The organism is Streptomyces sp. ISL-11 (assembly GCF_018614525.1).
In the GTDB taxonomy this organism is placed as follows: domain Bacteria; phylum Actinomycetota; class Actinomycetes; order Streptomycetales; family Streptomycetaceae; genus Streptomyces.
Genome location: NZ_JAGGOL010000004.1, coordinates 1 through 56533 on the forward strand (window position 1 = coordinate 1; position 56533 = coordinate 56533).

The 56533-nt window shown below is 72.7% G+C and carries 43 protein-coding genes and 3 pseudogenes; 20 read left to right on the plus strand and 26 right to left on the minus strand.

Features of this window, described 5'->3' with window-relative positions; all coding sequences use genetic code 11:
* Positions 1 to 35: 35 nt before the first annotated feature.
* Positions 36 to 2969: a BTAD domain-containing putative transcriptional regulator gene (locus J7E86_RS00590; RefSeq protein WP_215078577.1), complete on the minus strand. Its 2934-nt coding sequence runs from the start codon at positions 2967 to 2969 to the stop codon at positions 36 to 38.
* A gap of 154 nt (positions 2970 to 3123) precedes the next feature.
* On the opposite strand from J7E86_RS00590, the gene J7E86_RS00595 reads away from it, so the two are divergent.
* Positions 3124 to 4350: an amidohydrolase family protein gene (locus tag J7E86_RS00595; RefSeq protein ID WP_215078579.1), complete on the plus strand. Its 1227-nt coding sequence runs from the start codon at positions 3124 to 3126 to the stop codon at positions 4348 to 4350.
* Here J7E86_RS00595 and J7E86_RS00600 read toward each other — a convergent pair.
* The 3 genes and pseudogenes from J7E86_RS00600 to J7E86_RS31955 form a co-directional block, all read right to left on the minus strand.
* Complete coding sequence (locus J7E86_RS00600; RefSeq protein WP_215078581.1) at positions 4347 to 4568, minus strand: hypothetical protein; 222 nt, start codon at positions 4566 to 4568, stop codon at positions 4347 to 4349. The two genes, J7E86_RS00595 and J7E86_RS00600, sit on opposite strands and share 4 nt — an antisense overlap.
* A 32-nt stretch (positions 4569 to 4600) precedes the next feature.
* Positions 4601 to 5035, minus strand: coding sequence for a hypothetical protein (locus J7E86_RS00605; RefSeq protein ID WP_251018478.1), 435 nt, complete (start codon positions 5033 to 5035; stop codon positions 4601 to 4603).
* A 598-nt stretch (positions 5036 to 5633) separates the two neighbouring features.
* A pseudogene (locus tag J7E86_RS31955) lies at positions 5634 to 5918 on the minus strand (TIR domain-containing protein); the annotation flags it as partial.
* A 195-nt stretch (positions 5919 to 6113) separates the two neighbouring features.
* Here J7E86_RS31955 and J7E86_RS00615 point away from each other — a divergent pair.
* From J7E86_RS00615 to J7E86_RS00640, 6 genes are all read left to right on the plus strand, one after another.
* Entirely contained in the window at positions 6114 to 7010 is an 897-nt protein-coding gene (locus tag J7E86_RS00615; protein WP_251018479.1) for a DUF4231 domain-containing protein, read from the plus strand.
* A gap of 376 nt (positions 7011 to 7386) precedes the next feature.
* The gene (locus J7E86_RS00620; protein WP_215078587.1) at positions 7387 to 8364 is read left to right on the plus strand and encodes a TIGR03619 family F420-dependent LLM class oxidoreductase; all 978 of its coding nucleotides are present in this window, start codon (positions 7387 to 7389) and stop codon (positions 8362 to 8364) included.
* A gap of 204 nt (positions 8365 to 8568) precedes the next feature.
* Positions 8569 to 9357 (plus strand): SDR family NAD(P)-dependent oxidoreductase, encoded by a 789-nt coding sequence (locus J7E86_RS00625; RefSeq protein WP_215078588.1) that lies wholly within the window; start codon positions 8569 to 8571, stop codon positions 9355 to 9357.
* A gap of 127 nt (positions 9358 to 9484) precedes the next feature.
* On the plus strand, positions 9485 to 10606 hold the full coding sequence (locus J7E86_RS00630; RefSeq protein WP_215078589.1) for an LLM class flavin-dependent oxidoreductase: 1122 nt from the start codon (positions 9485 to 9487) through the stop codon (positions 10604 to 10606).
* A 143-nt stretch (positions 10607 to 10749) separates the two neighbouring features.
* A complete protein-coding gene (locus J7E86_RS00635; RefSeq protein ID WP_215078591.1) occupies positions 10750 to 12501 on the plus strand; it encodes an amidohydrolase family protein in 1752 nt (583 codons plus the stop codon).
* Positions 12502 to 12728: 227 nt separating this feature from the next.
* Positions 12729 to 14288 (plus strand): APC family permease, encoded by a 1560-nt coding sequence (locus J7E86_RS00640; protein ID WP_215078593.1) that lies wholly within the window; start codon positions 12729 to 12731, stop codon positions 14286 to 14288.
* A 49-nt stretch (positions 14289 to 14337) separates the two neighbouring features.
* On the opposite strand, the pseudogene J7E86_RS00645 reads toward J7E86_RS00640, so the two are convergent.
* Positions 14338 to 14634: pseudogene (locus J7E86_RS00645) on the minus strand (VOC family protein); the annotation flags it as partial.
* A 102-nt stretch (positions 14635 to 14736) separates the two neighbouring features.
* The gene (locus J7E86_RS00650) at positions 14737 to 15132 is read right to left on the minus strand and encodes a hypothetical protein (protein WP_215078595.1); all 396 of its coding nucleotides are present in this window, start codon (positions 15130 to 15132) and stop codon (positions 14737 to 14739) included.
* A 169-nt stretch (positions 15133 to 15301) separates the two neighbouring features.
* On the opposite strand from J7E86_RS00650, the gene J7E86_RS30615 reads away from it, so the two are divergent.
* Together J7E86_RS30615 and J7E86_RS00660 are read left to right on the plus strand one after the other, a co-directional pair.
* Positions 15302 to 15490: a hypothetical protein gene (locus J7E86_RS30615; RefSeq protein WP_251018480.1), complete on the plus strand. Its 189-nt coding sequence runs from the start codon at positions 15302 to 15304 to the stop codon at positions 15488 to 15490.
* 259 nt (positions 15491 to 15749) lie between these two features.
* Positions 15750 to 16202 carry a hypothetical protein gene (locus tag J7E86_RS00660; protein WP_251018481.1) on the plus strand — a complete coding sequence of 151 codons (453 nt, stop codon included), beginning with the start codon at positions 15750 to 15752 and terminating at the stop codon, positions 16200 to 16202.
* A gap of 67 nt (positions 16203 to 16269) precedes the next feature.
* On the opposite strand, the gene J7E86_RS00665 is transcribed toward J7E86_RS00660, so the two are convergent.
* Both J7E86_RS00665 and J7E86_RS00670 read right to left on the minus strand, forming a co-directional pair.
* Complete coding sequence (locus tag J7E86_RS00665; RefSeq protein ID WP_215078599.1) at positions 16270 to 16842, minus strand: YceI family protein; 573 nt, start codon at positions 16840 to 16842, stop codon at positions 16270 to 16272.
* Between the two features lie 437 nt (positions 16843 to 17279).
* The gene (locus tag J7E86_RS00670) at positions 17280 to 17687 is read right to left on the minus strand and encodes a VOC family protein (protein ID WP_215078601.1); all 408 of its coding nucleotides are present in this window, start codon (positions 17685 to 17687) and stop codon (positions 17280 to 17282) included.
* 183 nt (positions 17688 to 17870) lie between these two features.
* On the opposite strand from J7E86_RS00670, the pseudogene J7E86_RS00675 reads away from it, so the two are divergent.
* Positions 17871 to 18251 (plus strand): annotated as a pseudogene (locus tag J7E86_RS00675) (methyltransferase type 11); the annotation flags it as partial.
* Positions 18252 to 18358: 107 nt separating this feature from the next.
* On the opposite strand, the gene J7E86_RS00680 reads toward J7E86_RS00675, so the two are convergent.
* The 4 genes from J7E86_RS00680 to J7E86_RS00695 all read right to left on the minus strand — a co-directional run bounded on the left by J7E86_RS00680 (position 18359) and on the right by J7E86_RS00695 (position 20580).
* On the minus strand, positions 18359 to 18802 hold the full coding sequence (locus tag J7E86_RS00680; RefSeq protein WP_215078603.1) for a MarR family transcriptional regulator: 444 nt from the start codon (positions 18800 to 18802) through the stop codon (positions 18359 to 18361).
* On the minus strand, positions 18799 to 19293 hold the full coding sequence (locus J7E86_RS00685; RefSeq protein WP_215078605.1) for a MarR family winged helix-turn-helix transcriptional regulator: 495 nt from the start codon (positions 19291 to 19293) through the stop codon (positions 18799 to 18801). Before J7E86_RS00685 ends, J7E86_RS00680 begins: the two co-directional genes overlap by 4 nt.
* 185 nt (positions 19294 to 19478) lie before the next feature.
* On the minus strand, positions 19479 to 19688 hold the full coding sequence (locus J7E86_RS00690) for a DUF397 domain-containing protein (protein ID WP_308312419.1): 210 nt from the start codon (positions 19686 to 19688) through the stop codon (positions 19479 to 19481).
* 22 nt (positions 19689 to 19710) lie between these two features.
* Entirely contained in the window at positions 19711 to 20580 is an 870-nt protein-coding gene (locus tag J7E86_RS00695; protein WP_215078608.1) for a helix-turn-helix transcriptional regulator, read from the minus strand.
* 266 nt (positions 20581 to 20846) lie between these two features.
* Between J7E86_RS00695 and J7E86_RS00700 the strand changes: the two genes are divergently transcribed.
* A complete protein-coding gene (locus J7E86_RS00700; RefSeq protein WP_215078610.1) occupies positions 20847 to 21437 on the plus strand; it encodes a DUF6415 family natural product biosynthesis protein in 591 nt (196 codons plus the stop codon).
* A 20-nt stretch (positions 21438 to 21457) separates the two neighbouring features.
* Here the strand turns inward: J7E86_RS00700 and J7E86_RS00705 are convergent, their stop codons facing one another.
* The 4 genes from J7E86_RS00705 to J7E86_RS00720 all read right to left on the minus strand — a co-directional run bounded on the left by J7E86_RS00705 (position 21458) and on the right by J7E86_RS00720 (position 25055).
* Positions 21458 to 22186, minus strand: coding sequence for a tyrosine-protein phosphatase (locus J7E86_RS00705; RefSeq protein ID WP_215078612.1), 729 nt, complete (start codon positions 22184 to 22186; stop codon positions 21458 to 21460).
* A gap of 182 nt (positions 22187 to 22368) precedes the next feature.
* Positions 22369 to 22740, minus strand: a complete 372-nt coding sequence (locus J7E86_RS00710; RefSeq protein WP_215078613.1) for a cupredoxin domain-containing protein — start codon at positions 22738 to 22740, stop codon at positions 22369 to 22371.
* 180 nt (positions 22741 to 22920) lie between these two features.
* On the minus strand, positions 22921 to 23508 hold the full coding sequence (locus J7E86_RS00715; protein ID WP_215078615.1) for an EF-Tu/IF-2/RF-3 family GTPase: 588 nt from the start codon (positions 23506 to 23508) through the stop codon (positions 22921 to 22923).
* A gap of 35 nt (positions 23509 to 23543) precedes the next feature.
* Positions 23544 to 25055 carry a CehA/McbA family metallohydrolase gene (locus tag J7E86_RS00720; RefSeq protein WP_215078648.1) on the minus strand — a complete coding sequence of 504 codons (1512 nt, stop codon included), beginning with the start codon at positions 25053 to 25055 and terminating at the stop codon, positions 23544 to 23546.
* Between the two features lie 261 nt (positions 25056 to 25316).
* Between J7E86_RS00720 and J7E86_RS00725 the strand changes: the two genes are divergently transcribed.
* The 4 genes from J7E86_RS00725 (at position 25317) to J7E86_RS00740 (ending at position 31400) form a co-directional block, all read left to right on the plus strand.
* Entirely contained in the window at positions 25317 to 26174 is an 858-nt protein-coding gene (locus J7E86_RS00725) for a TIGR03619 family F420-dependent LLM class oxidoreductase (protein WP_215078617.1), read from the plus strand.
* A gap of 157 nt (positions 26175 to 26331) precedes the next feature.
* Positions 26332 to 28926, plus strand: coding sequence for a bifunctional FO biosynthesis protein CofGH (locus J7E86_RS00730; RefSeq protein ID WP_215078619.1), 2595 nt, complete (start codon positions 26332 to 26334; stop codon positions 28924 to 28926).
* Positions 28927 to 29112: 186 nt separating this feature from the next.
* Positions 29113 to 30204: a hypothetical protein gene (locus J7E86_RS00735; protein WP_251018482.1), complete on the plus strand. Its 1092-nt coding sequence runs from the start codon at positions 29113 to 29115 to the stop codon at positions 30202 to 30204.
* A gap of 74 nt (positions 30205 to 30278) precedes the next feature.
* Positions 30279 to 31400: an ADP-ribosylglycohydrolase family protein gene (locus J7E86_RS00740; RefSeq protein WP_215078621.1), complete on the plus strand. Its 1122-nt coding sequence runs from the start codon at positions 30279 to 30281 to the stop codon at positions 31398 to 31400.
* Positions 31401 to 31744: 344 nt separating this feature from the next.
* Here J7E86_RS00740 and J7E86_RS00745 read toward each other — a convergent pair whose 3' ends face one another.
* The 3 genes from J7E86_RS00745 to J7E86_RS00755 form a co-directional block, all read right to left on the minus strand.
* The gene (locus tag J7E86_RS00745) at positions 31745 to 31948 is read right to left on the minus strand and encodes a DUF397 domain-containing protein (RefSeq protein ID WP_215078623.1); all 204 of its coding nucleotides are present in this window, start codon (positions 31946 to 31948) and stop codon (positions 31745 to 31747) included.
* 195 nt (positions 31949 to 32143) lie between these two features.
* On the minus strand, positions 32144 to 33001 hold the full coding sequence (locus J7E86_RS00750; protein ID WP_215078625.1) for a helix-turn-helix transcriptional regulator: 858 nt from the start codon (positions 32999 to 33001) through the stop codon (positions 32144 to 32146).
* A gap of 434 nt (positions 33002 to 33435) precedes the next feature.
* Positions 33436 to 34212 (minus strand): GPP34 family phosphoprotein, encoded by a 777-nt coding sequence (locus J7E86_RS00755; RefSeq protein WP_215078626.1) that lies wholly within the window; start codon positions 34210 to 34212, stop codon positions 33436 to 33438.
* A gap of 444 nt (positions 34213 to 34656) precedes the next feature.
* On the opposite strand from J7E86_RS00755, the gene J7E86_RS00760 reads away from it, so the two are divergent.
* Both J7E86_RS00760 and J7E86_RS00765 read left to right on the plus strand, forming a co-directional pair.
* Positions 34657 to 37383 (plus strand): serine hydrolase, encoded by a 2727-nt coding sequence (locus tag J7E86_RS00760; RefSeq protein ID WP_308312420.1) that lies wholly within the window; start codon positions 34657 to 34659, stop codon positions 37381 to 37383.
* A gap of 203 nt (positions 37384 to 37586) precedes the next feature.
* On the plus strand, positions 37587 to 39464 hold the full coding sequence (locus J7E86_RS00765; protein ID WP_374223749.1) for an MFS transporter: 1878 nt from the start codon (positions 37587 to 37589) through the stop codon (positions 39462 to 39464).
* A gap of 103 nt (positions 39465 to 39567) precedes the next feature.
* Here the strand turns inward: J7E86_RS00765 and J7E86_RS00770 are convergent, their stop codons facing one another.
* From J7E86_RS00770 to J7E86_RS00785, 4 genes are read right to left on the minus strand one after another with little or no spacing between them, the layout of a single operon-like run.
* Positions 39568 to 41799, minus strand: a complete 2232-nt coding sequence (locus tag J7E86_RS00770; protein ID WP_215078628.1) for a hypothetical protein — start codon at positions 41797 to 41799, stop codon at positions 39568 to 39570.
* The gene (locus tag J7E86_RS31500; protein ID WP_215078630.1) at positions 41796 to 43271 is read right to left on the minus strand and encodes a vWA domain-containing protein; all 1476 of its coding nucleotides are present in this window, start codon (positions 43269 to 43271) and stop codon (positions 41796 to 41798) included. The genes J7E86_RS00770 and J7E86_RS31500 overlap by 4 nt, the downstream gene beginning before the upstream one ends.
* Positions 43272 to 43284: 13 nt before the next feature.
* Positions 43285 to 45558, minus strand: coding sequence for a serine/threonine-protein kinase (locus J7E86_RS00780; RefSeq protein ID WP_215078632.1), 2274 nt, complete (start codon positions 45556 to 45558; stop codon positions 43285 to 43287).
* A complete protein-coding gene (locus J7E86_RS00785) occupies positions 45555 to 47288 on the minus strand; it encodes a serine protease (protein ID WP_215078634.1) in 1734 nt (577 codons plus the stop codon). The genes J7E86_RS00780 and J7E86_RS00785 overlap by 4 nt, the downstream gene beginning before the upstream one ends.
* Before the next feature lie 369 nt (positions 47289 to 47657).
* Between J7E86_RS00785 and J7E86_RS00790 the strand changes: the two genes are divergently transcribed.
* On the plus strand, positions 47658 to 48239 hold the full coding sequence (locus J7E86_RS00790; protein ID WP_215078636.1) for a hypothetical protein: 582 nt from the start codon (positions 47658 to 47660) through the stop codon (positions 48237 to 48239).
* Between the two features lie 1404 nt (positions 48240 to 49643).
* Entirely contained in the window at positions 49644 to 50321 is a 678-nt protein-coding gene (locus J7E86_RS00795) for a class F sortase (RefSeq protein ID WP_308312421.1), read from the plus strand.
* Here J7E86_RS00795 and J7E86_RS00800 read toward each other — a convergent pair.
* Positions 50266 to 50796, minus strand: a complete 531-nt coding sequence (locus J7E86_RS00800; RefSeq protein ID WP_215078638.1) for a MarR family winged helix-turn-helix transcriptional regulator — start codon at positions 50794 to 50796, stop codon at positions 50266 to 50268. The two genes, J7E86_RS00795 and J7E86_RS00800, sit on opposite strands and share 56 nt — an antisense overlap.
* A gap of 92 nt (positions 50797 to 50888) precedes the next feature.
* Here J7E86_RS00800 and J7E86_RS00805 point away from each other — a divergent pair, with 92 nt between their 5' ends.
* Complete coding sequence (locus J7E86_RS00805) at positions 50889 to 51986, plus strand: questin oxidase family protein (RefSeq protein ID WP_215078640.1); 1098 nt, start codon at positions 50889 to 50891, stop codon at positions 51984 to 51986.
* Positions 51987 to 52321: 335 nt separating this feature from the next.
* Here J7E86_RS00805 and recQ read toward each other — a convergent pair whose 3' ends face one another.
* Both recQ and J7E86_RS00815 read right to left on the minus strand, forming a co-directional pair.
* Complete coding sequence (recQ, locus tag J7E86_RS00810) at positions 52322 to 54202, minus strand: DNA helicase RecQ (RefSeq protein WP_215078642.1); 1881 nt, start codon at positions 54200 to 54202, stop codon at positions 52322 to 52324.
* Between the two features lie 163 nt (positions 54203 to 54365).
* Positions 54366 to 56420 carry a restriction endonuclease gene (locus J7E86_RS00815; protein ID WP_215078644.1) on the minus strand — a complete coding sequence of 685 codons (2055 nt, stop codon included), beginning with the start codon at positions 56418 to 56420 and terminating at the stop codon, positions 54366 to 54368.
* Between the last annotated feature and the right edge of the window lie 113 nt (positions 56421 to 56533).

Below are 56533 nucleotides of genomic sequence, written 5' to 3' on the forward strand. Positions count from 1 at the left end.
CGTCCAGCCTCCCCCGAGCCCCGCCCCACCCCGCCCTACGCCGCCGTCACCACCCCCGCCAGCAACCCCCGTACATCCGCCGCCTCCGCCGAGCCCAGTTGTTCGAAGATGGACAGGGCTTCCGTCCAGCAGGCGCGGGCGCGGCCCGGCTGGCCGAGTTCGTCGAGGGAGCGGCCCAGAACGATGAGGACGTTGCCGCGGCGCCATTCGCCGCCGATGCCGCGCAGTTTCAGGGCCTGCTCGGCGTGGTGGGCCGCCGCGGCCGGGCGGCCGGCGGCCAGGTGGACCTCTGCGAGGCGGTAGTGGGTCATGCCCTCCCACAGCCGCTGCCGGTTGTCGCGGAACATCGGCAGGGCCTCGGTGAGCCGGGCGAGGGCCTCCTCGTAGCGGCCGCCGTGGGTGAGGGCGAGGCCCAGGGCGTAGAGGCCGTTGGCGAGCCGCCAGGAGACGCCGATCTCGCGGTAGAGGGCGACCGCCTGCTCGGCGAGCTCCACCGCCGAGCCGACGCGGCCGCTGTCCAGGCGTACGCGCGAGAGGTTGCTGAGGGCGCTGGCCTCGCCGGGGCGGTTGCCGTCGGCGCGGAAGGCGGTGAGGGCCTGGCGCACGTACGTCTCGGCGTCCTCGTGCCGGTGTTCGTAGATGGCGATGATGGCGCGGATGTTGGGTGCGTAGCAGCAGGGGATCGGGTCGCCGCAGGAGCGCCCGAGCAGGCCCGCGTGGCGGGCCTGCTCGTCGGCCAGTTCGAACCGGCCTCCGATGCTGTGCACGTGGGCGAGGATGTAGCGGGCGCGCCCTTCGGCCCGGGTGTTGCCGGCTTCCTTGGTGGCGGCCAGCAGGGACGCGGCGGCCTGTTCGTACAGGCGCGAGTCGGCACCGGACTCCGCGAGGTCCTTTGCCGCCAGCAGCAGGTCGACGGCGCGGCTCAGGGTGCCGCCGGTGCCGCCCGCGTGCTGCCGTACGCACGCCAGCAGGCACCCGGCCTCGGCGAACAGCCAGTCGCCCGCGGCGGCGTGGTCGGTGAAGGTCAGCCCCGGGTGGGTGGTGGGCGACAGGTGGACGAGGAGCTGGTCGCCGGGGCGTTCCTGGACGTACACGCCCGCCGCCGTCGTCAGATAGAAGTCCAGCAGCCGCGACATGGCGGCCTCGCGCTCGGCGGGCGGCTGCTCGTCGCGGTCGGCGCATGCACGCGCGTAGAGGCGTACGAGGTCGTGGAAGCGGTACCGGCCCGGCGCCGCGGATTCCAGGAGCGAGGTGTCGACCAGGGACTCCAGCAGTTCCTCGGTGTCGTCGAGGCCCAGGTCGAGCACGGCGGCGGCCGCGGCGAGCGAGAGGTCGGGGCCGTCGGCGAGGCCGAGGAGGCGGAACGCGCGGGCCTGGGCGGGCTCCAGCTGGCCGTAGCCGAGCTCGAAGGTCGCCTTGACGGCGAGGTCGCCGGCGCGCAGCTCGTCCAGGCGGCGGCGCTCGTCGCCGAGCTTGCGGGCGAGGACCGAGACCGTCCAGGTGCGGCGGGCGGCGAGCCGGGAGGCGGCGATGCGGATGGCGAGCGGCAGGAAGCCGCAGGCCGCCACCACGTCCATGGCGGCGTCGCGCTCCGCGCCGACCCGCTCGGCGCCGACGATGCGCGTGAAGAGGACCAGCGCCTCGTCCGGGCTCATCACGTCGAGGTCGACGAGGTGCGCGCCGGCGAGGTCGACCATGCGGGCGCGGCTGGTGACGAGCGCCGCGCAGCCCTCGGTGCCGGGCAGCAGCGGGCGGATCTGGGCGGCGTCGCGGGCGTTGTCCAGCAGGGTGAGGACGCGGCGGCCGTCGAGGGTGGAGCGGAAGAGCGCGGCGCGTTCCTCCAGGCCCTCCGGAATGGCGGCGTCGGCGATGCCCAGCGCCCGCAGGAACGATCCGAGGACGGCCTCCGGCTCGGCCGGTACGGGCCCGGCGCCCTGGAGGTCGACGTACAGCTGGCCGTCCGGGAAGTGGTGCCGGGCGGCGTGCGCGACGTGCACGGCGAGCGTGGTCTTGCCGACGCCGCCGATGCCCGCGACCGCGGACACCGCCATGATGCGGCCCTCCGCCGTGGCGAGCTGGTCGCTGAGCTCGTCCACGAAGGTGCCGCGGCCGGTGAAGTCCGAGACGGTCGCCGGGAGCTGCGCGGGCCGGATGAAGGCGGGGCCGGCACCGGGCCGGTCGGCCGGGGACAGGTGCAGGGCGAGGTCGGCGTCGGCCTGGAGGATGCGCTGCTGGAGCTCGGCGAGCTCGGGGCAGGGGTCGACGCCCAGCTCGTCGGCGAGCAGCCGGCGGGTGTCGGCGTAGACGGCGAGGGCCTCGGCCTGGCGGCCGCTGCGGTAGAGGGCGAGCATCAGCAGTTCGCGCAGCCGCTCGCGCAGCGGGTGGGCGGCGGTCAGGGCGGTGAGCTCGGAGACGGCCTCGGCGTGGGCGCCGACCTCCAGGTCGAGGTCCAGGCGGGTCTCGGTGAGGGAGAGCCGCCACTCCTCCAGCCGGGTGCGCTGGGTCTCGGCGTACGGGCCGGGCAGGCCGGCCAGCGGTTCGCCGTCCCAGACGTCGAGGGCCTCGTTGATCAGGTCGCGGGCACGGGTGCGGTCCCCGGCGGCGCGGGCCTTCTCGGCCTCGGTGGCGAGCCGCTCGGCGTGGTCGATGTCGAGGCAGTCGTGCCCGACCCGTATCGCGTAGCCGCCGGACTCGCTGACCAGGGCGGCGGCGTCGGGCCCGAACGCCTTGCGGAGCCGGGAGGCGTACGTGCGCAGTGCCGCGAGCGCGGCGTGCGGCGGTTCCTCGCCCCACAGCGCGTCCACTAGCTCGGGCGCGGTGGCCGTGCGCCCTCCGCGCAGCAGCAGGGCCGCGAGGAGCGCCCGCTGCTGGGGCGAACCGGTCTGGAGCAGTACCCCGCCGCGCCGGGCCCGGACGGGCCCGAGCACGGTGAAGCGCAGCTGCTGCCCGTGCCCTGTGTCGCCGGCCATTGTGACCCCCTGCTTGTCCCGCTCGGTCGCACCGGCCAGTCTGCCTTGTTCACGGCCTCCGCGTCAGCAGGGGTCCGGCCTCTCCACAAGGCCTGCCAAGGACCGCCTCACCAACGTGCTGACGGTTCGTCAGATCGTCGCTACCGTGTCAGCCATGGCGAGCTTCCCCAGGATCATCTCGGTGGACGATCACACGGTCGAGCCTCCCGACGTCTGGCGGGACCGACTTCCGGCGAAGTATCACGACGTCGGACCGCGAATCGTACGGGCGCCCGTCAAGGAAATGACCTTCGTCGGCGGACGGTTCGCACCCGTCATGGGCGCGTCCGGCGACGACGGCCCGATGGCGGACTGGTGGATCTATGAGGATTTGCACCGTCCGCTCACGCGGCTTGATTCCGCCGTCGGATTCTCCAGGGATGACATCAGGCTGGAAGGAATCACCTACGACGGCATGCGACCCGGGTCCTACAGCGTGCCGCAACGATTGGCCGATATGGACCGTAACCATGTCCAGTCCGCGCTCTGCTTCCCCACCTTCCCCCGCTTCTGCGGCCAGACGTTCACCGAGGCCAAGGACCGCGAACTCGCTCTGCTGGGCATCCGCGCCTACAACGACTGGATGGTCGAGGAATGGTGCGGCCCCGACGCGCGCGGCCGCCTGATCCCGCTCGCCATCGTCCCCCTCTGGGACGCGGGCCTGGCCGCCGCCGAGGTGCGCCGCAACGCCGACCGGGGCGTGCGCGCGGTCTGCTTCTCCGAGATACCGCCGCACCTGGGCCTGCCGTCCATCCACACCGACGCCTGGGACCCCTTCCTGCGCGCCTGCGACGAGACCGGCACGGTCATCGCCATGCACATCGGCTCCTCCTCCCGCATGCCCTCCACCTCCCCCGACGCACCGCCCGCCGTCAGCTCCACCATCACCTTCGCCAACTGCTGCTTCTCCCTGACCGACTGGCTGATGTCGGGCACGTTCGACCGCTTCCCGCGGCTGCGCGTGATGTACGCCGAGGGGCAGATCGGCTGGATCCCGTACGTCCTGGAGCGCGCGGACGTGGTCTGGCGCGAGAACCGCGGCTGGGGCGGCGTCGCCGACAAGGTCCTGCGCCCGCCTTCCGAACTCTTCGCCACGCACGTGTACGGCTGCTTCTTCGACGACGCGTTCGGGCTCCGCAACCTGCCGGCCATCGGGGAGGGCAACGTCCTGTACGAGACGGACTACCCGCACTCCGACTCCACGTGGCCCCGGTCCCGGGAGGTCGCGGAGGAACAGATGGGGCACCTGGCGGCGGACGTGGTGGAACGGATCGTCCGGGGCAACGCGATCGAGCTGCTGGGGCTGACGGGGGAGGGGCTCTGGGCGGGGGCGCGAACCTAAGGGCATGTGCGGCGGGAGGGGCGGGTGGTTCCTACGTAGCGGTGCCACTCGGCGTCGGTGAGGTCGCGGCCGGCGATGCGGCACAAGCCCTCGATCCATGACGTCTCCGACAGGTCCCAGGACAGCACCTCGCCGGCCTCGGTGACGGTCCACAAGGTGCCCCCATCGGGGGTGAAGGCCATGCCGGTCTGGTCACCGGTCCCCACCATTCCGTTCATCGACCCGGTCGCCTTGGGAACGGTGAAGCCGCTCAGCCGGTCCCCGTGCTCCGCCCCCACTGGGTGACGGTGCCGTCGGAGGCGAGGGTGACGACCTTTCTGCCGTCGGCGCTCACCTGTACGTGCCTGGCCCCGGCCCCGTCCGAACGCCACCGGAAGCGGCGTGCGCCGATGTCCCAGCGAGCGAATGTACGCGCGGCACCCACGAGGTACAGCGAGCGCCCGTCCTCGGACAGGAAGAGGTCCTCGACTCGCTCCCCGCCGAAGGGAACCGTCTGGAGTACGCGCCCGGACGCCACGTCATGGACGGACACGTCACCCTTGATGCCGGCGACCGCGGCCATGCGGCCGTCTCCGCCCAGGGCACCCAGGAGACCGTTGTACCGGGCGGATGCGTCCCCCTTGACGGTGGTCCGTGCGCGGCCCGTCGAGGTGTCCACGATGTGCGCCGCTCCGTCGGCCGTCATCGCGGCGACCGTTCCGTAGCGGCGAGGCGCGAGCGCGGTGACGGAACGGGCGTTCGTGCCCTTCTCCGAAGGAAGCCGGACGGTCGCCCGCTTCTGTGGATGCTCGCCGGAGACATCCCAGACGTCGACAGACTGCTCCGAGCCGGCGTAGAGAGTCTTCCCGTCGGTGCTGTACGCCAGAGAGGCGGGTCTGGTCCCGCGCCCTGTCCCGCTGCTGGAAGGCGATGACCGAGGTGGTGCCGGCCGCGACGGCCAGTGCCGTGATGGCGGCCACCGCACCCCGCGTGAACCGCCGGACCCTGCGGTGCTGGGTGACGTCCTCGCCGATGAGGTCTTCCTTGGGGCGACCGTGCAGCGGCGCGGCCAGGTCGGCGACGCACTTCTGGAAGCGGGGGTCCCGCAGCGAGCCGCTGTCCTCCTCCGTCATCCACCGAAGATCCACCCACCGGGGCTCCTCGGTGAACGCGCCCTCCAGAGCGCGCGGCAGGCAGTCGGTCCGGTCCCAGTCGAAGTCCCCTTCCCCGTGGTTCCAGGCCAGTTCGCCACCGGTCACGACGATCAGTAAGTGACGGGCCCGAGAACCCGCCCGCCACCATGCGATCTCCTTGGCCACCCAGGGCGAGCGGGCGGCTTCCGGGGAGGCGAGCAGGATGAAGGTCCCGGAACCGGAAAGGTTCCGCTCGACCTCGCCCCACAAGGACGGGTTGGCCGAGAGCGAGGCGTTGTCGAGGAAGATCCGGAGCGCCCGCAACTGCCGCCAATTGCGGGCGAAATTCTGTAATCCGCGTCTCAGATGCGCGGACTTGGCGCTGTCGGCCGCGTGGCTGTACGAGATGAACCCGTCGTAGCGGAAACTCCCCTGGCCGGCAGGTGCGTCATCCATCGCCTTGCCTCCCCCTCGCTCATGACCCGGGCGGCGGTCGTTGTCCGTTCATCCCACTGTCGAAACGAACCGAAACTGCGGGCGAACGGAAGGGTGCGGAGGCGGCGTGCTCGTCCGCACCTCCCTGGCGGCCTCGTTCCGCTGAAACACCCGTTCCCCGGACGCCGCCCCCTTTGCCGCCGTAAACTCCCCGCGTTGCGCGAGGGGCTGGGGGCCGGCGTGAGCGGTGAGCTGATTCTGGGGGACGGCGATTTCCCCGTGGTGTTCCGGGCTGCCGACACCGCCTCCATCGCGGGGCAGCGGCGCTATATGTCCGTCACCAAATGGCGGCTCGTGCTGGCGGTCCTCGCCGCCGTGGGCGCGGCGTTCAGCATGACCGCCGCCGTGGCGGCGGTGCTCGTGGCGTTCGTCGGCACCGTCTGCCTCGAAGTGTGGATGCTGGCGGAACGCCCGGAGCAGTCCTGGTACGACGGGCGGGCCCTCGCGGAGTCCACCAAGACGCTGGCCTGGCGGTACGCGGTGGCGGGCAAACCGTTCCCCGCGCAGTTGCAGGGCGAGGCCGCCGCCCGGAAGTTCCACGAGCGGCTGGAGGTGCTGCTGCGCGAGGCGCCGGTCAGCAGCATCGCCCCCGTCGGCTCGATGGCCGCCACCGATGCCATGAACCGCCTGCGGGACAGCCCCTTCCAGGCCCGCAAGGACGCCTATCTCAAGGGCCGCATCGAGGACCAGCAGCGGTGGTACGGCACGAAGGCCGCGCTCAACACCACCCTCGCCCACCGCTGGCGCCTGGTCCTGATCGCCGTCGAGGGGCTCGGCGTCGTGGCCGCGGCCCTGCGGCTCCTCGGATGGGTGGAGTTCGACCTGCCCGGCGTACTGGCGGCGGTGCTGGGAGCCGGGGCGGCGTGGTTCGCGGTGCGGCAGTACGAGGCGCTCGGGCGGGCGTACACCTTCGCGGCCACCGAGCTGAGCATCGTCCACCAGCGGCTCACCCTCACCACCGACGAGGCCGCCTGGTCGCGCGAGGTCGCCGACGCGGAAGAGGCGATCAGCCGCGAGCACACCATGTGGAGGGCCGCGCGGGGCACGGTGTAGTGCCCGCCGGCCTAGGCCGTGTCCGGCGGATCTTCGGCTGCGGGCCGTCCTTGCCGCCTGCGGCGGCGGGCGCCCTGCGGGCGCGTCCTCAAACCCCCAGCTACCGCTGGGAGGTGCCCCCAGACGGGCTTGATTCGGCTGGGCTCAGCCACAATCATGCCCGTTGGGGGCACCCCCAGCGGTAGCTGGGGGAGTTTGAGGACACCGCCGCGCAGCGGTGGTGCGCACGACACGGCCCGCAGCCGCCCGCTCACAATGATCCGCCGGACACGGCCTAAGGCCGTCCACTCCCCACCCTTGCCTGCCGGTCCGTAAGCCAAGAGCATGGCCGCACACCACAGTATGTGACGTAACGTCAGAATCGCGTGGAGGTGCCATGGGTACCAGCACCGGCGTCGGCAGTGGACTGCGGGTCCTGCCCGAGGGGCGGTTGTCGTACGGAATGCAGCTGCCCATCACCTCGCTCAGCACCCTCTACGCCGAACCCTGGGAGGTCGAGGCCGGCCCCTCCGACCTGCGGGAGATCGCCCGTACCGCCGACCGGCTCGGCTTCGCGTACCTCGCCACCTGCGACCACGTCGCCGTCCCCACGCGCCTGGCCGCCGCCATGGGCACGGTCTGGTACGACCCCGTGGCCACCCTCGCCCACCTCGCCGCCGTCACCGAGCGCACGCTGCTGCTCAGCCACGTCACCGTGGCCGCGCTGCGGCACCCGCTCGCCCTCGCCAAGCAGTACGCCACCGTCGACCGGCTCGCGGCCGGGCGGCTCGTCCTCGGGGTCGGCGCCGGGCACGTACGCGAGGAGTTCGAGGCGCTCGGGGTGGACTTCGGGCGGCGCGGGGCGATCCTCGACGAGACGATCGACGCCCTCAAGGCCGCTCTCGGCCCGGCCGAGTTCCCCGAGTTCAGCGGCCGCCGCTTCGCCTTCCGCGGCCTCGGGCAGGCACCCCGGCCCGTCCGTACGCCCCGGCCGCCCGTCTGGGTCGGCGGATCGTCGCCGGCCGCGCTGCGCCGGGCCGCCCTGCGCGGCGACGGCTGGCTCTCGCAGGGCGACCGCCGCGAGGAACTGCCCCACCGCGTCGCCACGCTGCGCCGGCTCCGCGAGGAGGCGGCCCTCGACGGGCCGTTCGCCGTCGGCGCGATCGCCGAGCCGCTGTACGTCGGCACGCCCGCGTGGGACACGGGCACGGGCACGCTGACCGGCAGGGCGGGGACGCTGGCGGAGTCGCTGCGGGTGTACGCGGGAATGGGCGTGGACCAGATCCAGGTGCGGTTTCGCTGCCGCGGGCTGCGTGAACTCTTGGATCAGATGGAGGTGTTCGCGACGGGGGTGGCGCCGTTGCTCTGTGATTAGGGGTGGCCGGCGGGCCTTTGGCCGCGGGCCGTGTCGTCCGCACCACCGCTGCGCGGCGGTGTCCTCAAGCGCCGGACGGGCTGAAAGGGCTGAGCCCGTCCGCAATCCAGCCCGTTGGGGGCACCCCCAGCGGTAGCCGGGGGAGTTTGAGGGCGCGCCCGCAGGGCGCTCGCCGCCACACGCCGACAGGAAAGGACGGACCCCATGGGCAAACTCGACAGCCGCGTCGTGCTCGTCACCGGCGCCGCGCGCGGGCAAGGTGAGCAGGAGGCGCGGCTCTTCGTCGCCGAGGGTGCGAAGGTCGTGCTCGCGGACGTCCTGGACGAGCGGGGGCGGGCCGTCGCGGAGGAGCTGGGTGCGGACACGGCGGCGTACGTGCACCTGGACGTGGGCGAGGAGGCGGACTGGAGCGCGGGCGTCGCGGCCGCGAAGGAGCGGTTCGGCAGGCTCGACGGGCTGGTCAACAACGCCGGCATCCTCCGCTACAACGAGCTGGTCGCCACTCCGCTCGAGGAGTTCCTGGAGGTCGTACGGGTCAATCAGCTCGGCACCTTCCTCGGCATGCGCGCGGCCGCGCCCGAGCTGGCGGCGGCCGGTGGCGGGACGATCGTCAACACCGCCTCGTACGTCGCGCTGTCCGGCCTGGCCCTCCTCACCTCCTACGCGGCGAGCAAGGCGGCCGTCGTCGCGATGACGCGCGTGGCGGCGCTGGAACTCGCCGACCGGGGGATCCGGGTCAACGCCATGTGCCCGGGCGCCATCGACACCGCGATGATCAACCCGGCCCGCCTCGACCCCGCCGCCGACCCCGTACGGGCCGCCGAGGCCACCGCCGAGCTCTACCGGAAGGTGGTGCCGCTGGGGCGCGCGGGACGGCCGGAGGAGGTGGCGCGGCTGGCGCTGTTCCTGACGGCGGACGACTCCTCGTACGCCACCGGGCAGCCGTTCGTCCTGGACGGGGGGTGGCTTGCGGGGGCGCGGCTGTTTCCGTGAGCCGTCGCACCCGGCCGCCGCGCAGGCGCCCCCGCCCGCTCTCTTGACGCTCCAAGGTGCCGGTGCCAGAGTCTCCCCAACTGATCTGACGTACCGTCAGAATTGTAGGGACGGACGGTGAACCTCCTTGGAATTCGGACTCTTCGTTCAAGGCTATGTACCGGCGAGCCGGTCGCGCACCGACCCCGACGCCGAGCATCACGCGCTGCTGGAGGAGACGGAGTACGTCATCCAGGCCGACCGGTCCGGCTTCAAGTACGCGTGGGCCTCCGAGCACCACTTCCTGGACGAGTACTCGCACCTCTCCGCCAACGACGTCTTCCTCGGCTACCTCGCGCACGCGACCGACCGCATCCACCTCGGCTCCGGGATCTTCAATCCCCTCCCGCAGGTCAACCACCCCGCCAAGGTCGCCGAAAAGGCCGCCATGCTCGACCACCTCTCCGGCGGGCGCTTCGAGTTCGGCACCGGCCGGGGCGCGGGCAGCCACGAGATCCTCGGGTTCATGCCGGGTATCACCGACATGAACCACACCAAGGAGATCTGGGAGGAGACGATCGCCGAATTCCCGAGGATGTGGCTCCAGGAGGAGTACCAGGGCTTCCAGGGCACCCACTGGTCCCTCCCGCCACGCAAGGTGCTGCCCAAGCCGTACGGGCGCGCGCACCCGGCCATGTGGTACGCGGCCGGGTCCCCCTCCTCGTACGCCATGGCGGCCCGGAAGGGGCTCGGCGTCCTCGGCTTCAGCGTCCAGAAGGTATCCGACATGGAGTGGGTGGTCGACTCCTACAAGTCGGCGATCAAGGAGGCCGAGCCGGTCGGGGCCTTCGTCAACGACAACGTCATGGTCACCTCGACCGCGATCTGCGCCGAGACCCACGCCGAGGCCGTCGCGATCGCCGCGAGCGGCGGGTTGCACTACCTCCAGTCGCTGCTCTTCCGCTACCACGACACGTTCCCCCGCCCCGAGGGGATCCCGCGCTGGCCGGAGCTGCTGCCGGAGTACAGCGAGGAGATCATCGAGCTGCTGATCGCCGAGGAGTTGATGATCTGCGGCGACCCGGACGAGGTCTTCCGGCAGTGCAAGCGGTGGGAGCAGGCGGGTGCCGACCAGCTGTCGTTCGGGCTGCCGATCGGGGTGCCGTACGAGGACACGATGCGGACGATCCGGCTGATCGGGGAGCACGTCATTCCGAAGATCGATACGGATCCCGTTCATCGCACGTCGCGGTTCCGGCGAGCGGGGTGATTCCGGGTTCCCCGTCGGCGGGGGTGCCCGGCCTGGCGGCCGGGTGTCCTCGAACTCCCCCAGCTACCGGGGCCCCCGGACGGGCTTGATGTGGGTGCGCCGCCGTCGTTCCGTGCCGCGACAGAGACCGAGGTGAGTTCCCCATGCTCGACCATCTCATCCGCCGCGCCACCGTCGTCGACGGCACCGGACGCCCCTCCTACGTCGCCGACGTGGGTATCCGCGACGGGCGGATCGCGGTGATCGGCGCTCCGGGGCGGACGCTCGTCGGGCGGGTGGGGGAGCGGGCGCGGACCGAGGAGAACGCTTCCGGGCTCGTTCTCGCGCCCGGTTTCGTCGACCCGCACACGCACTACGACGCGCAGCTCTTCTGGGACCCCTTCGCCACCCCGTCCATGAGCCACGGCGTGACCACCGTCGTCGGCGGCAACTGCGGCTTCTCCCTCGCGCCCCTCAATCCCGCGCGGCCCGCCGACGCCGACTACACCCGCCGCATGATGAGCAAGGTCGAGGGCATGTCGCTGGCCTCCCTCGAAGAGGGCGCGCCCTGGACGTGGTCGTCGTTCGGGGAGTACCTCGACGCGCTGGACGGGCGGACCGCCGTGAACGCCGGGTTCATGGTGGGCCACTGCGCGCTGCGCCGCCATGTGATGGGCCCGGACGCGGTGGGCGGGCAGCCCACGCCCGAACAACTGGCGGCGATGACCGCGCTCCTGCACGAGGCGATGGACGCCGGTGCGTGGGGGCTGTCGACGACGCGGTCGTCCACCCACTCCGACGGCGACGGCCGGCCCGTGGCCTCCCGGCACGCCCTCCCCGACGAGCTGCTCGCCCTGTGCCGTGCCGTCGGCGCGCACGAGGGCACCCAGATCGAGGCCATCGTCGCCGGCTGCCTGGACCGCTTCACGGACGCCGAGATCGACCTCCTGACGCGGATGACGGCCGCCGCCGGCCGGCCGCTGAACTGGAACGTCCTGACCATCGACGCCGCCGTCCCCGAGCGCGTGCCCCGCCAGCTCTCCGCGAGCGCCCGGGCCCGCGCCGCCGGCGGCCGGATCGTCGCGCTGACCATGCCGATCCTCACGCCCATGAACATGTCGCTCGGCACGTTCTGCGCCCTCAACCTCATCCCCGGCTGGGGCGAGGTCCTGGGCCTGCCCGTGCCGGAACGCATCGCCAGGCTGCGCGAGGAGTCCGTACGGGCCGAGCTGCTGCGGTGCGCGCACAGCGAGGAGGCCGGTGTCTTCCGCCGGCTCGCCGACTTCGGGCGGTACGTCATCGGCGACACCTACGCCAAGGAGAACGACGGCCTCACCGGGCGGGTCGTCCGCGACATCGCCGCCGAACGCGGCACCGACCCCTTCTCCTGCCTGGTCGACATCTGCGCCGCCGACGAGCTGCGTACGGTCCTGTGGCCGATGCCCACCGACAACGACCCGGCGAGCTGGGAGCTGCGCCGCCGCACCTGGGAGCACGAGGACGTCCTGCTCGGCGGCTCGGACGCGGGGGCGCACCTGGACCGGATGTGCGGCGCCCCGTACACGACGCGGTTCCTCGGCGACTGCCTGCGCGGGCGCCGGCTGGTGCCGCTGGAGACGGCCGTACGGATGCTGACCGACGATCCCGCGCGCCTCTTCGGCCTGCGCGGGCGCGGCCGGATCGCCGAGGGGTGGTGCGCCGACCTCGTGCTCTTCGACCCGGCCCGCGTCGACGCCGGCCCGGCCACGCTCGTCCACGACCTGCCGGGCGACGGCCCGCGGCTGGACTCGCGGGCGGTGGGGGTGGTGAGCGTACGGGTCAACGGCGTGGAGACCCTGCGGCACGACGTGGTGACGGGCGCGGTGCCCGGGGTGGTGCTGCGGTCGGGCCGGGACACGGAGACGGTGGGGACGTGACGGGTGCCGGGAGGGGCGCGGGAAATTTTCGAACCGGGACAAAAGGGGTTCCGGTGCGATTCCCGCAGGGAGGTGCGGAGGGCCTTGATCCTGCGAGTTACCGACCGTAACTGCACAGGTGCCTTTCTTTGCCAGGTCAACTTGCCGTCATCAAGGGCAACTTCAAGGTCCGGAAGCTGGGCCGTAAAACTCCGGATGCGGAAACAGCAGGACCTAACGTCCTGCTCATGGTTCAGGTAGACCCGCGGCCCAGGGCCGGAGACACGGTAACGAGCGTCGGCACCGACAACAGACGCACCAAGGGCCTCAGCGGCAACTCCGTCGGCCTGCTCGGCAGTGCCGTCATCGGCATCTCCACGGTCGCCCCCGTCTACTGCCTGACCTCCACCCTCGGCCCGACCGTCGGCCAGGTCGGCGTGCAGATGCCCGCGGTCTTCCTCGCCGGTTTCCTGCCGATGCTGCTGGTCGCCTTCGCCTACCGCGAGCTGAACAAGGCCGTGCCCGACTGCGGCACGTCCTTCACCTGGAGCGTCCAGGCGTTCGGACCCCGGATCGGCTGGATGTGCGGCTGGGGCCTGGTCATCGCGACGATCATCGTGCTGTCCAACCTCGCCGGGGTCGCGACGTCCTTCTTCTACCTCCTCCTCGGCGAGATCACCGGCAGCGGCACCATCGCCGCGCTCGACGGGAACCGGCCCGTCCACGTCGCGACATGCCTGGCCTTCATCGCCGTCGCCACCGCCATCAGCTACCGCGGCATGACCGCGACCAAGGGCGTGCAGTACGCGCTCGTCGGCCTGCAACTCGCCGTGCTCGCCGTCTTCGTGACCATGGCGCTCGTCAAGGCCGGTTCCGGCGAACCGGCCGGCTCCATCGACTTCTCCTGGACCTGGCTGAACCCCTTCGCCGTCCAGTCCTTCGCCGCCTTCACCGCCGGCCTCTCCCTCTCGATCTTCATGTTCTGGGGCTGGGACGCGTGCCTCACCGTCAACGAGGAGACGCAGGGCAGCGCGAAGACGCCTGGCCGCGCCGCGCTCATCGCCATGGTGGTGCTCGTCGGCTCGTACCTGCTGACCGCCGTGGCCACCCAGATGTTCGCCGGCGTCGGCGACGAGGGCACCGGCCTCGGCAACCCCGACACCGCCAGCAACGTCTTCGCCGCGCTCGCCGATCCCGTCCTGGGCACGGTCCTGGGCATCCTGCTCTTCGTCGCCGTCCTGGCGTCGGCGGCCGCCAGCCTGCAGACCACGTTCCTGCCGGTCGCCCGCACGGTGCTGGCCATGAGCGCGTACGAGGCGCTGCCGCCCTCCTTCGCCCGCGTCCACCCGCGCTTCCGCTCCCCGGGCCGCGCCACGATCGCCGCCGGCATCGCGACCGGCGTCTTCTACGCGGTCATGAGCTTCCTCAGCGAGAACGTCCTGATCGACACGGTCTACGCCCTCGGCCTCATGATCTGCTTCTACTACTCGATCACGGCCTTCGCCTGCGCCTGGTACTTCCGCGCCGACCTGCGCCGCTCGGCCCGCGACGCGCTCTTCAAGGGTGTCTTCCCGGCGGTGGGCGGCCTGCTCCTCGCGGCCGTCTTCGGCAAGACGCTCTACGACATGTGGGACCCGGCGTACGGCAGCGGGAGCTCGGTCCTCGGCGTCGGCTCCGTCTTCGTGATCGGCGTGGGGCTGCTGCTGGTGGGCGTGGTGCTGATGCTGGTGATGAGCCGCCGCAGCCCGGCGTTCTTCCGCGGCGAGGTCCTGACGCGGTCGACGCCGGCGCTGGTGGTGGAGGACTGACCGGCGTCCGGCCGGTGGGACGTGAGCGCCGGGCGGGCGGTGGGCATGGTCAGTCCTCGTGTGCCGTGATGGCGTAGCCCCCGGGACCGGCGAACGTGAACATCCTGCCGAAGGGGCCGTCCGAGGGGGCCTTGACGATGGGGGTCCCGGCGGCGTGGAGCCTGTCGTGCAGGGCCTGCGCGTCGGTGGTCCGGAACCACAGGGCGACCCCGAGGCCGGGCCGCTCGACGGCGTCGAGATCCACTCCCGGCAGCGGCTCCCGAACGGCGAACGGAACCGGCTCGGTGGCGAACACCACGGCGCCGGGCGGCGAGACGGGCGCCCGGCGCAGCCCGAGACGCTCCTCGAGCTCCTCGCCGACCTCGACCGCATGGCGGCGGCGCTCGACGACGGGGTCAGGTGACCGGCGAGGACCGGGCCGGAGGCCGGGCCCGGGTGGTCCATCCGGTCACTTCCCGGTCACCGTGACCTTCCAAGGCGAGTCGATCAAGGGGCAGAGACGGCCCGGATCGGGGCGACAGTGTCGTTGCGCGCTGATGGTGGCTTTGCCGGGACGTTCCTGATGGAAGACCGCCGACGCGCCGCCGTTCGGTGTCGTACCGCCGGCGGTATGACGGAGCACCGTGAAGTCGCTTGTCCGCGGGATGCTCCAGGTGTAGTTGAGCCCGCGTTCGCGGTAGCCGGTGAGGCGGACTTCGATGTCGTCACCCTCGCTCACGGGCACCGGCCGGCCGTCGTCCACGTTCGTGAGCACGACGCGCCGGGCCGGCTGATGCGGTGCCTGGCTGTGAGCGGCCACTGGCGCCGCCGCGGATGCCAGGGCGGTGACCAGGGCCAGCCCCATGCCCCATGGAGAGGCAGGCCACTTCATCCCCCACTTCATCCCCACGACGATCCCCTCCCCTTGACGCCGCCGGACCCGATGTCCCTCTCGACGGCAACAGCGGATCCATCCTTCCGATCGGCTCGACGTGACTGCGACGGGTGGGTTCCAAACCACCCGACCGAGCGTTGTGGCACCGGACGCCCGGCGTCCGGCCCGGCCTCCTGTCAGGGGCGAGGTTGGGGCGGGGGCGTGGCAGGAGAACGAGGCGATCTGGATCTTCACCCTGGCCGAAGCCAGGATCACCGGCATCCGGGCCGTCAGCGACCGGCTCGGCTTGTTCCTCCAGCTCGGCTGGGAGTGGCCGCAGGCCGACTGAGCCTGTCTCGTCACTCCGGTCCGGTCCGGTGCGGCGTCGAGCTGGTCGTGCAGGTCGTCACCGCCCTATGAGTACGAAGACTCATGACGTCCGCCGCGGTGCGGGAGAGGATCGGGGAATGGCGATGATCAGGAGAACGAGAGCCCGGCGCGGGATGCTGCCGGTGGCGGTGCTGGCCGTGCTGGCGGCGGGATGCGGAACACAGCAACCAGGGGGTACCGCCGACGCGTACCGGCGTTCCCATCCCACACCGACTGGGATGGCGACGCCGAGTACGCCGGTGGACCTCCCGTGCCCCGGCGAGAGCGCCACGCCGACACCACTGCCGACGGCGGACACGTCGGGCTCGGCCGCACCCGGCGACCACTATGCCGAGAACCACGGCTTCAGGGTCCCCTTCCCGCTGCACGGCCGGCGCCGCTGCGACGGGCTCGCAGCCGTCGGGCGCATCGAGGCCGCACTCGAACCGCTCCGCGAGCGCGGTGACTTCGCCCCGGAACACACCCGCAGCGCGCTCACCGGCCTCGGCTACCCCGCCGGGAAGGTGCGATCGTACGAGAACGGCCCCACCGGGGTCGGCTTCCTCATCGAGGTCGACGCCTCTCCGCTGCTGTGCGTGGAAGGCACGATGAACCCCGGCTCCACCCGGGCGGAGTCCTTCGGCGGCTACCCCGACCACTCCGGTTGCGAAACCCCCAGCGGCGGCCACTGACCAGGACCGTCCTACCGGTCGAACTTCGGTGTCACGGGTCAGCTGGGCCGCCTGTTGAGCCGCTCGGTCACGGGGGCGGTTCGCCCGCCTCCAGGACGGCTTCGACGTCGACCACGACGTCGATCAGGTCGGAGACGACCACACCGCCGCGGTCGACGACGTCGTTCCAACTGACGCCGAAGTCATGGCGATTGACGCGCGCCTTGGCGGTGAAGCCGGCACGTCGCCTCGGCCCCATGTCCTTCCCGTCCTCCCACCAGGGTGTGTCCCACTGCCCGAGGTAGACGACGTCGAAGGTCACGGGCCGCGTCACTCCGCGTACGGTGAGGTCGCCGGTGACCTCGAATTCCGACGCGCTCGCCTGATGCACCCGGGAACCGGAGAACGTCCACGTCGGATGGTTCTCGACATCGAAGAAATCCGCACTGCGCAGATGACCGTCGCGCTGCGGCTGCCCGGTGTACACCTGCGTCGCGTCGACGGTCGCCTCGATGCGCGCCTTCTCCGGACGCTCGGGATCGACTTCCATTGAGCCTTGTACGTTCTTGAGCTGCCCGCGCACGTTGGTGACCATCATGTGGCGGGCACGGAATTCGGCGCCGGTGTGGCCGGGCTCGAAGAACCATTTGGTGGTGGCCATGGCTGCTCCTGGGGCGGGCCGGCCCCCTGCGGCCAGGATAGGCCGGGGCGCGGCCGGGCGCCTCTCCCCGCCGGGGAGGGGCGGCCGCTGGTACGAGCCGGGTCAACCGCTCGGGCGGTGGCGGCCCGAGGCGTGTCCGTGATGCGGGCGATCCGGCTGACGATCGGTGTGAGCGCGGTGGCGGGCGTGGACCGGCTCGCCGCGGCGGTCCGTAGCTCATGCCAGTGGTTTGGCGTCAAGATTCTTTCGGGGAGCCGGTGCACTCCGTCATCGCGTTCTGAGCGTGACGACCCGGCGGTGCGGGTGATCGACGAGACCGGCGAAGGGGCGAAGAGCACCCACACCGTCGGCGCTCAACGCCAGTGCACCGGCACCACGGGTCGGATCGTGGCATGGTCGGCGCCGCGCGGCGCCGACCGCGCGGGGCCTACGGACGGTCAGCCATCACTACGGCTCGCCCGGCCGCGCTGCCGCAGCGCGATCCGGTTGCCGTCCGGATCCACGGCCTCGATGCGGACCCCGAACGCGTAGTCCTCCGGTTCGGGCTGTTCGAATGTCACACCGCGGTCGCGAAGCACCTCGAAGTCCTTCCTCAGGTTGTCCGATTCGAGGAAGACCTGGCCGGGCGTGGTGTCCGGCTGCACCTCGGCCGGCTGCCCCGGGGCAGCAGCCTGCGGCCAGAGGATGATCTCGACCGAACTGCCAGGGACGCCCACGGTGAGGAAGCGTCCCTCAGGACCCGGGTAGTCGACGCGCTTCTCCAGGCCAAGCTGTTCCGCATAGAACCTCAGCGCGCGGTCCTGATCAGTGACATTGAGCGTTACGTACATGATGTTGGTCAGCATCGTGTCGTCCTGTCCATTCGTCGGTCCGGCGACGTTCGCGCCGGGGCGCCGATCGGCCTCGGAGTTCGAGTCGGTCGTCGGTCACCCCCGGGTGGGGTCGTCGTGTTGCTTTGTCACTTCACTGACGGAATCCGCCGGGAGAATGTGACGGGGGACGAAACTGTGCGGGTGATCAGCACGCGAGGGGTGGCCGGCGTTGTGCTGGACGTGTTCGCCCCGCGCAACCCACCCGAGTTCCACCGGGTGCTGCGCCCGACCGGCCGGTTGATCGTGGTGCGTCCTACCGGGCGGCACCTGGCCGAGCTGCGCGGCCAGGTGCCTGCGATGGTCACGATCGACCCGGCCAAAGAAGAACGACTGCGCCAAAGGCTGGACCCCTTCTTCGAGGCCGCCGTTACCGAACAGATCGAGTACCCCACACCCCTCACCAGGCTGGAGGCCCTCGACCTGGTGGGGATGACGCCGAGCGCACGCCACCTGAACCGTGCAGACCTGGACGATGACGGCATCCTGCCGAACCGGGTCACCGTCTCCGTACTGGCCACCACCTACCAGCCTCGGTGACCACGAGCGGGCGCACGCGCCTGCTGACGTTTGGTGCCCTGCCTTGCCCACAACATGGGGATGGCAGGGCACCCGTTCGCCGACCACTGCCTCCGCCGCGCCCTTGGTCAGGCGGTCAGCGCCGCAAGCTCCGCGTTGGCGCGCTCGGTGACCAGGGCGAGGACGCGGCCGGCGGCGGCCAGGTCCTCGGCGGGTATCCCGCCCCATACGCGGGCGGTGATGGGGGCGGTCTCCGCGCCGACGGCGGCGATCAGCTCGCGCCCTGCCTTCGTGGGGCGAAGTCGCGCGCCGTCCACGTCGAGCAGCTGCTTGGCCAGCAGCTCGTCGAGAGTGGCGCGGATGTCGGCCGGATCGGTCTTGAGAGAGTCCTGGACCTGGGTGACGAGATCGTCCGGCGTCTGCGGGGCGTCGGCGGTGACGGCGGCGCGCAGGGCGATCTGCTGCTGGAACGTGATGCCGTGCCGGGTCAGGACGTGCTCCAGGACGCCGCGGGCGGCGTAGTGGGCCAGGCCGAGGGCGCGGGCGTTGGCGACGGGTGCGGTGGTGGTCATGGTGTTGTCTCCTGAGCGCTCTCGTCGTTCGGTACGGATGGATCGAGGGGTGCGTCGAGCAGGGTTGTCAGCTCGTCGGTGAACGCGCGCGTCCGCTGGTCGTCGAGGCCGCCGAGCGGCTCCAGCAACTGCTGAAGCAGGTCCTGGACCACTGCGATGGCTTGCCGCGTGACGGCCTGGCCCCGCTCGGTGAGGGCGAGCTGTACGGCGCGGGGGTCGCGGGGGTCGCGGGTGCGCTCGATCAGGCCGGCCGACTCCAGGGCGCGCGCCAGCTTCGAGACGTACAGCGCCTCCAGGCCGGTGTGGTCGGCGAGTCGGCGCTGACTGGGCCGCTCGCCGGCGCGCTGCATGCCGTGCAGCGATGCGACCAGTGAGTACTGCGCGTGGGTGAGGCCCAGCGGAGCCACCGCGCGATCGACCGCGACGCGCCACTTGTTGGCGAGTCGCCATACCAGGAAACCGGGTGTGGGGCCCGGTGAACCGTTGCTCATGACAAGTAGAGTACATGGCTACTATGTACATGGCTACTATTTTTATGTGATGTGTCGGTGCGCATGGCGTTGTCGCGGCCGCCATCGTGGGCGGACTCGCCGCGACCACCGCACCGGCGCAGGTGAGCAGCCCGCCCTGCTGACGCCCCGCGCGAAGGCACCCAAGGGCTGCGGCGCGGACCAGGTCAGTCGACTGGGCCGTGAGTAAGCCGGCCGGAGCGGACCTCATCTATGAAAGAGGCCCAGGCGGCGGCGGGGACGGTGAGGGCGGGGCCGTTGGCTTGTTTGGAGTCGCGTATGCCCACCCGCTCGGTGAGCACCGCGACCGATATGCAGCCGCCCCCTCCGTTGTCGCCGCTGTGCGAGGACTTGAACCAGGAGCTCTCATCAGCCACTTGGAGGGCTGTTGACCGGGCCTTAGTGGTCATCGATCTCTCTCGCCAGTCGTTGGAGGAATTCGGCGGTCCTGGCCGGGGCCAGAGCGCTCTCCCGCATCGCGTCGAACCTTCGGGCGTGCTTCCAGACCTCGCGGGGCTTGTCGGAAACGGTCATGACTGATGCGCCTTCGTCCATCACGACCGGGTCGAGTCCGGCATCGAAGTCCAGGATCACGAAATTCGCCAGGGCCCGGTAAGCGGGGAGATTCTGCGGAAGGACCTGGACTGTCACGTGATCGAGTGCGGACACCCTCTGGATCTCCTCGTACTGCTCCCGCATGATGTCAGCGCTGCCGACCACGCGGCGGAGTGCTGCTTCGTCGAGGATCACCCGCAGTTCAATCGGGTCGTCTCCGTGAACGATCTCCTTGCGCTTCATGCGGAGCGCGATGCTCTCCTCGACGAATTCGGTCGTCCGTTCATCGATCGGCTTCGCCGTCGTGAACAAGGCGCGGGCATAGTTCTCGGTTTGGAGGAGGCCGAAGACGAGCTGCGCATGCCATGCGCGCATCGAGGCGGCATCGGACTCCAGACCCACGTACAACGGCTGACCTGACGGCATGAAGTTCTGATAGGGCCGGTACCAGTCGGCGCTCAGGGAGTCGCGGTGCAGCATCAGCAGGTGTTCGCGATCGGCGCGGTCCGTAACGCCGTACAGCTCCAGTAGGTCTTCCAGGTCGCGGACACGCGGCAACTGGTTGTGACCGGACTCGACCCGGTTGAGTTTCGATTCCGAGCTCTCGATGGCTGCGGCGGCCTCCTTCGTGCCGAATCCCTTCTTCTCTCGCAGGCGACGGAGCTCCTTGCCCAGCTCCCTCCGACGGAACGTCGGACCGCGTCGTGCTGCCAACCTCGGCCTCCTGATGATGCGCGGGTCGACGTGCCCCTGTACCCCGTCGGCTCATCCCTGTCGGTGCCTTGTGAGCCGCAGCTCGTGGTCGTCGGCCCCCTGTTGGGAGTCTCCCACCGGCTGTCCCCTCTCAGGCAAGCATTGTTCGAGCTTTGTCATATGCCAATTTCGAGAACTTACTTCTTTAAGCTGCAAGGCAACGGGGTGCTGCGCGACGGTATTTGGGTCATCGGCAGTCCCGTCGTACCGCTCCTCAAGGAGCCCTCATGCCTCCCTTCCCGCACACCGCCCATGTCGGCGGAGGACTCACCGGCCCTCAGCCGGCAGAGCTTGTCTCAGCGCCGAGGCGCACCCCCATCGAGGAAGCCATCCGCGAAGCCACCTCCATGCACCGCATGCTGCCCACCCCCGAGCGCATGGCCGCGCTGACCAGCCGTCTCCGTGCCTTCATCGGCGCGGCGGCCTCCGACCTGGAAGCCGCCGTCCGCGACCGTCCCCACGCTGATCCCATCCGGGAAGACGCCATCGCCGTGGTCAAGGAAGGGCGGTACCGGCTCGGGATCGGGCCCGGCGACGGTTACGCATCCGCGATCACCCTGGCCAGAAGCCTGGGGTGGGGAGCCGACGCGCTGCTCAAGCAGCAACGGCGGCTTCAGCGTGCCGTCGCCGATGGCGTGGTCGCCGTGGCCGGTACGTCAGGGCCGGGCGTCATCGCCCTCGGGGCCGCCGAGAGCTGTACGGCCTGCCTCGGGCTCGTAGAGCTGCGGGGGGAGGCGGAGCGTCGGCACGACTGGGCGGCGATGCGGCGCGCCGACGCCCGGCTCACCGCCCACCGGGCGTCCGTACACGCCGGGTAGCCGGCACGCGCGGCCGGCGCTCAGACCAGCAATTGCGTCCGCAGCCGGTCGATCAACGCGTCGTCGACACCGACGTGCTTCACCGCGTAATCCCGCACCGAGCCGTACGTCGTGGTGAGGTCGGACAGGAACAGCCGGATCACGTCCTCCGGCGCTCGTCCGTAGCCGGGCCACCGCAGGGTGCGGGTCGGGTGGGCGGCCGCCCAGTCCGCGATCAGCCGGTCCGTGGCCAGTTCGGTGAGCGCGAAGTCCGCGGCGATGTCGTCGACGCCCACGTCCAGGAGCGAGAGCACCAGCGCGGCCAGCAGGCCCGTGCGGTCCTTGCCGGAAGCGCAGTGGAAGACCTGCGGGGAGTCGTCGGCTCCGGCGATGAGCTCCAGGGCCTGCTTCAACTCCTCGGCGCCGTCCAGGGCGACCTCCGCGTAGCGGTCGGCGAGGTAACGCCATGGATCGAGGCCCGGGTCGATCTCGGCCTGGTCGTAGGGCCGGTGCTCGACGCTGAGGTTCACGTACGTCTGCCCGGCGGATTCGGGTACTCGGCCCTTGGCCTCGATCTCCCACGGGTAGCGCAGGTCGATCACCGTGCGCACGCCCAGGGAAAGGTAACGGTCCCAGTCGGCGCCCTGGAGCTTGGAGAGCGCGTCGGAACGGTAGAGGCGGCCCCAGCGCACGGTTCGTCCGTCCTGGGTGCGATAGCCGCCCAGGTCACGGAAGTTGTGCAGGCGGTCGAAGTCTATGTGTCGTCGCACCTGTGGCACGTTAGGCCGTGCCTGGCGGATCTTCGGCCGCGGGTCGTTTTGCCGCCTGCGGCGGCGAGCGCCCTGCGGGCGCGTCCTCAAGCTCCCCCGGCTACCGCTGGGAGGTGCCCCCAGACGGGCTTGATTGTGGCTGGGCTCAGCCGCTTTCAGCCCGTCCGGGGATCACCCTGCCATCACTGCACGATGACCGTGCCGGTCATGGACGGGTGGAGGGTGCAGTGGTAGACGAAGGTCCCCCGGGTGGTGAACGTACGGGTGAAGGCCGCGCCCGGTGGCAGGTCTCCTGAGTCCCATCCCGGCCCGTCGGACGTCGTGGTGTGGGTGTCTTCGTCGTTGTTGACCCAGCGGACCGAGTCGCCGGCGTTGACGGTCACCGACTGCGGAGTGAACGTGAAGTTCTGGATCGCTACGGTCTTCTGGGCAAGGGACCGGGCCCCGGGCTCGGCCGCCGACGTCGCGGGAGCTGCCAGAAGCACTCCCAGCGTCAACGTGGCCACGAGCGCGGTGAGGAGGCGGAAGAACGTACGAGCGGGAGAACGCGGCATGTCGAGGCCCCTTCCTTGGAGCAGCCGGTATGCGAGCTCGTGCAGGGTCCGAGCCCGTACTGAAGTGAGGTGAGATTTCCCTCCTGTCGCCATAACAACCATCATTCGCCCCTATGTGGGGCTGCCGAGGGTGCCAGGCCGCTGGAGAGGCGCACGAGGGTGAGCCGACCCGGGCGTACTTCACACCCGCGTCACCACCCCGTCGGCCACCCCGCTCCCCGTGCGGTCCCGCATGAGGAAGTGGAGTCCTGGCTCCAGGGGGACCGGTACCGGCAGGCGGGCCGTGAGGGTGGCCAGGCCCGGGGAGGCATGGTGCAGCTCTTCGCCGTCTCTGTGGAGCGTGAGAATCTCGCCCTGCGAATCCGCAGTGCGGAACATGAAGCGGCCCTCGCGCGTCGACGGGAAGGCGATCGCGCGGCCGACCTCCTCCTCCGGGCGGATGCACACCCGCGCCTCGAATTCCGTGTGCGCGCCGATCGAGCCCGGCGCCGCGAGGACCTGGCCGCGCTCGGCGTCCTCGCGGCCCTCGACGCCGCGCAGCCGCAGTCCGACGTTCTCGCCCGCCGTGGCCCGCTCGACCCAGTCCCGGAACCTCTCGATGGCGGTGACCTGGACAGTTCGCGTCACGCCATCACCGCCCAAGAGTTCGACCTCGTCGCCGATCCGTACCGTCCCCCGCTCGATGCGACCGGTCAGGACCGTACGGCCGTCGGACAGGACGAAGACGTCCTCCACGGGCATCAGAAAAGGTTCCGTCGCGCTGGTCATGGACCCCAGTTTCCCCCGGAGCCCGGGGACCGCTCCTACTCCCGCCCCAGGAACACCGGATTCGTCATCGCCACCATCGGCCCCGGCACGCCCGCCGGATCGCCGCCCTCCGCCGGTCGCCGCACCTCCGCCCGTACATACGCGGCGTACGACGGCGTCGTGCGCCACTCCAGCCGGCCGTCCGGCGGGACCGGGGCGGTCAGGAGGCGGCCCTGGTCCGTCACGAACGACGCCGTGCAGCCGGCCGGCACGCCCGATACCTCCAGCCGGGCCGTCACCCGCGCGTCGTGGTCCACCCGCAGCCGTTCGCCGATGCCCGCGCGGGCTCCGCGCCCGCCCGTCACCTCGAAGGAGAGCCGCACCGCCGACGACTCCGCGATCCAGCTGTGCCCGGCGCGAATGGCCGCCAGGAGGGCCGGCCGCGAGAGGTCCTCGGCGTGGACGACGGTCTGCGGGAGGCCGATGGTCTGGGGTTCGCGGTGGGCGTCGCTGTTGCCCATGGCGGGCAGCCATCGGCCGCCGCCGCGGACCGCCGCGACCAGCGCGTTGTCCCATTCGGCGATCGCGACCTCGTCGTCGGGGGTGAAGGGGCCGTTCCAGACCTCGACCGCGTCGGCCTCGCCGAAGCCGAACTTCCAGTTGCAGCCGACGCACGTCGCGTGCGGATGGGCCGGTACGACCAGGCCGCCCGCCCGGCGGATCGTGCGGGCGAAGCGGCCGAAGGCGTTGTCGCGGGCGCGGTAGCGCCAGTCGACGAAGGTGCCGGGGTCGGTGCCCAGGGCCAGCACGTGGCCGTTGCGGGTCGTCACCTCCTCGCCGGTCAGGATCAGCAGGTCGGCACCCCACAGGCCCTCCCACGCGCCGTGCGCCGACGTCGTGTTGTGCTCCGTCGTCGTGATCCAGTCCAGGCCGGCGGCGCGCGCGGCGGCGGCGATCTGCGCGGGCGTGCGCAGGCCGTCGGAGTACACGCTGTGCAGGTGGTTGTCGCCCCGGTACCAGGCGCGGCCGCGCCCCTTGGCGCGCTGCGGCGGGTACACCGGCCTCGGCGTCGTGCCCGGCGCCCCGTACCGCAGGGTGACCGTCACCTCGTACGCCAGGCCCTGCGGCGCGACCGTGTAGGGGCCGAGGCAGACGTGCCAGGTGCCGGGGCGTACGGGGCCGGGGAGGTAGCCGGGCGTGGCGCGGTCGGCGGCGATGGCGAACTCCGTGCGGGCACCGCCCGACCAGCCGCGGAACCCCGCGCCGCCCAGGTCCGTGCCGCGCTCGTCGAAGACGCCGATGTCGCAGGCGTTGCCGGGGGTGCCGGGCGGCACGGCCGGTCTGTCGTACGTGTAGGAGACGGCGATCTCGCGGACGCCGCGCGGGACGTCCACGGGCAGGTACACGAAGTCGGGAGCACCGACCGGCAGGCGTCCGGTGACCTTGCGGGACTCCTCGGCGCCGGGCCGGGCGGGCCCGTCCGCGTGCGCGAACGTCACGGTGTCGAGCGTCAGCACGCCCGCCGCGCCCGCGACAGCCGTCAGTTTCAGAAGGTCGCGCCGGTGCATCATCCGTGCCTCCAGGGGGAGCGGGGAGAGGGGAGCGCAGGGACCACCGTTGTACGCCCGGGTGGCCCGCGCGGGAACGGGTACGGGCCGCGGATTGCGGCCCGCGGTCGGGCGGCCGGGGTGCCACCGGGTCGTTCTGCCGGAAATCCGGGTGACGCCCGCCGCATGGCGTACCCCTCCGGCCGGGGTCGGCGGCGCACAGTTGGGCATACGGTGACCCCACGCCGCCCCATGCCACGCCACGACGGAGGTGCCCCCCGCATGCGGATCGCCACCACGATCTTTCTCACGGACGAGACGATCAGCCCGGTCCGGCTCGCACGCGAGCTGGAGCAGCGCGGCTTCGACGGTCTCTACCTGCCCGAGCACACCCATATCCCCATCAGCCGTGAGACGCCGTCGCCCGCCGGCGATCCGCTGCCGCGCGAGTACGGGCGGGCCCTGGACCCGGTGGTCGCGCTCTCCCAGGCCGCCGCCGTCACCGAGCGGATCACGCTCGGCACCGGCGTCGCGCTCGTCGCCGAACACGACCCGATCGCGCTCGCCAAACAGGTCGCCACGCTCGACTTCCTCAGCGGCGGCCGCTTCACCCTGGGCATCGGCTACGGCTGGAACGTCGAGGAGGCCGCCGACCACGGAGTGGAGTGGTCCACGCGGCGCGAGCTGGTGCGCGACCGGCTGGCGCTGATGCGGGCGCTGTGGACGGAGGAACCGACGGCCTACGACGGCCGGTTCGGGTCGGTACGGGCGAGCTGGGCGCACCCCAAGCCGCTGCGGGCGCCGCGAACGCGCGAAGGGGCGGAGCCGCTGGTGGGGCCGCGCGTGCTGATCGGCGGCGGCGCCGGGCCGAAGCTGTTCGCGCACATCGCGGAGTACGCCGACGGCTGGCTGCCCATCGGCGGCGGCGGTCTGACGGAGGCGCTGCCCGCCCTCCACCGCGCCTGGGCGGACGCGGGCCGGCACGGCGAGCCGGAGGTCGTGCCGTACGCCGTGCGGCCCTCGGCCGGGAAGCTCGCGCACTACGCCGAGCTGGGGCTGAAGGAGGTCGTCGTCGGGCTGCCGTCGGCGGACGAGGCGGAGGTGCTGCGGGCGCTGGACGCCCACGCGGACTTCCTGTGAGGGACGCGTTCCGATTGTGCCCTCCGCGCGTGCTTCGTCGCAGGTGGGCGGCGTGAACGCGATGTTCGGAGGGTGCCTCCGTCTGGCGTGACGAGGGGCACACAAAACGTCCGGCCACCGCCCCTGTGGGGCATGTGTGCGCTCGTATGCTCGGACCATGACTTCGAGCACGCAGGACCCCGCGCCGGCAGCACCGACCGCGAACGCCATGCGGCGCGCGCTCAGGCGCGCCCGCGACGGAGTGGCTCTGGACGTCACCGAGGCGGCGGTCCTGCTCCAGGCGCGCGGCGACGACCTCACCGACCTGTGCGCGTCCGCCGCCCGGGTGCGGGACGCGGGCCTGGAGGCGGCCGGCCGGGCCGGCGTCATCACCTACTCGAAGAGCGTCTTCATCCCGCTCACCCGCCTCTGCCGCGACAAGTGCCACTACTGCACCTTCGCCACCGTCCCCGGCAAGCTGCGCCGCGCGGGCCACGGGATGTTCATGTCCCCCGACGAGGTGCTCGCCATCGCCCGGCGCGGCGCCGAACTCGGCTGCAAGGAAGCCCTCATCACCCTCGGCGACAAGCCCGAGGACCGCTGGCCCGAGGCACGCGAGTGGCTGGAGGCCGAGGGGTACGACGACACCATCGCGTACGTACGCGCCATGTCGATCCGCATCCTGGAGGAGACCGGGCTGCTGCCGCACCTCAACCCGGGCGTGATGTCCTGGACGGACTTCCAGCGGCTCAAGCCGGTCGCGCCCTCGATGGGCATGATGCTGGAGACCACGGCGACCCGGCTGTGGAGCGAGCCCGGCGGGCCGCACTTCGGCTCCCCGGACAAGGAGCCCGCCGTCCGGCTGCGCGTCCTGGAGGACGCCGGGCGTAGCTCCGTCCCCTTCACCAGCGGGCTGCTGATCGGCATCGGCGAGACGTACGAGGAGCGCGCGGAGTCGCTGTTCGCACTGCGCCGCGTCTCCCGCGCCTACCACGGCATCCAGGAACTCATCCTGCAGAACTTCCGCGCCAAGCCGGACACGGCGATGCGCGGCATGCCGGACGCCGAGCTGGACGAGCTGATCGCCACCGTCGCCGTCGCCCGGCACATCATGGGCCCCACCGCCTGCCTCCAGGCGCCGCCCAACCTGGTCGCGGGGGAGTACGAGAGGCTCATCGGCGCCGGCATCGACGACTGGGGCGGCGTTTCCCCGGTCACCCCGGACCACGTCAACCCCGAGCGCCCCTGGCCGCTCATCGACGAACTCGCCGAGCGCTCCGCCGCCGCCGGCTTCGAGCTGCGCGAACGCCTCGCCGTCTACCCCGAGTTCGTCCGGCGCGGCGAGCCCTGGCTCGACCCGCGCCTGCTGCCGCACGTCCGCGCCCTGGCCGACCCGGAGACGGGCCTGGCGCGCGAGGACGCCGTGGTCGAGGGGCACCCCTGGCAGGAGCCCGAGGACGTGTTCGTCGCGGCCGGGCGTACGGACCTGCACCGCACCATCGACACCGAGGGCCGCACCGCCGACCGGCGCGACGACTTCGACGAGGTGTACGGGGACTGGGCGGCCCTGCGCGAGGCCGCCGCCCCCGGCATGGTCCCCTCCCGGCTCGACGGGGACGTCCGGCAGGCCCTGAAGCAGGCCGCCGACGATCCCACCCGGCTCACCGACGCTGAGGCGCTGACCCTCCTGCACGCCGACGGGCCCGCGCTGGACGCCCTGTGCCGCATCGCCGACGACCTGCGGCGGGCGACGGTCGGCGACGACGTCACGTACATCGTCACGCGGAACATCAACTTCACCAACGTCTGCTACACCGGCTGCCGTTTCTGCGCCTTCGCCCAGCGCCGCACCGACGCCGACGCCTACACCCTCTCCCTGTCGCAGGTCGCCGACCGCGCCGAGCAGGCGTGGGGGCTCGGCGCGGTCGAGGTCTGCATGCAGGGCGGCATCCACCCCGACCTGCCGGGCACCGCCTACTTCGACATCGCGCGGGCGGTCAAGGAGCGCGTCCCGGGCATGCACGTGCACGCCTTCTCGCCGATGGAGGTCGTCAACGGCGCCACCCGCACCGGCATGTCCCTCCGCGAGTGGCTCACCGCCGCGAAGGAGGCGGGGCTCGACAGCATCCCCGGCACGGCCGCGGAGATCCTCGACGACGAGGTCCGCTGGGTCCTCACCAAGGGCAAGCTGCCGACCGCGACGTGGATCGAGGTCGTGAAGACCGCGCACGAGCTCGGCATCCGCTCCTCCTCCACGATGATGTACGGGCACGTGGACCAGCCGCGGCACTGGCTGGGGCACTTCCGGCAGCTGACGGAGATCCAGAAGGAGACGGGCGGCTTCACCGAGTTCGTCACCCTCCCCTTCATCCACACCAACGCCCCCGTCTACCTCGCGGGCATCGCCCGCCCCGGCCCGACCATGCGGGACAACCGCGCGGTCACGGCGATGGCGCGCGTGTTGCTCCACCCGCACATCACGAACATCCAGACGAGCTGGGTCAAGCTGGGCGCGGAGGGGGCGGCGGAGATGCTGCGCTCCGGCGCGAACGACCTCGGCGGGACGCTGATGGAGGAGACCATCTCCCGGATGGCGGGCTCTTCTTACGGTTCGTACCGCTCGATCCGCGATCTGGTCGCCATCGCGGAGTCGGCGGGGCGGCCGGCGCGGGCGCGGACGACGCTGTACGGGGTGGTGCCGGAGGAGCGGCGGGTGGCGGCGGGGGCGTCGGACGGGCATCTGCCGGAGTTGCTGCCGGTGCTGGGGGACTGACCGGTCAGGGACTCGGGGCTCCCGCCCCGGGCCCCGGGTCCTCAAACGCCGGACGGGCTGGATTTCGGGGGCCGGGGGCCTGCCCCCGGTTGCGGGAAGGGGCGGGCTGGGGAAAAACCAGGATGTTGCGGACCTGTCGAGAAGCTCCCATCGGACGGCAACAGTCCGCCACCTAGGGTGATCCGCATGTCCTGGCCTCAGAACCCCCCACAGCCCCACCAGCCCCAGTACCCCCACGGCGCCCCGCAACCCACCGCCGTGGACCAGCCGGCCGTCGCACCCCCGCCTCCGCCCCCACCCGGCGGCGTCCATGCCCAGCCCACCGTCTTCGCGCAGCCGGCCGTCCCGTCGCCGCCCCCGCCGCCGGGCCCGTACCAGCAGCAGCCCCCGCAGGGGCCGCCGCCGCATCAGCAGCAGCCGTACCAGCCCCCGCAGAGCCCGCAGCCCCCGCAGGGCCCCGCGGGCAGCAGCAACAACAAAACCCTCCTCGCCATAGCGGCAGGCGTAGTCGCCCTCGCCGTCATCGGCGGCGGTGCCTTCTTCCTGCTCAAGGGAGGGGACGACGACAAGAAGCCCGACAAGGCCGCAGGCGCCCCCGCGCAGCAGGGTCAGCAGGGCCAGCAGGGTGAGAAGCCCGCTCCGGACGCCGACGCCGGCAACCCCGCCCCCAAGGACGGGCAGCCGATGGTCGCCGGGTGGCAGACCCAGACGCAGCCGCAGCACCACCTCCGGTTCGACGTGCCCGGCACGTCCGACCAGTGGAAGAAGCTCCCGGTCGACACCGCCATCTCGTACACCGACAACGGCAAGCCGGTGGTCGTGATGACCGGAACCGCCAGTTACCGCGAGGGCGGCTGCGCCTCCAGCGCCAACCCGGACTCCATCGGCGAGGCGGGCAAGGGCCAGCTGGCCACGGTCGGTACCACCGGTGGCGGCACGGAGGGGACGCTGGAGGAGAACGCCCGTAACTGGGCGGGCAACTGGGGCGTCATGGCGTACGGCGGGGTCGGCGCGAACAAGCCGAAGATCGAGGTCGGCAAGGCCACGCCCTGGAAGGCGAACGGCATCGAGGGCTACACCGCCACCGCCAAGGTCACCGTCACCCACCGGCCGAGCGCCTGTGTCCCGCCCTCCGCGATCGTGAAGAGCATCGCCCGGAAGATGCCGGACGGCACCTTCCACGGCTGGGTCATCTACGCCGACCAGGGCGTTCCCGACGCCCTCCCCGAGGCGCAGATCGACAAGATCATGAAGACGGTCCGGCCGGATAAGGGCTGAGGCCGGGCGATCACGGTCGAATACAGTGCTGAAGCAGTCCGACAGCGAACGCGATTGATGCCAGGGGGCAGGACGTGACCACGACCGCCGGCGCGGGAACCGCGCTGTGGAGCCGGGCGGACCAGCAGGACTTCCGGGCCCGGGTGCGCGGCTGCCTGCTCGGCGGCGCGATCGGCGACGCGCTCGGCGCGGGGATCGAGTTCGAGTCGCTGGCCGCGATCCGCGCCGCGCACGGGCCGGACGGCGTGAGCGACTACGTCACCGCCTACGGGCGGCGCGGGGCCGTCACCGACGACACCCAGATGACGCTCTTCACGGTCGACGGGCTGATACGGGCCCACGTGCGCCGCGACACCGGAGCCTGGCACCCGCCGACGGACGTCCACCGGGCGTATCTGCGCTGGGCCGCCACCCAGCGCGACTGGGGGCCCGACGAGCGCGAGCCCGACGCCGGGTGGCTGGCGCGCGAGGAGTGGCTGTACGCGCAGCGCGCGCCCGGCAACGCCTGCCTGTCCGGCCTGGCCGACGACGTCATGGGCACGCTGGCGGCACCCAAGAACCCGGAGTCCAAGGGCTGCGGCGCGGTCATGCGCTCGGCGCCGTTCGGGCTGCTCGTCGGCTGGGAGCCCGAGCTGGTCTTCCAGCTCGCCGCCGAGTGCGCGGCCCAGACCCACGGCCACCCGTCCGGCTACCTCTCCGCCGCCGCCTTCGCCGTCATCGTGCACGGCGCCGCGCGCGGCGGGTCCCTGGAGGACGCGATCCGGCGGGCCTTCGCCCTGCTGGCGGAACGGCCCGGCCACGAGGAGACCACCCAGGCGCTGCAGCAGGCGCTCGCGGCCGTCCGCCAGGGCCCGCCGACGGCCGAGCGGCTGGAGTCCCTCGGCCAGGGATGGGTGGCGGAGGAGGCCCTGGCCATGGGTGTCTACTGCGCACTCGTCGCGGAGGACCTGCGGCACGGGCTGCTGCTGGCCGTCAACCACGGCGGCGACTCCGACTCCACCGGTTCCCTCTGCGGCAACCTCCTCGGCGTGCTGCACGGCGAGACGGCGCTGCCGCCCGCCTGGGTGGCCGAGTTGGAGGGCCGGGCGGCGATCCTCGAACTCGCCGACGACTTCGCGATGGAGCTGACGCAGGGCCCGGCGCTGCACGGTCCGGCCGACTCCTCCGCGGTGTGGCTGCGCCGCTACCCGTGCTAGGGCGCGGGCGGCTGCGGGCCGTGTCGTGCGCACCACCGCTGCGCGGCGGTGTCCTCAAACGCCGGACGGGCTGAAGGGGCTGAGCCCAGCCGCATCCAGCCTGTCCGGCGTTTGAGGACGCGCCCGCAGGGCGCTCGCCGCCGCAGGCGGCAAGGACGGCCCGCGGCCGAAGACCCGCGCCCGCCGCCGCAGGCGGCAACGACGGCCCGCAGCGCGACAGAGGCATTGCGGCCGCACAGGCCCCCGCACGGCCGAGCCCTCTCGGCCGGGACGGCGCACCAGGCGAGAGGGCTCTGCGCGGAACTGCACTATGGGGTGGTGAAAGGATCTATCGGCCGCATCCGTCAGAGGTCGTAAGAGCCGTCGGTAACGGTCGCCACGAACGCGGTCCAGGCATCCGGGGTGAAGCCCAGGACAGGGCCCTGGGTGTCCTTGGAGTCACGCACCGCAATGGACCGGGGGAGAGGAGAGGCGACCTCCACGCAGTCGCCGTTGGCCAGCGAGTACGAGGACTTCCGCCACGTGGTGTTTCCCTGCTGGATGGCCATGATTGCTCCCAATTGCTTGGTAGTGCCTTGGTGAGTATTGCCTTCCTCGGAACGCCGGTAGAAGCACCGGTTTGCCGAGGTGCGACCGACGGTACGCGCCAACATCAGCTTATGAATGGCGCGTTCACTCGACCGGATGGCTATACCGAAAGGCTCTTCCCCATTGGGTGATGGCCGGTGTACGGTGCGGCCCCTTCAGTCGGCCCACTCCTCCGCGACCCGGTCGATGAACTGCCGGGAGTGGTCCGCGTTCAATGCCTGCATCCGCAAATGCTCATACATCACGCTGTACGTCTGGACATCATTGGGCTTTTCCAGATAAAGGTCGCTGGTGATTCCTTCCAGATAGACCGTGCTGGCGTCCTGCGGATCGGTGAACTCCAGGATGGAGAACTTCCCGTACATCCCCGGGTGCGCACCCACGTCGTACGGCAGCACCTGCACGGTGATGTGCGGTTCCATGCTGAACCGCACCAGCTGCCGCATCTGTTCGCGCATGATCGAACGGCTGCCGACGATGCGCCGCAGCGCGGATTCGTCGATGACCGCCCACAGGCGCAGCGGGTTCTCCGGCTCGGTGATTCGTTCCTGCCGCCGCATCCGCACCTGTACGCGGCGCTCGATGTCGGCCGCGGTGGCCTCCGGCCAGGAGCCCTCCGTCACCGCGCTCGCGTAGTTGGGCGTCTGCAACAGGCCCGGTACGAGCGACGCCTCGTACACCCGCAGCGAGGCGGCGTCGGTCTCCAGGCCGATGTAGACGCTGTAGGGAATGTCGCCGAAGGCGTGCCACCAGCCCTGCTGCCGCGACTCCTTCGCCATCTGCATCAGCGAATCGACGATGCGGTGGTCCTCGACCCCGTACACCCCGCACAGGTCACGGACATCGCGCTGACTGATGCTGCGGCGGCCGTTCTCCAGCCGGCTGATCTTCGACTGCGAGACCAGTAGCCGCTCGGCCACCTCCTCGGCGGTCATGCCTTTGAGTTCGCGGAGCTTGCGCAGCTCCTGCCCCAATCGGCGGCGCCTGACGGTGGGGTTGACACTGGACGCCACGGGACGCACCTCCGGCTCCGTCATGCTCTGTCTCCTGACCTCGCAGCCTGCCACCACTGGCCGGGGCGGCGCTGGAAAATGCCGACACAGAGTCCGCTCTCGGTGAGGCGTGACGTGCGGTGATCCTGATACGCCGGATACGTCTGCGCGGGGTGGAGGACCGTTCCGCCATCCCGGGCGGCCGGCCCACCACCCCGCGCGATGTTGCGGCTCCCGAACCGGCCGGGGGAATCGCGGGTGCGGTCTGCTGGAGCTGCGGCGTGCTGAGAGTGTGCTGCGTGGTGCTGTGAGGTACTGCGGTGGGTGGTGCCGGGGGCTGTCGCCCCGAGGGTGGTGCGGAACCGCCGGCGCTGCGGCCGTGCCGGGACTGCGCGGCGCGGTGACGGCGCCCGGCGGTGTAACGGTTCACCGGCTGGGGGACCGGTTTTGAGCGGTTACGAGGCGCCGGCGCGGGCCATGACGGCCGTTCCGTGCGCCACAGGCTGCGCGGTGACCCCTGAGGCCCCCACGGTGGCCCGTACGGTCGTCGTACGGCGGCCCGGTCCATTGCCGTTGCCGGCGGGTGCCGGCGTACGACGCGGCTGGGCGGCGGCGCCGTTCTGCACATCCATCACGGCGTGGGCCACGAGCCCGCCCATCGGGTCGTGCCTGATCAGATCCCGGAGCCTGGAGCGGGAGGACCGCCCCTCGTTACCGGGGTAGAGATGCTTGCCGAGACCCACCGCGTGCGCGAGCGCGGCCAGCGCCGCGGTCCGCGGGTCCGGCGGCACGCCGGTGCGGATCGCGCTGTCCAGCCGGGACCTGATCTCCCGGCTGATCGCGGTGTCCGTCGCCTGATAGCGAGTTGTCGGCAGTACCCCGCACATCTGGCCCGCCACGGCATGCACCATGCCGCACCGCTCCAGGTGCGTGAGATACGTCTGGCGCAGCCCCAGCCGGGGCCCGCCGATCCAGTGGACCGCGCGGACCGGACTGCCGCGGCGACGCAGCAGCTCCAGCGCGGAGTCCAGTGTCGGATCTCCTGTCGGCCGTGGCATCACCACGGCGATACGATCCCCGTCCGGGGCTATCCGTCCGGCCAGAGCCAGCTCCACTAGCTGTGCTCCGGCGAGACCCAGGTCGAGCGACTGCGGCTGCGCCGTGGTTCCCGTGGTCGGGTCCAAGGCGAGCAGCAGAAGCTCCTCCGGAATTGTTCTGCGGCTCCTGCCCATCCATGCCTCCCCGCGTGGATGAGTGACAGGGTGACCCCTCTCACATTGGTCTGTCGAGAGTGCGTGGTGGCTTCGGGTGGGAACCGGTAGGTATGTCGTCTCGTCTTGCACGAGGGTGAGGCCAGTCGAACCCCACTGACGGCGCTGTTGCGCGGTGGCGCGACGGCGACACAGGACACTGGTAAGCGTTGTGAAGGTTCGGGCGGCGGGGCGCGGAGCGCCTCGCGGCGGCGTATGGCGTGGGAATTCGAGGAGGCATCGGTGGCGGGCGAGTCCCCCGACAAGTCGAAGCAGCGGAAGTCGTCGGGGGAGACGACTGGCGGCGAGCGCGACCCGAGGCTCGGAGTTTTCCGGGAAACCGGCCGGCCGGAGCCGGAGCGGTCTCCGGGTGCTGCGAGCAAGGATTCCCGTTCCGCGGAGGGCGCGGGGGCCGCGCCGGAGGACGTGACCTCGCGTTCCTCCGTACGGGCGGAAACCGCATCGGATTCCGATGCGGATGCAAAGCCGGCGGGCGAGCCCGCCGGTTCCGGAACCTCCGGAGGGTCGGACGTCCCGCCGCGTGACGCGCGCCTGAAGGAGGCCGTCGCGGCATGGGTGGCCGTCTCCGAGGACGAGCCGTCCTCGGCGCGGCCGAAGGGCGAGGGCGAGGGCGCCGGTAAGGGTTCCGGTTCCGCGGATCGCCCGGAGGGCGAGGGTTCCGGGGCCGCCGAGCGCCCCGCAAAGGTTCCGGCCGACCGTGCCACCGCCGTTTTCGGCGCGGTGCGCCCGAAGGGTGACGGTTCCGGTTCCGGCGATGCCTCCGACGGCGTCAGCGGGTCCGGCCCTGCCAAGGACCTGAAGACACCCGCCGGCCGTGCCGACGAGGGTTCCGGTTCCGCCGATGCCTCCAACGGCGCCGACGAGCCCCGTCCCGCCAAGGACGCGAAGGCTCCGGCCGACCGTGCCACCGCCGTCTTCGGCGCGGTGCGCCCGAAGGGTGACGGTTCCGGTTCCGGCGACGCCTCCGCGAAGGACGGCGTCGATGAGTCCGGTTCCGCCAAGGCCGCGAAGGCTCCCGCCGGCCGCGCCGGTGAGGGTTCCGGTTCCGGTGATGCCTCCGACGGCGGCAACGGGTCCGGTTCCCCCAAGGCCCCCGCCAAGGACGCCGACGCGCCCGCCGACCGCGCCACGGCCGTCTTCGGCATGGTGAAGCCCAAGGCCGCGGCCGCCTCCGAGGCTCCGGCCTCCGGTGACGTCCAGGCGAAGGCTCCCGCCGACCAGCCCACGGCCGTCTTCGGCGCCGTGAAGCCCAAGGGCGCGGCCGACTCCAAGGCGCCCGCCTCCGGCGAGACCCCGGCCAAGGCGCCCGCCAAGGGCACCGGCGTGGACCGGCCCACCGCCGCCTTCGGTGCGGTGAAGCCGAAGGCCGACGCCGGCACCCCGGCCAAGGCACCCGCCAAGGCCGCCGACGCCGACACCCCGGCCAAGACCCCCGCCGACCAGCCCACCGCCGTCTTCGGTGCCGTGAAGCCCAAGCAGGGCCCGGCCCCCGACAAGCCCGCCGTCTCCGTCGATCAGCCGACCGAGCTGCTCAAGGCACCCGACGTGAAGGGCGCCGCAGGGCGGAAGGGCGCCGCGGAGTCGGACTCGGAGAAGACCAGCCAGTTCGTACCGCTGAAGTCCCTCGACGAAGCGGCGGCGAAGGCGAAGCCCGCCGCCAGGCCGAAGCCCGGGTCGGCCCCCGCCGCCAAGCCGGAGAGCGCGCCCAAGCCGGCCATACCGGTCAGCGTCACCCCGCCCGCCGCCGCGCCGAAGGCGAAGGTGCCGGCGCCCAAGCCGCCCGTACCCGGACCCGGGGCGGGAGCCTCGGCCGAGCCCGCCGCAGGCGGACCCGCCGCGCCGCTCGACCTGCTCGCGCAGCTGACGAACACCCCGCCGCCGCCGGAGACCCCGGTCCGCACGGCCGTGCGCCGGGTCAAGATCTGGACGCCGCTGGTCCTGCTCCTGGTGATCGTCTTCTGCGTCGTGCAGGCGTTCCGCCCGCTGCCGGCACCGAAGCTCTCGGTCGCCTCGGCCAAGGCCACGTACGCGTTCGGCGGCGAGAGGTTCGCCATGCCGTGGCCCGACCAGGGCCAGGCCGCGGCGAAGGTCGTCGGCGTCGGCAGCCTGGGCACGTACGGCGAGGAGAAGCCCGTACCGACGGCGAGCGTCGCCAAGGTCATGACGGCGTACGTGATTCTTAAGAATCACCCGCTGAAGAAGGGCGACAAGGGCCAGGAGGTCGAGGTCGACGCCGAGGCCGAGCAGGAGTCGGGGTCCACGGACGAGTCGCGGGTGACGCTGCGCAAGGGCGAGAAGTTCACGCAGTACGACCTGCTGCAGATGCTGCTCATCCCCTCCGGCAACAACGCGGCCCGCCTGCTGGCGCGCTGGGACGCCGGGACCCGGGACGCGTTCGTGGCGAAGATGAACGCCGCCGCCAAGGACCTGGGCATGACCAGGACGACGTACACCGACCCCAGCGGCTTCGACAAGACGACCGTGAGCACGGCCGTCGACCAGCTGAAGCTCGCCGAGGCGGTCATGAAGGACGAGGTCTTCAAGGAGATCGTCGCCAAGCCCAACGCCGACGTCCCCGGCCAGCACCTCAACAACAACAACGACACCCTGCTGCTCAAGGTGGGTGTGCTCGGCATCAAGACCGGTTCGAGTACCCCGGCCGGCGGCACGCTGATGTGGGCCGCCAAGCGGACCGTCGGCGGCAAGGAGCACCAGATCCTCGGCGTCACGATGGACCAGCACTTCAAGGACGGTCCGGACCCGAACGCCGAGAACAGCCTGACGATGGTCAAGAACGTCAGCTACAAGATGATCAAGTCGGTGCAGGACACCCTCACCTCCGTCAAGATCGTCAAGAAGGGCGAGGTCGTCGGTTACGTCGACGACGGCCTGGGCGGCCGCACCCCCCTCGTCGCCACGCGCGACCTGACGGGCGCCGGCTGGCCCGGCATGACGGCCAAGCTCACCATCGGCAAGGGCGGCAAGAAGACGCTGCCGCACGCCGCGAAGGCGGGCACCGAGATCGGCGAGCTGACCGTCGGCAGCGGCACCGGCGCGATGACGGTGCCGGTGGCGCTCAAGAAGGCGCTGGACGAGCCGTCCTTCGGGGCGAAGCTGACGCGCCTCGGCTGACGCCCGCCGCAGGGCCGTGGGCGGCTCCTGGTCCGTACGAGTGCGTACGGACCGGGAGCCGTTTCGCGGTTCCTGTGCGGGAGCGCGGGCGTGCTAGCGTCGCGAGGGTTTGGGCGCGGCCCATCCGCGTGCCGCTGCCGGAAGGCCGCCGGGACAGTGTGACGATGGGGGAAGACCCTCGGGGGAAGACGGGGAGTACCGCAGTGACCACCGTGGGGCCCGCACGGGCAGGGAAGCCGCAGCAGCCGGGCGAGCGGAGCGAGGGCAGCCCCTCCTCCCGGATACGGGCGGGCGCCGCCGCCCCGGAGCCGGGTTCCGGCCGTCCGGGCGCGCGTGAGCGGCTGCGGAACGCCGGCCGCGCACTGGCCCGCCGGCCCGTCGCGACCACCCTCCTCACCGCCGCCGTGCTGCACGTGATGTGGGTGTTCGTCTTCGCCAACAGCGGCGGTGACCTCGCCGCCCAGGACGCCTGGGCGGAGTTCGCGCTCCAGCACCCCACCTCGGCGTACAACCTGTCGTGGTACGGCGGGATGCACCCGGTCTCGTACAGCGCGATCTCGCCCTACCTGATGGCCCAGCTGGGCGTCCGACCCACCATGATGATCGCGGGCACCGGCTCGGCCGGGCTGCTCGCCCTGCTGCTGGTGCGCAGCCGTGCCGTGCGGCGCCCGCTGTGGCCGGCCCTCTACGGCACGGTCGCCCTGACCTGCAACGCGATCTCCGGCCGGGTGACGTTCGGGCTCGGCATGATGTTCGGCCTGGCCGCCGTGGCGGCGGTCTTCGCCTGGCCCGTGCGCTGGCGCTCCGAGCGCAAGTACCGCTGGGCGCGGGCCGTGCTGGCCGGTGCGATGGCCGCGCTGGCGACGGCGTCCAGCCCGGTCGCGGGCCTGTTCGTGGGCATAGTGGCGGCCGCGCTGTGGCTCGGCAAGCGCCGCCCGGCCGCCTACACGCTGGGGCTGCCGCCGGTCGCGGTGGTCGCCCTGTCGGCGTGGATGTTCCCCTTCTCCGGCCGGCAGCCGATGTTCATCGCCTCGGTGATCCTTCCGCTGCTCAGCGGCATCTTCGGGATCGTCTTCGTCCCCAAGGAGTGGCGCACCGTCCGGGCCGTGTCGGCCCTCTACACCCTCGGCGTCCTGCTGGTCTGGCTGATCCCCTCGCAGATCGGCACGAACATCTCCCGGCTTGGCATGGTCTTCGGCGGTGTCGTGCTCGTCGCCGTCCTCACCGAGCGCAAGCTGCCGCCGCGCGCCGAGCTGCTGCGCAGCGCCCGGAACTGGACCGCGCTCGTCCTCGCCCTGGCGACCTGCACCATCTGGCAGGGCGCCATCGCCATCGGCGACATCCTGCACACCACGCCCGCCGCGTCCTGGGCCCGTGAGCTGGCGCCGGTGGTCGACCGGCTCCAGCGGGTGGACGCCGGCCGCGGCCGCGTCGAGGTCGTGCCCGCCCGCAGCCACCGCGAGGCGTCCGCCCTCGCCCCGTACTTCAACCTGGCGCGCGGCTGGAACCGGCAGGCGGACCGCGAGCGCAACCCGCTCTTCTACGAACCGGACATGCTGACCCCCGCCAGCTACCGCGCCTGGCTCGACCGCTGGGCGGTGCACTACGTGGTGCTGCCCGTCGGCGAGCCGGACCCCGCCGCCAAGGACGAGGCCAAGCTGGTCGCCAAGGGGCAGCCGTACCTGCGCGAGGTGTGGTCCGACACCAACTGGAAGCTGTACGAGGTCGACGCGCCGACACCGCTGGCCGACCCGCCGGCGGTCGTGGAGCGGGCCGTCGCCGACGAGCTGACGATCACGGTGAAGGAGGCGGGACCGGTCCTGATCCGCATCCCGTACTCGCCCTGGCTGGGCCTGCTGGACAAGTCCGGCAAGGCCGTCCAGGCCCCTAAGGCCGGCCCTCACGGCGAGCCGCCCGTCAACGTCCACGGCTGTCTGTCCAAGCAGATCCAGGAGGCGCGGGCGGGCCAGCCCGAGGACGACTGGACGATGCTGTACGCGCCGAGCGCGGGTACGTATCGGATTGCCGCGAAGTACAAGCTCCCTCGCGGGACGGGTTGCCCGGAGGAGCTGCTGCGCTAGGGGTGTGCGGCGGATTCTGCCGCGGGCCGTCTTTGCCGCCTGCGGCGGCGGGCGCCCTGCGGGCGCGTCCTCAAGCGCCGGACGGGCTTGATTGTGGCTGGGCTCAGCCGCAGACGGCGCCGGGCGTCAGATACCGGCCGTCGGCCTTGAGCTGGTCCTTCACGGCGTCGAGGTAGTCCGTCACCCGCTTCAGGTTCGCCTCGTCGGGCCTGCTCAGGTAGTCCAGGACGCCGTGCTGGAAGGCGGAGCGCATCCGCAGGGGCATCACGTCCGAGGCGTCGAGGCACAGGCGCGCCCCGTCGTGCAGCTCCTTGTCGATGCGCGCGTTGAGCTTCTCGCCGGGCGGCGGCGCGGCCAGGGGGTTGGCGAAGAAGGGGCGCAGGGGATTGCCCGCGGCCGACGCGCCGGGACCGGGTTCGGTCCACGCCTTCTGCGCGTCCCGGGTGAGGAAGCGCAGCAGTTTGCGGGTCTGCGGGCTGTCGCGGAACAGCGTGGCGAAGTCGGCGGAGACCTCCCGGGCCCTGGAGCTGCCGTCGAGGCCGGGCAGCACGTCGCGGGAGAGGGCGAAGGACGCGCCGGAGCCCTCCCGGTAGGTGGCGCGGATGAAGGAGCCCTGGTGCTGGAGGGCGCAGGTGGTCTTCTCCCCCTTGCCGGCCGGGAAGGGGCCCTGGGTGAAGTCCTGCGCGAGCGCGGACCGGGCCGAGCCGGCCCCGATGAGCCGGCCGAGGTAGCGCCACGCGTCCTTGACCGCGTCCGAGGACCAGGCCAGGTCTCCGCGCACCCACCGCGCGTAGGCCGTCTCGTCGTGCTGCTGGAGCAGGATGTCCTCGACCCAGTCGGTGCCCGGCCAGCCGGAGGTGGCGTCCCCTCCCATGCCCGCGCACCACGGGCCGCCCCGGGCGGCGAGCGCGGCCGGTTGCCCGCGGGTGGGGTCGAACCACACGACGCTCTTGAGGTCGACCTTGACGGGGACGGCGTAGACCGGGCCGTCCGCGGGTGTCCACGGCTTTCCGTACGAGGCGAGTTCGGCCTTGCTCAGGACCGGGTCGGGGCCGTCGTCGAGGCGGCGCAGCTGCCGGTCGGCGAGGTATTCGGAGACCTCGCCGACGCCGGGCAGGATCGCGAGGTCGGGCGCGGCGCCCGCGTTCACCCGGGAGATCAGCACGTCGCGCAGGGAGGTGGTGCCCTGATAGGAGACGGCGATGTGCTCCTCGCGGCTGAAGCGGTCCAGCACCGCGCGGAACCGCTTGCCCTCCTCACCGGTCCACGGGGCGACGACGGTGACCCTGCTCCGGCCCCCGCCGCGCTGGTCGCCGAAGCCGACGGCGCCGAACAGCACCAGCCACAGGGCGAGGAGCGCCGCGGTGACCTGGTGGGTGCGCGGCCGTGCGCCCGGGCGGTGGAGGGCCTTCTCGAAGCGGTACTCCTCGACGCGCGGCTGGAGCCCGGTGACGACCAGCGCGGCGACGACGAAGCCGGCCAGCGGGATCCAGCCGGTGGCCCCGGCCCGCCAGTGGGTGCCGGCCAGGGTGTCCCGCACCCCGTTCAGCGTCTCCTTGGTGATCCACGAGGTGTGCAGCCGGTCCGCCGCCGCACCCAGCCGGTGCTGGATGAAGAGGCTGAAGTACGTCAGCGGTGCCACGGCGGCCACCAGCGCCGTCGCCGCCGCCAGGGGCGGGTTGAGCCGGCGCCGGAACCGCAGGCGCAGCGAGCGCTGGGTGTCGACGAGCAGCCACACCAGCGCGCCGCAGAAGACGTACGCCATGATCCAGGTGAGCCACAGCAGGACGCCGAAGGACGCCTGGCCGTTCAGCACGGCGCGCTGCCGGTTCTGCACGTGGTCGAGCAGCGGCACGATGCCGCTGCCCTCGCGGGTCAGGGTGCGGTGCGCGTAGCCCATGTAGGAGCCGTGCAGGACGGGGTTGCCGACGTTGCGGGCGGCCTGCTGGATCAGGAAGTCGTAGGAGGAGACCAGCCCGGTCGCGGTGCGCAGGGTCTCCTGTCCGTCGCCCCGGGCGACCGTGCTCTGGGCGGCCTTCTCCAGGCTCTGCTCGGCGGCGTTCAGATCGGCGCGGTACTTCTCGCCCGGCCCCTCGACCGGGGCGGTGCCACGGTCGCCGAGGTTCCCGCTCGCCTCCCGGTACGAGTCCAGCAGCGCCGTCCGGGCCCCGGCGACCTGTGCCATCGCCGGCGCCGTCCGGCCCGACACCGCACCCGCGTTCCGGCTGACGCCGTAGTACGCGGCCAGCAGGGTGCCGCAGGCCAGGACCGTGGCCGTCAGCAGGACGGCCAGGCGGCGTATGAGGTACGGGCGGGTGCCGGCGGCGTCGGTCATGCGGGGTTTCCCGGGGTGGGCGTGAGGGCGAGGCCGCAGCCGGTGCAGTGCTGGTCGGTGCCCGCCGACACGCGCCCGCACCGCGGGCAGGCCCGGTCCGCGCTCTCGCGCGGCGGCGGCACGGCGCGGGGGAGCGGCTGCGGTGGTTCCGTCCAGCGGGTGCTGTGGCCCTCCGCGACCCAGGCGGAGTTGAGGTCGCCCGGCGAGAGGTCGCCGCGCAGCCCCACCTCGCCGCCCGGCAGGTCGGCCCGCACCAGCCGGCCGAGGCGGCGCAGCATCTTCTCGTCGCCCAGCTCGCCGGCCAGCCGCAGCGCCCGCCCCCACTCGGCCCGCGCGGTCTCGCGGTCCCCGCGCTCGTACGCCTCGCAGCCGGCGGTGACGGCACGGCCGAGGTCGGCGTAGCCGCCGTAGTGGGCGACGCGCGGGTGGACGTGGGTGGACAGGGCGTGGTCGTCGGTCCAGTGGATCAGCAGCGAGCCGGGCGGGGGGAGGGCGAGCGGCGGTGTGCCCCCGGCGGGGCCCGGGGCCAGGGAGACCAGGGCCGCCTGGAGGTCCCGGCCCCGCGGGTCGCCGGCCGGCTCGGCGGTGACGCACAGCTGGAACTCGCGGGTCTCGTCGCCCCAGGCGCCGGTCGGGAACTCCACGGTCAGGTCGTCGAGGCGGACGCCCTCGCCGGTGAGGTCCAGCTCGACGGGGAAGACCTGCTTGAAGAAGGCCAGTTCGCTGCCCTCGCGCAGGCTGACCCGGATCCGTAGGTCGGGCAGCGCCTTGGCCATGGCGCTGGTCATCATCGCGCGGAACTCCGCCTCCAGGTCGCTGTCGTCCTCGACCGCGTCCGCGACCCCGTGCAGCCGGCCCGCGATGCCGCGCAGCTCGGTGGCGGCCCACTGGCCGCCGATGCCGCGCGCGTCGCAGGTGAACCGGCCCGCGCAGGCGTCCAGCGCGCGCTCCAGCTCGCCGGGCCGGTCGTGTTCGTCGCGGCCGTCGGTCAGCAGCAGGGCGTGCCGGATGGGGGCGTCCTGCGCGGAGAGGAGGCCGAGGGCGCAGGTGAGCCAGGCGGCGATCGCGGTGCCGCCGGCGGCGACGAGACCCGCCGCGACATGGGCGGCGTCGCCCCGGGAGTCGGGCCCGGCGACCGCCATCCGCCCGTCCGGCGGATAGACGACGCGCGCCCGGTCGGTGCCCTCGACCAGGGCGAAGCGGGTGCCGTCGCGCAGCACCTCGACGGCCGCCGCGGCGGCCCGGCGGGCGGCGGCCATCTTGGTGCTGGGCCAGTTCATCGAGCCGGAGCAGTCGATGACGATGACCTCGGCGCAGTCGGCGCGCCCGGCGAGCCGGTCCAGGCCGTCGGCCTCGACGGTGAGGATGGCGTGGGCCGACCCCTTGCCGCCCGCGGGCAGGTACTTGTTCTGGTCCAGTCGCGTGGTGAAGGCGGGTCGCGGGGCCCCGCCGGGGCCCTGGGCTCTGCTCATCTGCTCCCCCTGGTCAGAAGCGGGTCTTGGGTCGGACGCGGTTGGCCAGGTCGACCAGGGTGCCGAGGCCGGCCGGGGTGCCGGCCTGCCGGGCCAGGCCGCGCAGCTTCTGTTCGAGCCGGCCGCGGATGGTGAACTCCTCGTCGTCCGTGCCGAAGAGCCCGCCGCCGGCCCGTTCCTCGGCGGGTGTGGTGTCCGCCCGTATCCAGTCCAGGGCGACGTCGAGCAGCTCGGCCTCCAGCCGGTCGCGGGCCGGCCCGGTGCGGTGGCCCTCGTCGAGGTAGAGCCGGGGCAGCCGGGTGAACGCCTCGGTGAGGTGGGTCAGCCCCGGCAGGCCCCGCCCCTGGTCGGCGCAGAGCCGTCCGGCCAGGACGCGCACGCACGCGGTGCGGGCGGCGTCGTGGTGGCGGGAGACCTCGGGCACCCCGCTGAGCAGGTCGACGGCGCCCGTGCGGTCGCCGTCGCCGAGCCGCAGCCGGGCCAGGCCGAAGGCCGCGCTGCCCTGCGAGCGGTTGCGCCGCCACACGGCCTGGTAGAAGCGCTCGGCGGCGCCGGTGTCGCCGCGGCGCTCGGCGCAGTAGCCGAGGGCGAGCTTGGGCGCGTACTCCCCGGGCAGATCGCTGTAGACGCGGTCGAACTCCCGCTCGGCCGCGTCGGTGTCGCGGCGCGCCAGCCCCAGCAGCCCCCGGTGCCACTTGATCCGCCAGTCGTGCGGGGCGGCCTCCGGGTCGAGCGCGGCCGTCGCGGCCGCCAGGCGCTCGTCGGCGGCGTCGAGTTCGCCCAGCTCCAGGTGGGCACGGCACTGCCGCAGGGCGATCTCCGGAGAGGTGATGCCGGAGGCGCTCAGCTGCTGGATGAGACGGGCCGGCCCGCTGGTCGTGGGCTGGGCGAGGAGCGCGGCGGCGGGGTCGTCCGGGTGCGGGTAGGGCACGGGCAGGTCCAGCGGGACCCGCTCGGGGGCGGGCAGTCCGGTGTCGAGCAACGGGCGCCGCGGGCCGGACAGCCAGCGCTCCAGCGGCGGTACGCGCCCGAGCGAGGCGTCCAGCAGGGCGGCGGTGGGGGCGAACAGGGTGGACGGCTCGGGGAGTTCCTCCCCGGTGCGCAGCGACCGGATCTCCCGGAGCACGCCGCGCAGCTGCTCGGCCATGTCGCGCGCGCTGGGGAAGCGGGCGAGCGGCTCGGCGGCCGTGGCGCGGGCGACGGCACGTTCGTAGGACTCCTCGCCCAGGCCCGGCGGGCGCTCCGCGGCCTCGTCGGAGAGGGCCCGCAGGGTCATGCCGGCGCTGAAGAGGTCCGACCGCACGGAGAGGCCGTCCGCCAGGCGCTGCGCCACCTCGGGGGCCAGATAGCCGCGGGCGCCCAGGACCGGGCCGCCGTTCCTGCCGAGCACCCGGACGCCGCCGAGGTCGATGAGCTTCACGCGCTTGCCGTGGTGCATCACGTTGTTGGGCTTGAGGTCGCAGTAGACCAGGCCGTCGCGGTGCAGGTAGTCGAGCGCCTCCAGGATGTGGCAGCCGTAGGCGAGGACGTACTCGAAGACGCGCGGCTCGCCGAAGGGGCCCTCGCGGCGGGTGATGCGGTCGCGGACCTGGGAGAGCGACATGCCGCCCACGAACTCCATGACGATGTAGTCCGTGCCCTCGTCGCCCGGGGCGCCGCTCCGGCCCGGGTACGTCACGTAGTTGATGATCCGGACGATGCCGGGGTGGTCGAGGCGGGTCAGATGGTCCCGCTCCTCGCGCAGGCCCACGGGGTCGTCCTTGTGGATGAGCCCCTTGAGGGCGACCGGGCGTTGCCTGAGGTGGATGTCCTTGGCGAGGTACACCCAGCCGAGGCCGCCGTTGGCGATGCAGCCGACCACGCGGTACTGCTCGCCGACCAGGTCGCCGGGTGCCAGCTGCGGGGTGAAGTCGAAGGGGTGGCCGCAGGTGGGGCAGTAGCCCTTGATGAGGGCGGGCTGCCCGGCGTACGAGCGGCCGACGACGGTGGTGCAGCCGTGCCGGCCGCAGATCCTGCCGCCCGGCGGCACGTGCTGGTCCGTGACGACCAGGTCCTCGGGGGACGGGGTGCCGACGACGGGCAGGTCGAGCGGGCCGTCACCGGCCGGGCCGACGGTGAACAGCCCGTCGGTGGCCCTTCTGCGCCGGGTGCCGGCGGTGGGCGGGCTCTCCGCCAGGGTGCCGCCGCGCGGCGCGGGCACGGGGCGGCCGGTGACGCGGCAGAAGCCGGTGCCGTCGGCGGAGCAGCCCCGGCAGTCGGGGCGTTCGCAGTCGGCGGTCGCTGTCATGGCCGGTCGCCTCCTCGCGGGCGGTGCGTGTGACGGCGTACGGCCTCGGCGAACAGCGCCACGGCCCGCGCCGCCTCGGCCAGGTCGCAGGGCGCCCGGTAGAGCAGGTCGTGGGCGGCGCGGTAGAGGGGCCCGGCGGTCCGGTCCTCCCCCAGCCCGCGGTCCGCGAGCAGCGCGAAGAACCCCTCCAGGCGGCCGCGCAGTTCGTCGCGGCGGGCGATGGCCTCCTCGGCCTGCGCGATCGCCTTCTCGACCTTCAGGTAGACCGATTCCACGGCGCTCTCGAAGGCGGTGAGCCGGTCCAGGGAGTCCGGGCCGCCGAGCCGCGGGTCGTAGCGCAGCTCGGTCAGGTACAGGCGCAGCCCGGCGGCCTCGTGCGGCACGGGGCGTACGGGCGTGATCAGCGCGGCCCGGTCGTGGGCGACGCGCTCGCGGCGGGCGATGAGTTCGATGCGCTCGCGGACCCGGTCCAGGCGGGCGGTGATCTCGTCCTTGCGGGGATCGGCCATCCTCCGTGCCAGCTCCAGGCTCTGCGATGCGGGGTTACGGAACACCAGGAGGAACCGCGCGCCCCGGGCGGCGAGTATGTCGGCGAACTCCATGAGCGCGAGCGGGTCCTCGGCGTAGTCGACCCCCTCGGCGACGATCGTCAGCGGCACGGCCCGGATCTCGCCGAAGCGGCCCACGGCGCACTCGCCGTTGCCCGTGCGCAGCCCGAGCCGGTCGGCGACCCGCTCGGCGACCATGGCGACGGTGGCGCCGGAGACGTCGAGGGCGAGGTCGACGCTGCCGACGGGCGGCACGGTGTCGGGGGCGTCGGTGCCGCAGCCCGCCGACCGCGCGGAGCCTTGCGGGTCGGCCGACACCTCGCGGTCGGCCAGCGCGACGGTGCGGCTCAGGGTCGCGGCCAGCGTCGACTCGCCCTTCTTGATGACGATCGCCTCGATGTTCCGGGAGCCGTTCGCGCCCTCGAACCAGCGGGCCAGCGAGCGGGCGAACTCCTGGTCGCGCGGGGCGCCTCGGGGCACGGAGGGCAGGTCGTTGCCGCGCCGGCCGCCCACGTGCTCGTCGATCCGCGGCAGGTGCCGGACGACGGTCTCGATCGGGATCATGTACGACAGGTGCAGCCGCTGGCCGGTGGGCGCGTCGATCGTGCGGTCGTCGTAGCGGCTGACGACCATGCCCAGCACCTGGCGGGTCTCCACGTCGGTGACGGCGGCCCCGCTGAAGCCGGGCCGCACCGTCTCCGCCGGCGTTCTCGGCGTCATCTGCACCCACTCGCCGCGCGGGCCGCAGGGTCCGTCGAGCGTCGCCCAGAAGTAGACGCCGTCGCGGAGCCCGCGGGCGCTGGGGTGCCCGAACATCCGGACCGTCCGGCCGGGGGTCGGGGCCACCCGGTGCAGCGGGGCCGCGTGCCGGGCGTGCTGCGGCTCGGCCAGCTTGAGCAGGGCCACGTCGCCCCGGGAGTCGGCCTGTTCCGGCACCCAGCAGCCCTCGGCGACCCGGGCCCGCACCGGCGCCGCCGCGGGCACGCCGACCAGCTCCACGAGGACTTCGCCGTCCGGCTCCGGGCCGCCGTCCCAGGGGATGACGTGAGCGCAGGTCAGCACGGCGTCGACACCCAGCAGAATCCCGGCGCCGAGCATGTCACCGCCGACCGTGGAAATGCGTACCCGCCAAGTCTCTTCGAACTCTTGGTCGTTGACGGGAAAGTCACGCTGCTCCCCCATGGGCGCAGAGCATACGCGCGGGGGCTCCCGAAGTGACCCCTTGTGAGCCCTGGGTCACCGTTCTGTGGGGTGGAGGGGGGCGTGCGGGAGTGGTGGGGCGGGAGGCTGGGTGGGGGCTGGGTCACCCATTCGCCGTGATCGGGTACGGCCATGTCCGCTCACCTGGGTAACCGGTCGATCACCTGCTGTGACCTGCCGTTACGTCGTCCCGTAGGGGTGGTGCGCGGCGGCGGACGAGGGGGTTTCGGCGCCGCGCCGGGGTGCGCGGGCGGCGGAACGCCGGTTCCCTCGGCTCGTAGGAGCGCGGAACCCCCCATTCCTTCTCCTGGCACATCGGTGTGCCGCGTCCGCGCTCACGGAGGAACAAGCATGCGTACAGCACGAGTGCTCACCGGGACCGCCCTGACCATAGCTGCCCTCGGGCTGGCGAGTGGCCCCGCCCTGGCCGTGGACGTCGAGAAGCTGGAGGTCACGCCGGACTCCGCACAGCCCGGCACGATGGTCACGGTGAACACCACCACCTGCGGCGCCGGCGGGGCGGCCATGGGTGACGCCAGCGCGGTCGGCGGCCCGGCCTCGTTCGAACTCAAGCCGGGCACGCAGAAGGAGGTCGTGGTCGGCCAGTTCACGGTCCCGGCCAAGGCCAGGGCGGGCACCTACGGCATCGGCGTCCGGTGCAAGTCCGGCAAGGAGGCCACCGGCGATCTGGTCGTCACGGCCAAGGACGGCGCGATGGCTCCTGCCACCGCTCCCACCATGGCCCCCTCCGGCGGCATGAAGACAGCCCCCGCGACGGCCCCTGCCACGGCCCCCTCCGGCGGCATGAAGACCGGTGTCGGCTCCACCAGCGACGACTCCGGCATGGCCGAGATCGTGGCCGGTGCGGCGATCCTGGCCACGGCGGCCGTCGGCGGCACGTGGTTCATGCGCCGGCGCGGCGACCGGGCTTGACGGCGAGCGCTCCTGTCCGGCAGGTCCCCACCCTGGTCCCCGCGCGCACGAGCGCCCGGGGGCCGGGGTGCGGGGTGTGTCGCGGGGGCGAGGGGAGACGAGATGTCCCAGAGGCAGGGCGGCCGCCGGTCCCGCAAGCGGGGCGCGGCGCGCCGCGCTCGCGACGCCCGCCAGAGGGAGGCCCTCAGGGGCCGCGCACGGGAAGCCCTCCGGGCGGGGGAGGTGACGGGGGGCGGGAGCCCGGCCAGGGAAGGGGTGGTTCGTCCGTCCCGGAAGGCGAAGGGAGATTCCGGGCGTGGGGGTGGCGGTGAGGCCCGCCGGGTGCGGGCGGAAGAGACTCGCAGGCCCGGCGGGGGGTCGGAGGCCGGCGGTTCCTCGGGTGCGGATTCGCTTGCGGCGATGGATGCCCCTTCGTCGGCCGGGGATGCCCGAGACCGGCCGGAGGGAGCCTGTCCGGCCTGGCCGGGGGGTGCCGTTCGAGGCCGGGTAGGGGATGCGCGCGGGGTCGAGGTGGGGGACCTCGACCGGAGTCGGCCGGAGGGTGCCGGCCGGGATCAGCTGGGGGATGTTGTCGGAGTGCGGGCGGGGAGCACCTGCCCATCCGGTGCGGAGAGTTCCGGTGGGAGCGGGTCGAAGGGCTCGGGTCGGGCCTGGCCGGGGGACATCGCCCGAGTCCGGGCAGGGAGCATCCGCGGAACCGGCCTTGAGGGCGCGCGCCGAGCCGAGCCTGAGGGCGCGCGCCGAGCCGAGCCTGAGGGCGCGCGCCGAGCCGAGCCTGAGGGCGCGCGCCGAGCCGAGCCCGAGGACGCCGACCGAACCGGTCCGGAGGGTCTCGGCCGGAGCCGGCCGGAGGGCTTCGGCCGGGCTTGGCCGGGGGGCGTCGTTCGAGTTCGGGCACGGGACGCCCGCCGAACCGCCCCCGAGGACGCCCGCCGAACCGCCCCCGAGGACGCCCGCCGACCCGGTCCGGAGCGCATCCGCCGAGCCTGGCCGTGGGGCATCCGCCGGCCCCGTCCGGACGGCAGCGTCCGAGTCCGGGTATGGGGCGCCCGCCGCGCCGGCCCGGAGGACGCCCGCCGACCCGGTCCGGAGCGCATCCGCCGAGCCCGGCCGTGGGGCATTCGTCGGCTCCGTCCGGACGGCAGCGTCCGAGTCCGGGTATGGGGCGCCCGCCGCGCCGGCCCGGAGGACGCCGACCGAACCGTCCCCGGCGACGCCCGCCGCACCGCCCCCGGCGACGCCCGCCGCACCGCCCCCGGCGACGCCGTCCGACCCGGTCCGGAGGACACCCAGTGGTCGGGCAGGCCCCACGCCCGCCCCCGGGGGCAAGCCATCCGGCGCCCGGGCCGCCCCCCTCGAACCCGTCCGGAGGACATCGCGCACCGCAAGGCCGTCGTCGCCGTCGTGCTCGCGGTCGCCCTCTGTCTCGGGAGCTGGCTGATACGGAACGGCGTCGACGCGCAGGATCCGCCGCCGCAGCCGTCCGCCTCCGAGGCGTTTCCGGCGGTCGTGCCGGCCGGGCCGGTGAAGGGCGCGGCGCCGCTGCCGGCCGCCAGGCCCACGCGCCTGCGGATCCCCGCCATCCGCGTCGACGCCCCGATGACGCCGCTCGCGCTGCTCCCCGACCGCAGCCTCTCCAGCCCGCCCGAGGACGACCGCAACCTCGCCGGCTGGTACGCCGGCGGCACGTCACCCGGCGCGGTCGGCACCGCCATCGTCGCCGGACATGTCGACACGGCCGTCGGCCCCGCCGTCTTCTACGGTCTCGGCGCCCTGAAGCGAGGCCACACCGTCGAAGTGGCGCGCGCGGACGGTCGTACGGCCGTCTTCACCATCGACGCGATCGAGGTCTACAGCCGGACGGACTTCCCCTCGGCGAAGGTCTACGGGCCCTCCCCGCGAGCCGAGTTGAGGGTGATCACCTGCGGCGGCGGCTTCGACACCGAGGCCCAGGCGTACCTGGGCAACGTCGTCGTCTTCGCCCATCTCACGGACGTGCGCCGCGACCCCGTGCCCGGCGACTCCCTCACCGGGGCGTGGCGGAACCGTCCTGGGCCTGTGCTTCCCGCGCCCACGCCGTGAGGCCCGCGACGAACCCCGCCCGGTCGCGCGCCGAGAGGCTGTCGAGCGCCCGCAGCAGCGGCCGCGAGCGCGAGGCGATGAACGCCCGGACCGCCGGCAGCCGGCTCTCCGCGATCGCGACGAGCGTGCGGCGCCGGTTGGCCGGGTCCTCGCGCCGCTCGACCAGGCCGGCCCGGTCCAGGGCGCCGACCAGCTCGCTGGTGGTCGACAGCGACAGCCGCAGCCGGCGGGCCAACTCGCTCACCGCGAGCGGCTGTTCGGCCAGCAGCTGCGGGAGGACCGCGCCGTGCCGAGCGGTGAGGCCGTGCTCGTCGAAGACCGCCCGCAGCTCTCGCGGCATCTCGCTGGTGGCCTGGCGGATGTAGGGCGCGAGCAGCGGTACGAGGCCGATGGCCTCGGTCTCCTCGGGGGTGGGCAGCCGGGATTCCGGCCCTGAGTGGGGTCCGGGTGCTGCGCCGGTGCGGTCGTGCGGCATACTGCGAGTCTAGATGCTTCGGATATCCGAACCATTCTGATGTCCGAATCGATGCACGATGACCACGGACTGCTGGACCTGGGGAGGCCACCATGCCGACGACCGGTTACCGCGACGCGCTCAACGACGCCCTGGAGCGCCTGGACGACCTCGGCTACGAACGCGGGGGCGGCGCCGACCTCGCCAACCACGGCCCCATGGGCGCCGAGACCCTCGCCACCCTCGGCCACGGCGACGAGGTCGCCGGCTGGGTCGAGCGCTACCGCACCGCCATGCCCCACCACGACGTGCCCGCCCCGCGCTTCGCCCTCGACCCCGACGACGAGACGTCCTGGCGCCCCGCGCTCGGCGACTTCTCCCGCGCCGGCGACTGGGAACGGCTCTTCCACCGCGAACTCACCGACGCCGCCTGGCGCGACGTCCTCGTCCGCTGGTGGCCCCGCCTGCTCCCCGGCCTCCTCGCCGGCCTGACGCACGGCCTGATCCGCACCGCCCACGCCGTCCGCTCCCTGGCCGCCGCCGACGAGCCCACCCCGCACCAGCTCACCGAGCTCTCCCGCGGCCTCGCCTACTGGGCCGCCCGCTTCGCCCACCTGCCCGGCGAGGTCCGGATGAGCGGCCACCACGACCTGGCGGGCGCGATCGCCGCACTGCCGCGCACACCCTTCCCCGGCGAGCGCGGCCGCGCCGAGGCCGCGCGCCGCCTGGCCCGTCCCGACGGGCTCGCCGGATGGCCGCACGCGCTGGACTCCCTCGCCCCGGCCCGTACGCAGTGGCTGCTCAGCGAGATGACCACCGAGTTCGCCGGCGTCTACCTCGGCCACCCCGAGGTCTTCCCGATCCCGCTCGTGCACGGCGTCACCGCGCCCGCCGCCGTGCGCCTGGTCCTGCCGCACCTTCCCGAGCCGCTGCACGAGCCGACCCTGGCCGCGCTCTGGCACGTGCACGCCGCCCTACTGCTCGCCTTCACGGGCGACCGCGCCGGCGAGGCCACGGCGGCCGCGGAGGCGGCGGAGACCGAACTGCCGCCCTTCGGCGAACTCGCCGCCCGCGCGGTCGCACACGGCGACGAGCACGTACTGAAGTTCACGGAGGCGTGCGCGCGCGAGCACGCGCTGCGGCCCGACCCGCGCTACGGGGCTGCCGTGCTGGCGGCTCAGGAGCGGATCACGCCGATGGGGCGCGACTAGCCGTGTCCGGCGGATCATGTGAGAGGGCGCCGCAGGCCGTGTCGGCCGCACCACCGCTGCGCGGTGGTGTCCTCAAGCGCCGGACGGGCTGAAAGACGGCTGGGCTCAGCCCAAATCAAGCCCGTCCGGCGCTTGAGGACACGCCCGCAGGGCGCTCACCGCCGCAGGCGGCAGAGACGACCCGCTATCGAAGACCCATCGGACACGGCCTAGCCGTCCGGCGATCGAGGGCGGGGGCCCGGGCGGAGCCCCGTGGGGGCGCCTCCCGGCGGAGCCGGGGGAGGGAAGGGCGGGGTCAGAGTGGGAGAAACCCGCCCGCGCCCGCCCCAGCCACGTCACGCGGACGGGGCCGCCACCCCCGCCAACAGCTCCAGAATGGGCTCGCCGTACTTCGCCAGCTTGCTCTCGCCCACGCCGCTGACACCGCCCAGCTCGTCCAGCGACGCCGGTCCCGCCGTCGCGATCTCCCGCAACGTCGCGTCATGGAAGATCACATACGCCGGGACGCCCTGCTCCTTGGCCGTGGCCGCCCGCCACGCCCGCAGCGACTCGAAGACCGGCACCGCCTCGGCGGGCAGGTCGACGGGGACGGCCCGCTTGCTCGACCCGGACCCGGACCCCGACTTCGACGAGCCCTTCCGCGCCGGCTTCTCCGGCTCGCGCCGCAACAGCACCTCGCGCTGCCGGCCCAGCACCTCCGCGCTGGCGTCGGTCAGCACGAGCGTGCCGTAGTCGCCCTCGACGGCGAGCAGGCCCTGGGCCAGCAGCTGCCGCACCACGCCCCGCCACTCCGCGACGCTCAGCTCCGTGCCGATGCCGAAGACGGTCAGGCCGTCGTGGTCGTGCTGGATGACCTTGGCGGTCTTCTTGCCCAGCAGAATGTCGATGATCTGCCCGGCCCCGAACTTCTGCCGCCGCTCCCGGGCCAGCCGCAGTACCGCCGAGAGGAACTTCTGGGCGGCGACGGTGCCGTCCCAGGTCTCGGCGGGCGTCAGGCACGTGTCGCAGTTGCCGCACGCGGTGCTCCGCTGCCCGAAGTACGCGAGCAGCCCCACCCGGCGGCACTCCACCGTCTCGCACAGCGCCAGCATCGTGTCGAGGTGCGCGCCCAGCTTGCGGCGGTGGGCGTCGTCGCCCTCCGAACCGTCGATCATCTTGCGCTGCTGGACCACGTCCTGCAGCCCGTACGCCAGCCAGGCCGTCGACGGCTGGCCGTCGCGCCCGGCGCGGCCGGTTTCCTGGTAGTAGCCCTCGACGGACTTCGGCAGGTCGAGGTGGGCGACGAAGCGCACGTCCGGCTTGTCGATGCCCATGCCGAAGGCGATCGTGGCCACCACGACCACACCGTCCTCACGCAGGAACCGCGCCTGGTTCGCGGCGCGCACCCGGGCGTCCAGCCCCGCGTGGTACGGCACGGCGTCGATGCCGTGGCCGGCCAGGAAGGCGGCCGTGTCCTCCACGCTCTTGCGCGACAGGCAGTACACGACGCCCGCGTCACCGTCGTGCTCGGTGCGCAGCAGTTCCAGGAGCTGCTTCCTGGGGTCGTTCTTCGGGACGATCCGGTACTGGATGTTGGGGCGGTCGAAGCTGGCGACGAAGTGCCGGGCGTCCTTCAGGTTCAGCCGGGCCGCGATCTCGCCGTGGGTGGCCTCCGTGGCCGTCGCGGTCAGCGCGATGCGCGGTACGTCCGGCCAGCGCTCGTGCAGCTGGGACAGGGCCAGGTAGTCGGGCCGGAAGTCGTGGCCCCACTGCGCCACGCAGTGGGCCTCGTCGATGGCGAACAGCGAGATCTTCCCGCGGTCGAGCAGCCGCAGCGTCGACTCCACGCGCAGCCGCTCCGGCGCCAGGTAGAGCAGGTCGATCTCGCCGGCCAGGAACTCCGCCTCCACCATCCGCCGCTCGTCCAGGTCCTGCGTGGAGTTCAGGAACCCGGCCCGGACACCGAGCGCCCGCAGCGCGTCGACCTGGTCCTGCATCAGGGCGATCAGCGGCGAGACGACGACCCCGACGCCCTGCCGTACGAGCGCGGGGATCTGGTAGCAGAGCGACTTGCCGCCGCCCGTGGGCATCAGGACAAGGGCGTCCCCACCTGCGCAGACGTGCTCGATGATGGCTTCCTGATCACCCCGGAACGCGTCATAACCGAAGACGCGCTGCAGGCAGCGCAGGGCCTCGCTGGTGTCGGGGGGACAGGCGGTCTCTGTGGGGTCGGCCATTCGGGAAGTCTACGAGGCCGGGCTGACACGAATGGGTGATGTGGATAAGTGGGCGAGCAGCGGCGGCCACCGGGACGCGCCGCACGGCGCGCCCGGCGAAGATCCCGGGAAGGCGTCACGGACAGAACCCCGGACAGAACCCCGGACAGGACCCCCGAAGGGATCAAGCCACCTCGATCCCGTACTCCTCCACCAGCGCCTCCAGCCCCTCCCGGTACCCCTGGCCGCCCAGCACGAAGTCCCAGTCGCCGTTGGCGCGCCGGCGGAAGGAGCCCAGGACGAGCGCCGTCTCCCCGGGCCGCCCGTCGGAGACCTCCAGCTGCCCCAGCTCCGCGCCCGAGGCGTCGGACAGGCGGATCCGGGCATCGCTGAAGCCCGAGAGATCGGCCCCCGGGTTGATGTCCGGATCCACCGCCGCGACCAGCACCAGCCGGTCGGCGGCCGGCGGCAGCGCGTCGAAGGCGACCCGGAGGGCGGCCTTGTCGGCGGGGGCCGGCGGGACGGCGCGCACGGACCCGTCGGGGGTGGCCGGATTGTTGTAGAAGACGAAGTGATCGTCGCTGAGCACCCGGGCGCCCCGGCAGACCAGCGCGCAGATGTCGAGGGCGACCGTGCCGCCCCAGGACATGCCGAGCATGTTGTGATCACCGGTGGCGGCGTCGGCGGGGGGCGCGTCGGCGGTCCCCGCCGCCCGCGCCGACCGCTCCGGCGCACCGCCCAGCCGCCCGCGCAGCCCGTGCCGCCCCAGCAGCCCGACCAGCTCCTCGCCGGACACCAGGGTCAGCGGCTTGCCGTTGGCGAAGGCGTACGAACCGGGCCCGAAGCCCGAGGTCGTCACCAGCACGCCCTTGTTCGCGCCGGCGCCCTGCACCGTCCCGTACAGATCGCGCACCGCCGTCGGCGGCACCGTCTTGCGGTACCGCTTCACCTGCACGATGATCCGGCCCCCGCTGATCGGGTCCGGGTCCAGGGCCTCGACGTCCACGCCCCCGTCGTTGGAGCGCGTCGTCATCACCGCCCGCATCCCGCGGGCCCGGAACAGCTCGGCGACGAGCGCCTCGAACTCGACCGGGTCCATCTCGTACAGATCCGGGTCGTCACCGCCGCCGTGCGAGACGACCCCGTGCCCGACCTCGTCGGGCATCCGGCCCGGCCGCACGGCCGCGAGCTGGTCGGGGCGCGCGGACAACTGCCCGCCGAGCCCGTCGGTGAGACAGTCGACGGCGCTGACCTGCTCCAGCCGCAGCCCGGCGAAGACCGGACGGGTCGCGGTGACCGACGCCAGCACGATCTCGGCCCGGTGGCCGGTGGCGGGGTCGTGGTCGTCGACGAAGCCGTTGACGACGACGGACTCCAGCGCCCCGAACCCGTCGGCCGCGAAGAGGTCGCGCAGCACCAGCAGCACGCACTGGGCGAGCACGTCCCGGTGGACCGCCCGCCGCTGGGCGGCCGGCCGGGCCGTCTCCCTCTCCTGGTCCACGGAGGGCAGGTACCGCACGGCCTTGGCCTCCGGCACGATGTCGTACCCGGGCAGCTCCCAGGCGAGTACGAGCTGCCGGGCGCCCGGATCGTAGGCGGCGGACACCTGGTGCGGGAACTCCTCGGGCCAGGCGGCGGAGGCGTACAGGGCGGCGGAGAAGTACGCGACGACGGCCTCGGGATCGCGCCGCCGCAGCGCGTCGGTCATCTCCTCGATCTCGGCGTTGTGCCGTCTGATGTCGGCCGCCTGGGCCGCGGCCCACTGCTCGTACTGCTGCCGGTAGGCGGCCAACTGCCGCAGTCGCTGCGCCTCGGCGTCCTGCGCCGCTCGCAGGTCACGCTCGTAATCCCCCTGGGCGAAGCGGTACTGCCCCGGATCGGGCAGGAACACCGGATGGGCCAAGTGCCCCGGCTGGAACGGCTCGACCTCCTCCGGCCGGCGCAACGCCGCTGCCGTGAAGGCCGGCTCCCCGCACCCCGCGACCAGAATGCCCGTCAACTCCGCGACGCGCGCCTCGATCTCCTCGGTCCGCCGCCGCGCCTCGGCCTCCCGCCGCTGCCGGTAGGCGACCCGCTGCTCCCGGTCGAGCCGCGCCGCTTCCCGCTCGTGCGCCCGCTGCAGGCGCTCCTCTTCGCGCTGCGCCTGTATCCGCTCCCGGTGCTCGGCCTCCCGCTGCCGCTGCCGCTGGCGCTGCGACTCGGCCCAGACGCCTATCAATCCGTTGGAGCGGTGACTCATACGGTTTCCCGTCCTCCCCCCGGGACCCCCGAAGTCCCGAACCCACACACCGGCCCCGGCAACCGACGTCAAGGGTCGACTTTAGTCACATTAAACGATGTCCCGTAAGGGGC

Coding starts and splice junctions, on each gene's coding strand:
- J7E86_RS00640 (WP_215078593.1), top strand. CDS start 12,729: ATGGTTCAGGTAGACCCGCGGCCCAGGGCCGGAGACACGGTAACGAGC.
- J7E86_RS00800 (WP_215078638.1), bottom strand. CDS start 50,796: ATGCCGCACGACCGCACCGGCGCAGCACCCGGACCCCACTCAGGGCCG.
- J7E86_RS00700 (WP_215078610.1), top strand. CDS start 20,847: ATGCCTCCCTTCCCGCACACCGCCCATGTCGGCGGAGGACTCACCGGC.
- J7E86_RS00650 (WP_215078595.1), bottom strand. CDS start 15,132: ATGGGGCTGGCCCTGGTCACCGCCCTGGCATCCGCGGCGGCGCCAGTG.
- J7E86_RS00710 (WP_215078613.1), bottom strand. CDS start 22,740: ATGCCGCGTTCTCCCGCTCGTACGTTCTTCCGCCTCCTCACCGCGCTC.
- J7E86_RS00635 (WP_215078591.1), top strand. CDS start 10,750: ATGCTCGACCATCTCATCCGCCGCGCCACCGTCGTCGACGGCACCGGA.
- J7E86_RS00660 (WP_251018481.1), top strand. CDS start 15,750: ATGGCGACGCCGAGTACGCCGGTGGACCTCCCGTGCCCCGGCGAGAGC.
- J7E86_RS00605 (WP_251018478.1), bottom strand. CDS start 5,035: ATGACGGCCGACGGAGCGGCGCACATCGTGGACACCTCGACGGGCCGC.
- J7E86_RS00770 (WP_215078628.1), bottom strand. CDS start 41,799: ATGACCGACGCCGCCGGCACCCGCCCGTACCTCATACGCCGCCTGGCC.
- J7E86_RS00780 (WP_215078632.1), bottom strand. CDS start 45,558: ATGACAGCGACCGCCGACTGCGAACGCCCCGACTGCCGGGGCTGCTCC.
- J7E86_RS00815 (WP_215078644.1), bottom strand. CDS start 56,420: ATGAGTCACCGCTCCAACGGATTGATAGGCGTCTGGGCCGAGTCGCAG.
- J7E86_RS00805 (WP_215078640.1), top strand. CDS start 50,889: ATGCCGACGACCGGTTACCGCGACGCGCTCAACGACGCCCTGGAGCGC.
- J7E86_RS00590 (WP_215078577.1), bottom strand. CDS start 2,969: ATGGCCGGCGACACAGGGCACGGGCAGCAGCTGCGCTTCACCGTGCTC.
- J7E86_RS00745 (WP_215078623.1), bottom strand. CDS start 31,948: ATGGCCATCCAGCAGGGAAACACCACGTGGCGGAAGTCCTCGTACTCG.
- J7E86_RS00625 (WP_215078588.1), top strand. CDS start 8,569: ATGGGCAAACTCGACAGCCGCGTCGTGCTCGTCACCGGCGCCGCGCGC.
- J7E86_RS00730 (WP_215078619.1), top strand. CDS start 26,332: ATGACTTCGAGCACGCAGGACCCCGCGCCGGCAGCACCGACCGCGAAC.
- J7E86_RS00595 (WP_215078579.1), top strand. CDS start 3,124: ATGGCGAGCTTCCCCAGGATCATCTCGGTGGACGATCACACGGTCGAG.
- J7E86_RS00755 (WP_215078626.1), bottom strand. CDS start 34,212: ATGGGCAGGAGCCGCAGAACAATTCCGGAGGAGCTTCTGCTGCTCGCC.
- J7E86_RS00620 (WP_215078587.1), top strand. CDS start 7,387: ATGGGTACCAGCACCGGCGTCGGCAGTGGACTGCGGGTCCTGCCCGAG.
- J7E86_RS00715 (WP_215078615.1), bottom strand. CDS start 23,508: ATGACCAGCGCGACGGAACCTTTTCTGATGCCCGTGGAGGACGTCTTC.
- J7E86_RS00600 (WP_215078581.1), bottom strand. CDS start 4,568: ATGAACGGAATGGTGGGGACCGGTGACCAGACCGGCATGGCCTTCACC.
- recQ (WP_215078642.1), bottom strand. CDS start 54,202: ATGGCCGACCCCACAGAGACCGCCTGTCCCCCCGACACCAGCGAGGCC.
- J7E86_RS00720 (WP_215078648.1), bottom strand. CDS start 25,055: ATGCACCGGCGCGACCTTCTGAAACTGACGGCTGTCGCGGGCGCGGCG.
- J7E86_RS00785 (WP_215078634.1), bottom strand. CDS start 47,288: ATGGGGGAGCAGCGTGACTTTCCCGTCAACGACCAAGAGTTCGAAGAG.
- J7E86_RS00735 (WP_251018482.1), top strand. CDS start 29,113: ATGTCCTGGCCTCAGAACCCCCCACAGCCCCACCAGCCCCAGTACCCC.
- J7E86_RS00725 (WP_215078617.1), top strand. CDS start 25,317: ATGCGGATCGCCACCACGATCTTTCTCACGGACGAGACGATCAGCCCG.
- J7E86_RS31500 (WP_215078630.1), bottom strand. CDS start 43,271: ATGAGCAGAGCCCAGGGCCCCGGCGGGGCCCCGCGACCCGCCTTCACC.
- J7E86_RS00670 (WP_215078601.1), bottom strand. CDS start 17,687: ATGCTGACCAACATCATGTACGTAACGCTCAATGTCACTGATCAGGAC.
- J7E86_RS00665 (WP_215078599.1), bottom strand. CDS start 16,842: ATGGCCACCACCAAATGGTTCTTCGAGCCCGGCCACACCGGCGCCGAA.
- J7E86_RS00790 (WP_215078636.1), top strand. CDS start 47,658: ATGCGTACAGCACGAGTGCTCACCGGGACCGCCCTGACCATAGCTGCC.
- J7E86_RS00685 (WP_215078605.1), bottom strand. CDS start 19,293: ATGAGCAACGGTTCACCGGGCCCCACACCCGGTTTCCTGGTATGGCGA.
- J7E86_RS00680 (WP_215078603.1), bottom strand. CDS start 18,802: ATGACCACCACCGCACCCGTCGCCAACGCCCGCGCCCTCGGCCTGGCC.